Raw genomic sequence first — 57,671 nt, 5'->3', positions numbered from 1 at the left:
TGGCCATTGCCGCGCAACGCCGCCTGCAAAATGTCGTGGCACCATGGCGGTAACTGTTCATCAAACCGGTAAAACACCCACTGACCACGGCGGCGATCTTGCAGCAACCCCAGTTTGCGCAGATTAGCCAAATGCCGTGAGACTTTAGGCTGGCTCAATCCGAGCGCCTCAGTCAGCTCACACACACATAACTCACCTGAATGCTGGATCAGCAACAGGCTCAGTAGCCGGGTTTCATCGGCCAACGATTTGAAAAAATCCAAAGGTTGCACTTAGTACTCCTATGATTCGGTATGCAGTAAATCAATGAAAGCTAAACATATGGAAAACCGAATATATGGATAACAGCATATGCGTTAATCCATATATAACAAGTTTAGATGTCAGTTTTGTGAAGCCGGGAACAGAAGTCAGACAGGCTGAAAATATGATCACAAAAAATTAGTTTGCATTCGAAATTAATTTGTCACATTAGCACGCTATATTGCAGATAATTTGCACAGATATCACGGCTTAATCTTGCCGCAGACAGCCTAGTCTCGACATTAATCGCGGTAAAGAGAATACATTTAATCAACTGTTTTTATTTAATTTTATATATAAATGATGAATTTATGTGTTAAATGAAAGTTGATATATCAGATTGAATAATGAATAATAGCGCCTCACCAAAATCATTCGAACACTAATTATTTTGTTTAATTAGCCTTCAAATGATTTTGCTTTTAAGCCATCTAACTGACGACTTAATCAGGAGAATCAGTGATGAATGCCAACAATTGTCAGGAGTCTGACAGTCATTCTATCCACCCGCAAAACCACACCTCTATTCAAGAACGCCTGAAGTACCTGCTACAACTTAGCTGCTTCTGGTTAGTGCTAGGGACTTATCTCTTCCCCTTCTGCAAACAAAAGATTAGCCAAGCTTTCAATCCACAATAACAGGCAAAAACAACATGGATTATTCAACCTATATTGCATTGGCCATCTACTTTCTGGTCATGCTGGCGATAGGTCTGTTTGCCTATCGCAATTCTACCGACGATATTTCCGGTTATATTTTGGGCGGCCGTAATGTCAGTCCGCAGGTCACAGCGCTTTCCGCGGGAGCCTCAGATATGAGTGGCTGGATGCTGATGGGCTTGCCCGGCGCGATGTTTGTGCAAGGATACAGCACTATCTGGATCGCCATAGGTCTGGTACTCGGTGCGCTATTTAACTATCTGCTGGTAGCGCCACGTTTGCGTGTTTACACCGTTGAAGCAGACGATGCGCTGACACTACCTGACTTTTTCAGCAAACGTTTCGGGCTGGAAAATGGCGCGGTTCGCATGATTTCTGCGGCAGTGATCATTCTGTTCTTCACCCTCTACACCTCTTCTGGTTTAGTGGCGGGTGGTAAGCTGTTTGAAACCGCTTTTGGCCTGAATTACCAATTGGGTTTGATTGTGACCGTCGGGGTCGTGGTGGCCTATACGCTGCTCGGTGGATTCTTGGCAGTGAGCATGACTGACTTTGTGCAGGGCTGCATCATGTTTGTCGCGCTGATTTTAGTGCCCTATGTCGCCTATACCCAGTTTGATGGTACCGCCGATCTGATGAATAACGCCGGCAGTACCATTAGCTCCTTTTCTCATTTAGGCAGCATCGGCTTTGTCGCCATTATCTCCAGTCTTGCCTGGGGTTTGGGTTACTTTGGTCAGCCTCACATCATCGTACGCTTTATGGCGATCCGCTCAGTTAAAGAAATCAAGGTGGCACGTAACATCGGTATGAGCTGGATGTTAGTCACCATCATTGGTGCCTTAGCAACCGGTCTCGTCGGCGTGGCATACGTGCACAAATTTGGGCTGGAACTTAAAGATCCTGAAACCATCTTTATTGTGTTCTCACAAATATTGTTCCACCCGCTGATCACCGGTTTCTTACTGGCCGCCATTTTGGCCGCGGTGATGAGTACCATTTCCAGCCAGTTGTTGGTGTCCTCCAGCTCGCTGACTGAAGATGTGTATCGGGCGGTATTTAACAAAGATATCGACGATAAAAAGTTGGTGAATATTGGTCGCTTAGGTGTGTTTGCGGTGGCAGCAGTGGCGACATTACTGGCGCTTGACCGCTCTACCAGTATTTTGGATTTGGTGAGTAATGCCTGGGCAGGATTTGGTGCCGCCTTTGGTCCTTTGGTGCTGCTGTCGTTGTTCTGGCACCGCATGAACCATAGCTCAGCCATTGCTGGCATTGTCTCTGGCGCGGCCACGGTATTGTTCTGGATCTACGCGCCAGTGCTACCAGATGGCAAGACTCTGTCGAGCGTCATCTACGAGATCATACCCGGCTTTATCGTCAGTACCGTCACAATTGTAGCGGTAAGCCATTTCGGTCGTGATCCTTCAAAAGACGTCCAACAGACGTTCCACGACACCAAAGAGAAATTGCAAGAAGCACTCTAATTCTCAATTCGGGGCGGAGTCGCCGCCCCAATTTCATCCCCATCTTAATCGAAAAAAGGCATATAAAACGTTATGAACACGCAAGCTAGACAACGTATTGTGCTGAAGGTCGGCAGTGCATTGATTGCACCAGATCGTCAGGGCTGCAGTTCTCGTTATCTTCTCTCTATTGCTCAATTTATCGTACGTTGCCGTGCGCAAGGCATTCAGGTCATTCTGGTGTCTTCCGGCTCTATTGCCGCTGGCGCGCATCGTTTTCCCCTTCAAGCAAAAGAGGACGCCACCACGGATCCCAAGGCGCAGATTGCGTTGAAAAAAGCCATGGCCGCAGCAGGTCAAACCGAAATGATGGCGACCTGGGATAAGTTCTTCGACTTTCCGACGGCGCAGGTGTTGTTGACCCACGCCGATCTGCGCGATCGCGAACGCTATCTGAGTATTCGCGACACCCTATCCACCCTGCTGGATCACGACATTCTGCCGATTGTGAACGAGAACGACACCGTCACAACCGACAAACTCAAAGTCGGTGACAACGATAACTTATCAGCCATGGTGGCGGCCGCAGCCGACGCTCGCAGCTTAGTGATCTGCTCAGATATCGACGGTTTGTTTGACAGCAACCCGCATCTCAATCCAAATGCCAAGCTGATCCCCGAGGTCAAACACATTGATGGCAGTATCTACGCCATGGCGGGTGGCAGCCACAGCGACGTCGGCACTGGCGGCATGACCACCAAAATCCAAGCCGCAGAAAAAGCGGTATCGCATGGTATCGATACCTATATCGTCAACGGTTTTGAGGAAGATACCTTTAACGATCTGTTGTCCGGCAAAAATCCCGGCACCCTGTTCCGTGGTTCAGACAGTCCAATGCTGGAGCGCCTACACTGGTTTACCCACACCGTACGCGCAGAGGGTGAAGTGATTGTGGCACCGGAAGAGGCAGTGCACAGCGCTGAAGACTGCGTCAACATCACCAGTGGTGAAGTCTTAGACGTCAAAGGCACCTTCTCAGAAGGCGATACCATTGTGCTGCGCAGTGACGACGGTACACGTTTGGCTAAAGCGCGCAGCAATTACAGCAGTCGCCTACTAAAATTTATCGCTAAGCAGGATGATTCCAAGCTGATTGACAGCTTCACCCATGACCGCGGCCTAGTCGCCGCGCAGGATATCGCCCTGCTCTCCCCCGAAGCTCAACCGCTGGAGGAAAAATCATGAGTTTGATTACCGAATTAGCAAAAAATGCCCATGTCGCAGCCCGTACGTTGGCGGCATTAGATACCCAACAGAAAAACCAAGTATTGCAGGCAATGAGCGCCGCGCTGCGCGCCAACGTCGACAGCGTCCTCGCTGCCAACGAGCATGATCTGGCCCACGCACGTCAAGCCGGATTGACCGATGCAATGATCGATCGTCTGACGCTGACGCCAGAACGCGTAGAAGCGATGGCGCAAGGTATCGATACTATTGTGGAGCTGGACGATCCGGTCGGTAAACGCCGCGAATTGTGTGTCCGTCCTAACGGCATCAAGGTCAGCAAACTGAGTGTGCCACTGGGTGTGGTGTGCATGATTTACGAAGCACGTCCGAACGTGACCGCAGATGCTGGCGCGCTGTGCTTTAAATCCGGAAACGCAGTAATTTTGCGTGGCGGTAAAGAAGCGCTTGGGAGTAGCTTGGCGATTGCTGAAATCCTGCAGCAAGTTTTACAGCTATTTAAACTGCCTAAAGCCCTAATCACGGTAGTACCCGACCCCGATCGCGCCTTGATGTTAGAGCTGCTACAGCAACGAGATTACGTCGATTTGGTCATTCCCCGCGGCGGAGAAGGCTTGATCAACTTTGTGAGTGATAACAGTAAAATCCCGGTCATTCAGCACTTTAAAGGCGTATGTCACCTCTATGTGGATAAAGCCGCCGACGTTGAAAAAGCGTTGAATCTGCTGCTTAACGGTAAGACTCAACGCACTGGCGTATGTAACGCGCTCGAAGGGCTTATCGTGCACAAAGAAATTGCTAGCACTTGGCTGCCAATTGCGGCACAAGCGTTAGAAGATAAAGGGGTGCGTATCAATGCTGACCGCCGCAGCGCTGGCTATTTTGACGGCGCGTCTTTGATAGAAGATCATGAATTTGGTCAGGAATATCTGCGCCTTGAGCTTGCAGTGAAGATGGTCGATTCGCTCGACGATGCGATGGATCATATCGCCAAGTTTGGCAGTCATCATACCGAAGTGATCTGCAGTGAAGACAAACAAGCGTGTAGCCGTTTCCAACGCGAAGTGGACGCTTCAGTGGTGATGGCCAACGCTTCATCACGTTTTAGTGACGGTGGCGAACTCGGCCTTGGCGCTGAAATAGGTATCGCTACCACTAAACTGCACGCCTATGGCCCAATGGGGCTAGAGTCGCTCACCACCGAGAAATATCTGGTTAATGGTCACGGTCAGGTGCGTGAATAACCGCTGATAGTTAAGCCGCCTCACCTTTGCTGCAGCAAGCAAGATTACCGTTTGCTGCAGCGAACCCAGTGTTGTGATCCTTGCGCGATCTGCCGCATGGTAAATTAGCGTAACTGAGGTAGAATATGCGCCATTCATTCTGTGAAAGGCCGCTACCGTGACGCTGTTTGCTCTGCATACTTGCTGCGCTGATCTCTGCTCCAACGTCGCTGCTGCCCGCTCACATTTGCCAGCAACGCATTCATACCATAATTCCCATAGCGTTCGCTGGATAACTCTCAACCCTACAAAGTCTGAGGAATACTCGTCATGAGTCTTGCTGATTCCGTTCTGGCAGTGAACAACGATCTGCCAATCCGCACCGACAAACCTGTACACAGCGGTAAAGTTCGCAGCGTTTATTGGCTTACCGAAGCCGATAGCGCCCGTTTGATTGCCGAGCGCGGATACGATGTCCCGGCCGATACACCGCTGGCGATCATGGTGATCAGCGACCGTATCTCAGCCTTTGACTGCATTTTCCACGGTGAAGAAGGCCTGCAAGGTATTCCTGGCAAAGGCGCGGCACTGAACGCTATCAGTAACCATTGGTTCCAACTGTTTAAAGACAATGGACTGGCCGACAGCCATATTCTGGAAATTCCGCATCCGTTTGTGTGGATTGTGCAGAAAGCGCGTCCGCTCAAAGTGGAAGCGATTATTCGTTCCTATATCACAGGTTCTATGTGGCGAGCGTATGCTAAGGGCGAACGCGAATTCTGCGGCATCACCCTGCCAGAAGGCTTGCAGAAAGATCAAAAGCTGCCTGAGCTACTGATCACCCCGTCAACCAAAGGCATTTTGACGGGGATTCCCGGCGTACCTGAGCAAGATGATGTCAACATTAGCCGCGCCGACTTAGAAGCGAACTGGCAAGCATTTGGTTTTGAAAAACCAGCAGATATCGACCTTTATGAAAAGCTGCTCAAAGAAGGCTTTGGCGTGATTTCCAAAGCGCTGGCAGATATTGACCAAGTGTTTGTCGATACCAAATTTGAGTTTGGTTATGTCACCGATCGCAACGGTAACTCTAAGCTGATCTATATGGATGAAGTGGGCACGCCTGATTCGTCACGTATTTGGGATGGCGCCGCCTACCGAGAAGGCAAGATCGTCGAGAATTCCAAAGAAGGTTTCCGTCAATTCCTGCTGAATTTCTTCCCTGAGCCGGAAATCATGCTGGATAAAAACCGCATGCCAGAGCGCGAAGCGTTAGCGCGTGATACTGCGCTGCCACTGAGCGCCATGATGGACGTATCTAAAACCTATACCGGTGTGGCTGAAAAAGTGACGGGGCGTAAGGTTGAACTGTCTGCCAACCCCAAAGCAGAAATTATCGAGATCCTCAAAAACCAATATGGTCTGGTGGACTAAGCTATCGCTAAGCGGCATTAATGAAAGGCACTGACAGGTGCCTTTTTTGTGCCTGCGTCTGCACAACTGCCGTTATCCAGTTGCGTAAATTCAGGCGCCAACATCAACCACGCTTTCGGTGGGGCACCGATTCTAAAATAAGCTGCACTCACCTCTGCCTTCGCTGGCATATGTGGTAATGGTAACCGCTGCATATCGCTAAAGATGGCAGACGCTTGTGTCATCTGTTGTGCGACGCTACAGGCATCATCGACCGCACGGCTCTTGAGGCTGATAATGCGTTGTTGTTTATCAAAAATCACGTCAATAGCGCCGTCATCCATCATAAAACGCGCATTTGCCACGCCACACAAAGCATATTTGGACGGTTTACTGGGGACTAACTGGCCAGCGCTTTGCGCCTCTTGCAACTGCATACCGAGATATAACGGGCCCATGCCGACTTTGTCCGCCATCTGCCACAATAACTCCATGCGACCACAAAGCGGGGGCTCTTGCTCCAGTACCTTGTCTTGTTCACTTTGCGCAGCTGGCACCAGTAACAGGCCTAATAACCAGATGATAAGCGAATAAACTTTCATGGCACCTCCGAAAAGAAAAACGGGCAGTATCGTTAAATACTGCCCGTTTTCAGTGTTAGCTGCCAACCTTTTTACATTGCAAAACAATGTAGTGGCGAAGACTTACAGCGCTTTCATCCATGCGCTTTCAGGTAACAAATACAGACCATTTTCATGGCCAGCACCTTCACCGACAATGTGGCCAATACCAGATGCCATGACCGCCAAGGTCACATCAAAGGCATTCAAGCTGTCGCCATAACCCGCGGTGAGGTTAAACATAGAACCGTCAGCCAGTAGGTATAGAGTTTTGTCAGCCAGTGTATATGCATCAACATATGGCATCGGCAGGCTGTGGCTAGCATTGGCTTTCAAGTAAGGTACATCAATCTCTTGCGAGACATGGCCTACGTTGAGAATAAATGCGCCATCTTTCATATTATCCAGATGCTGGGCACTCAACACGCCATAAGCACCAGTAGCAGTGGCTATCACGTCCGCATGTTTTACCGCTTCAGCCAGATCGACTACCGGCCAACCATCGTACTTAGCTTGCAAGGCACGCGCAGGATTTAGCTCGGCGATTTCTACTTGGCCGCCATACGCTTTGGCCGATGCCGCCACGCCTTGGCCGACTAAGCCGTAGCCGATCACTATGACTTTTTTCTCATGCAGCGTCAGGTGCGTGGTTTGGAAGAAGGTGTGCCATGCCGTCAGACCCACCATATGGCGGTTGTGCAAGCCTTCTTTCACTGGCAGGTCATCCCAGTTGAAGATAGGGTAGCGAGGTTCAACGCCACCGAGACGGTTAATACCAGAACCGGTTGCTTCCAGACCTGCGATGATGTTCGGGCCGGTTTCGCTCTGATGCAAACGGGTGGTCAAATCCGCGCCCATCTCACACAAGTGAGTCGGGTTCCACGCCAGCGCTTTATCAAAAGAATCAGACCAGTCGGCGTCACTCATATCACGCCATGCGTGGGCTTTGGCACCCTTTTCAACCAAGTAAGCCACAACATCATCCTGCACGGTTGTTGGGTTGCAGGTGGTTAAGAATACTTCCGCGCCTTTATCAAGCAGGCCTGCCACAAGCGGTGCCATTTTTAAATCGAGATGCATATTGCAAGCGAGTTTAATGCCAGTTAAATCAGGCAGCGCTGCCACAGCAGCGCGAGTACGTGGCATATGCAGAGTGGCCCAAGCCAACTCAGCGGCGAAATCTTGATACATTGATCAGGCTCCAACAACTTTAAAGGCGGCTATTCTACCGTTTTTGGGTACCAAGTTAAGCCCACAATCGCCCTTAACAACTATTGAAACCCAATCCGCTTATCCCATCGCCACAAATCCGGCTTGTTGGCGCATTAGACTTAACCATTTTTGGATGGCGGGATAATGGGTTAACGAAAATCCGCCTTCATCTGCCACATGAGTATAGGCAAACAGACTGATGTCAGCCGTGGTCAATTGTTCCCCGACTAAAAACGGCGTTTGGCTGAGTTGCTGTTCCATCACTTTTAGCGCCTTGTTACCGCCCGCTTGTTTGGCATCATATTCAGCGCGCCGCTCTTCAGGCAAACCGAGATACTTGGCGATAAAGCGCGCTACGGCGATATAAGGCTCGTGGCTGTATTGCTCAAAAAATTGCCACTGCTGGACTTTAGCTTGCTCAAAAGCATTCTGCGGTAACAGCGCAGAACCAGCAGCTAAATAGTTAATGATGGCGTTGGACTCAGACAGTGTTTGACCGTTCTGCAACGCCAGCAAGGGAATTTTACCGTTAGGATTTTTGGCAAGAAATGCGTCAGTGCGAGTATCTCCCGCCAGAATATCCACCTCAACCCAGTCATAGTCGAGGCCCAACAAAGCACATAGCAATTGAATTTTGTAACAGTTACCCGATTGGCTATCACCATAAATTGTCCACTGTGCCATGCGTTTTACTCCTAATTTCCGATTAAATTGGGCTTAACAGCATCATCGTGGGCTTTGGTAGCCGAGGCAAGTAAATCCATTACGCGATCGGCCACAAACTTCCACATGCACAAAGTGCACTTTTATTTTTAGTAAGCAAGCCGCTAAGATGCTGACAGATATTTGAGACTTTAAGGTGGTAACAGATGGAACGAGCTTTTGATGCCATGGTGGCGGGTCGCCCCTACTGCATTAACGACGCCGAACTGGTGGAGATCCGCTATCAAACCCGCGATCGCGTCGATGCCTTTAATGGGTTAAGCGCACGACAAGTGGCGGAAAAGACCCAGCTGATACAGCAGATTTTTGGCGAAGTGGGCGAAGATGTGCATATCGAAAAGCCGATACGGATCGATTACGGCTGCAACACCAAGCTCGGCAGTCACGTGTTTATCAACTTCAATCTAACGGTACTTGATCCGGGCCTAGTGACCATTGGCAACCATGTGTTTATTGGGCCGAATGTTTGTTTCTATACTGCACTGCATCCGCTGGATATTGCTGAGCGCGATAGTCACACTGGCACGACCTTGCCGATTACCATTGGGAATCATGTGTGGATTGCCGGTGATGTCAAAATTTTACCGGGTGTGACCATTGGCGATGGTGCCGTTGTCGGCGCAGGTAGCGTGGTCACCAAAGATATTCCGGCAGGCATGCTAGCAGTGGGCAATCCCGCCAAAGTGATCCGCAAGGCAGAGTAGCCGTCAGCAAAAACAACAAAGGCAAACATCCGTTTGCCTTTGTTTTATCTGCAGTGTAAACGCCGTCGTTAGTGTGCGCTTAGCGGCGACAAAAATAGCGCCTTGGTCGGCACTCTTTTCTCAAACCTGTTATCGGTAAACAGCACGTTGAGGCAGAAGCTTATCCCCGAGTTGCCACAATCAATTAGGGCCTGCCGCAGCAACAAAGGCCATTTCGACTAAATAGGCGGGATCGGCCAATTCGGCTTTGATACAAACCCGGCTTGGCGCACAACCTTCAGGAAACCATGCATCCCAAATCTCATTTAGCGCGGCTGCATTAGCAAAGTCGGTCAGATAGATAGTCACCGATAACACCCGGCTGCGATCACTCTCAATCATCGTCAGCTTTTGTTCGGCCTGTGCCATCACAGCTTGTACTTGGCAGCGAATATCGCCCAGCGGCTCACATTCCGGAACTTCGACAAAATGGGCAATGCCGTTATAAAGGGTGACGTCAGACCAACGTTTGGTCGGGTTAATACGATTAATAGGCATAGTGGTTCCTGTCATTTCCAACAAAGTGCGTCACTATAGCAAATCTCGGCTTAACAGACGCTGCCCGCAATATTGTCAGCCTTTCAGCGCCTTAGTTCCGCAAAGCTGAATAGCGGCTGAGCAAACTATCATACAATTGCCTATTACTACTTGACCCTGCCGCTTAGCTCGGGGCAGTATACCTGCTTAATCAATTTCCGAAGGAAGCTTATGCCCGCTGAACTCTATATCCTGCGGCACGGCCAAACTGACTTTAATGCCGAACGCCGTTTGCAGGGACAATGCAATTCGCCGCTCACGGCATTAGGACAACGTCAGGCTTATGCCATGGGACGCGCGCTAGCGCGACAGCTCGGCGAGCAAAAACAGCAATGGCAATTCGTCAGTAGTCCGCTCGGTCGTACCCGCCAAACCAGTGCTTTGGTATGTCACGGCATGGGGATAACCACCGAGCCGGTGCAGTATGATGCGCGCGTGCAAGAAGTGGGTCTCGGTGACTGGGAGCATTGCCAGATAGAACAACTCCTGCTGGACAATCCCCAATTTAAAGCGCGTAACGACTGGTATTTAGAAGCACCGCAAGGTGAGCGCTTACCGCAAGTTCAAGCGCGCTTGCGCCAATGGCTCGAAGATCTAGGCGAACAGAAGGCGATTGTGGTCAGTCATGGTTTAACCGGTATGATCTTACGCGCCATGCTGATGAATCTCAGCTACGAACAGATTTGGCTGCAAGAGCGCCCTCAGGATGCTTTATTCCATTATCACAATGGTACGCTAACTAAGATTGCGGTTGACCCGCTTGATCTGCAAGGTGCTCCAGAATTGTCAGCGCTTTCAGCAAGCGCGTAAGATAACTGCGCACATCTAAATCCATTATTTGCGTCACACCATCTTTCAGACGCGACAGATCACTAAACAGCTGCTGGCCAATATCGTGGCATTGATAACCTTTCCACACCGCCAGCGCTGCTTCTTCAGGCGTATTGTCGTAACGAAAGCGCTGCAATGATACGAACACTGCAATACGTTGTTCGGCGCCACGCGCCTTGTTCACTAATTGCCAATCCATAACTGCCTCCTACAGCGAAAAATTAATACGGTCTCGGCCTTCCATTTTGGCGCGATACATGGCGGTATCAGCTGCAAACAATAACGCTTCAGCACTACGAAACTGACCCTGAATCTCGGTCGCAATCCCCTGACTAACGCTTACCGCGCTATCGACACCGTGCATTTTCATGCACAGCTCACTAATGTAATTGCGAATCGAGCCGGCAACTTTCTGCGCTGTTGATGCACTAGTCGCTGGCAAAATCACCGCAAACTCCTCGCCACCGTATCGGGCCGCTAAACAGGAATCATCAGGCACTGAGTTAGCAATCGCTTCGGCAATAAGCTGCAAACAATGGTCACCACGAATATGGCCATAACGGTCATTAAACTGCTTGAAGTAGTCCACATCGATAACAATCACGCTGATTGGATAATGCTGCTTAGTGCAGTTCTGCCATGCGCTGGTAAGACGCTCATCAAAGGTTCGGCGGTTAGCTAAGCCAGTTAAGGGATCAGTTGCGGCCAGACGCGCCAGTTTTCGAAGTTCTGCTTTTTGTGTACGCAGGTCACGGAGATTCGCCAGCAAGTAACCCTCAGCAATTGGCATAAACGACAGCGAAACACTCAGTGGTAATCCTTCACCATTGGCGGCCAGCAATTCCACTTCTACAGCAGGTTGTACAAAAGGCGAATGATGGTCAGAATTTTCGAAACGATAAGCAAAGGTTTCCTTCCAGGGCGCTCGAATAATTGAATGTAAGTGTTCACTTTCAATCTGCACCGGAGCGTAACCTAATAACTCAATGGCGGCGTTATTGAGTTGCACAATCTCACCTTCCAGCGTGAGTAAAATGGCCGCATCCTGTAACTGCGATACCATCATCTGCAATAAATCTTGCTGATTTGCCGCATCAGGCAGTTCGTGGGGTTCGATCCGCGCATTTTTATTTGTGGAAGAGGCGTTCATGGCCAGTACTCCTGCAACATACAACGGCGAAAAGCCGTTTTTGATGTTGAGAGATTATCGCACTGCGGTGCAAGATACCTTTCGGCAACCTTACGTTTTATCTTTATGATTTTTAATGAATAAAACTTAAAAATTCGCCACAAAAAAATGCAAATCTTCTGTATTTTTAAAGCATTTCATCGATACCTACTCGTTTTTTGTACCAGTAACGGGTGCAAAAATATGGATATCGACCGTGGCCATTGGTCGCTGCGGAGCAAATGTAAATCACAACCTGTGGCGTAAATTTTATTTATACTGCCATGCAGAAGGTACATCTCATTGCCGCAACGGCGGCATGAGTAGAGTAAAAGGCAAGGAACGTAATGGACTACGAATTCGCCCAATGGCAAACCTATCTCTCCATAGATGCAGATACCATCACCACGTTGCAACAACACTATTGGGTGATTGAACAGCATATCGACCCGCTCATAGACCAACTGTACGACACCCTCACAACCTTTTCAGGCACTGCCTCGTTCTACGCCGATCCCGCCTCGATGCAACGAGCCAAACAGCATCAAAAACGCTATTGGCGAGAGTTTGTGTTTAAAGGTAATTTCGGACGCAGCTACTTAGATGCCAGCAAACGTATTGGTAAAACCCACCATAAAATCGGCGTAAACATGCGTTTTTACTCTGGCGCCTACAGCATCATGATGATCAATCTTGGCCGTATCGTACGCCACGCACTAGGGGACGACGCCGATGCTGAATTCAAATACCTCGCGGCACTCAATAAAGTGATTTTTATGGATATGGGGCTGACTACCTCAGTGTATTACGACTCGGTATCCGCCGATTTAGAGTCGCTGGCGATGCAACTCAATATTGCGTTGGCACGTGCTGGTGAATTTCGTGATAACGAAACCGGAAAACATATTCACAGAATGAGCCGCATGTGCTGCGAGCTCGCCAAATGTCTCGGCAAAGACAGTAACTGGTGCAATATGATTTTGATTGCCAGCCCGCTGCACGATGTTGGCAAAATTGGTGTGCCGGACAATGTATTGCTCAAGCCCGGAAAACTGAGTGAACAAGAATGGTCCTGTATGAAACAGCATCCACAAATTGGGGGTGAGATAGTGCCAGACAACGACACAGAAGTGATTCAGATGGCACGACGTATTGCGCTCACACACCATGAACGTTGGGATGGTACAGGTTATCCGGTTGGGCTTGCCGCTGAAGAGATCCCGTTAGAAGGCCGAATTGCCGCTATCTGCGATGTATTTGATGCGCTGCTATCCAACCGCCCTTACAAAAAGCCGTGGTCAGTAGAGGATGTGGTGGCTTATCTACAAGCTAATCGTGGTAGTCAATTCGATCCACAGCTGGTTGATGTGTTTATTGCCAACCTGTCGAGTATGTTAGCCATTCAGCAAGAATTTACTGATGAATTGGTGTCAGCTTGATTAGAATTGGACAGCCTTAGAGTTATCCAATATTGGCTGTCCAAATATTCTATTTTTTCTTATTAATTACCTGAGGATCAGGACTCATAAGTGTCAAATTATTTTCAGTGGTTTTCAATAGCAACTGAAAGTTGCTAGTTCCAGTATCAACACAGAGATCTTCCAGAACTAGTGTATCCCCATTATCACTAACGTAAACATTCTCAATAACACCATCAAATGGGGTCTTGAAACCAGCACCAACAAATTTTAGGCCGGCAGGTGAGAATTCGGTTTCAATCAACTTATAGAAAATAATAGAAGGACCAGTGATAGTAACCACGCGCTCTTCAGATGTTAATGGTTTGTCACTTCCTGGTGCATAATAATTGAATACAGGCACTGAATTTGAGTCAACAATTACCTTAACGTCAAAAGTATATGTATCCACTGTACTCTTAATCATTTACAACTCCTTTATTTATGAACATATATCATCAAATACTTCTCTGAAGTAGTTCACTTTAGACATGTGATTTTCATCTAGAAAATCTATGTTTTTATAACTACTCCCACATAAATCATTTACTTTGTCCATTCTCCCCATAACCCTATATGCTTTGACAATAACATATTGAGATTTAAGGCTAAGAATTTCATTTTTTTGTCCATTTTCAAAAAGCTTATTTTCTAAACCCTCTACTTCATAAACATCTGAAATTATTAAACCCCCACTATCAATATTAAAAATAAGTTTAGCAACAAATACTCTTAACTTATTAAATTGATAACTATCATCATCTTTTAATAAGGCCAACATTTTCAATAACGATATAATTTCATCGTAATCAAACTCTTTTCTAGACAAAGACTTTAAGTAGAGAAAATTACTTTTAATGCGTACATAGTCCTTTATCCATATCAAATTATTCTCATCCTGAGATAATTCACTTTCAACTTTAGCTAAGGCACTAGCTAGTGAATTATATGCCTTATCAATATCTCCTTTATACAAATAGCTATCAGCCATTCTTTCTTTAGCTGAAGATATTCGTTCTTGAATATACGCATTGTTAGTATATTCCTCTCTGTCAAAATCTTTTTCTATTGATTCCCATACTTTAATTGCTGTGTCTGAGTCGCCTTCAGCAACTAATGCACTTGCCAGCCAAGAACGGGCATCGGCTACATCCCCAATCAATGATTCATCATTAGGCGATGCGTTAAGCAAAGTTTCTTTTTGCGTTAATGATTGTTGAAAAAGCGCCTTAGCCCGCGAGAAATTCTTTAGATTAAACTGCACGGACCCGAGACTATTAAGCGCATAAGACAATTCAAGCTGCGCGTCTTTGTTAGTGGGGGCAATGATGTACATCTCTTGACTGTATCCAAGATAGCGATCAAAGTGCTCAGCCGTCGCTTGCCAGTTGGACTTATCGTACTCTAGCTGTCCTTGCCAGAAAGCATTAGCACCGAGTGATTTGAGTAACTCTAAGTTATGTGGCTGCTCTTGCAGTAATGGGACAAATTCTTGTTCGGCGGCGAGCAAGGCGCTTTTTGCTTCGTCATTTTTACCGCGGGAATAGGCAACCTCAGCGATAGCTTCTAGGGTTTGCCCATGTTGAAAGCGGCCATCAAAACCAAGCGTTTTATCTTGAGTGTTGCTTGAGGCAGTAAAATACTCCAACGCTTTATTGGAAATACCATCGAGTAAATCCATACGGCCAATGCTACGCAGTTTGTCGGCAAATTCGCCCACCATAAATCCCAGTAAATTTTCAGCATCGAGCCGTCGCGCCGTGGCCTGATGTTCAGCGTCAATACTGCGGGCACTCATCAGCACGGACACCAGAGTCAGCACCACCAGCGTGCTAATCGTGCCGCGCCGTAACCAAGCGCGATGTTTCGCTCGCTTTAACGACGCCTGCACAAATTGCTGTTCATCGTCATCCAGTGCCAACAAAGGATTTTGCATCAACTGCTGCGCGTCATGCAGCGGCTTACCTTCCTGTAACAGATAAGCGCTGGCGCGCGCTTCCATTAACCAACGACGAGCGCTATGAAATAAGCGCGCTTTTTGCGCCAGCATATCTTTATGCTTATTGATCCAGTCTCGTGCACGTGGCCAGCGCCGCAGCAAAGCTTCATGGGCGATATGAAAACCGGGCAGCCCTTGGTGCAACTGCGACACAAACAAACGCCGCTCCACCATCACTTCCACCAGAGCCCGCTCTTCAGGGCTGTGCAGCTGCTGCCAAATCGCGCTACGGCTGGTAATCGACTGTTCATCTTCACGTAAGGCGACCAACAGTGATAATACCCGCGGCAGCGCTTGACGTTCTGCCGCAGACAGCTGTTCGATGGCATCTTCCGCAGTGACACCAATCGCCCCTTCAAGTCCACCTAACTCGTGATAAACATTCAGGCGCATTTCACCCTGCTCACTGCGGCGTAAATAGAGCTGCTGCAACATGTATTGCAACATTGGTAGCGCATCGGGATTGCTTGCTGCATCACTACAGAGTATTTCGTCTAACGGCGTCGCTGTGCTGTTGTCCACTTGCCAACTTAAGCCCGCAGCAACGGCTGGCAGTCGGATCATCTGCAGTAACGCTTGTCGGCTTGGCGGGGTTAAATCGAAATGAGCGCCACGGCCTTTACCGGCGCGTAGACTCTCGTAACTCACCAGTTGTGGATAGAATTCGTTGCGGCAAGCGCTGAGCAGGAGCACCGCGCCGCTTGTCGCCAGACGTTCGATGAGCGCAACACCTTGCTGGCGCTGGCTATCGCTAAAAGCTGGGGATGACAACAACACCTCAAGTCGATCGACAAACAAGCCAAAACGTTGTGATTGCTCCCGTGCTGGTTGGCAGTACTGCTTTAGTTGAGCAATAACCGCGGCCATATCCTGCTCAAGTTTACCCGCCAGTGAGTCCGCACTTTCACCATCAAACACCGGCACATCATCTATTTCCCAGTCGAGCATAGTGGATGCCAATGCCAGCCATAAGGTTTCACCACTGACATCGGCCATATCTAACGCGGCATAAGACAACAGCTGCACGCCATATGCGCCCTGCTGCGTCATCAGGTTGGGAATAATCCCGGCATTGATTAACGACGATTTACCACTGCCGCTGGGACCAAGCACTAAGCAAAAATCACGGCCAAATTTGACCTGCTGCCCAATACGTTCCAGCAATAATTGGATCTGTTCACTGCGACCAAAAAACACCTTGGCATCGTCGGCGCTGTAGGCTCGCAGGCCGGGAAATGGTGACTCTCCTGACCACTCAGGTTCGGCCACCACATTTTCTTCACTGCCAATGGGAAAGCGCACCTCGGCCAGTGTGCGATAACCGCGCTTACGAATAGTTTCAATGTAAGTAGGAGACGTTGCACTGTCATCGAGTGCGCGGCGCAGCTGGGCAATAGTTTTGTGTAGCGGATTGTCACCGGTATCGATACCCGCCCAGCAGTGTTCGATTAATTCATCGCTACTCACTACCGCGCCGGCACGCTCACACAAATAACAGAGCACATCCATTGCTTTGGGTTCGAGTTGTCGTTTTTTACGTCCCTGTTGCAAGCTGTTGGCAGTTGGACTGACTTGCCAATCACCGAAAAAGAAAATGTGTTCTGCCATGAAACTGTCCTGCATGGTCGATAAGAAAACACGTGTCAAAAAATTTGGCGCGTCAAGGCATTATGTCAACAGCCAAGTAAAAGCTCCATAGTCAATATTTGATGGGTAATGTAAATCTAGGTAGCGGCAGTTAGCAGTGAATGGCAGGGGTTTTCTTTTGTGGCTGAACAGGCGATCATAGTGGCTTATCCGAGAGCTTCAGGACCCTTTTATGAGCAGCCATACCGTAACTAACCTTAAACTCAAGCGTAAATCCCGCCTGCTGGAAATCACCTTTGATGACGGTAGTACACACCAACTAAGCTGCGAGTTTTTACGGGTGAATTCACCTTCTGCCGAAGTGCAAGGCCATGGTAACCCCAAGTTGGTTACCCATAAGAAAAATGTCAACATCACCGCTATCGAGCCAGTTGGCAACTATGCCGTGAAGTTAGTCTTCGATGACGGCCACGACAGCGGTTTGTTTTCGTGGGATCTGCTATATAATTTCTGCGAACATCAACAAGAGCTGTGGGCGCAATACTTAGCCCGTTTACGCGCTGAAAAAGGCTCGCGTGAGCCGCTGATTTCGATGAATATCAGCTACAACTAAGCCGGTGTATGTTAACGCGCTGGTGAACGCATTATCGCTTCGCCAAGCGCGCGATTATCCCGCTTTGATGCCCAGCTATCCGGCAATACCACACGCTGCCACAACGCCTGACATAAGGCCTGTGGATCGTGCCACTCTTTCGCCAATAACCAGCGCACCAACATATCGCCCACATCGGGATAGCGGATTGGCTGCGGATTGCTGCTTTTCAGCCAGCGTTTAAGCGTTTCACCATCCAAGGTATGCATGTGCTCAGCAGCGGCCAACAGTTCCAATGCCGCCACGTTGGATAACTGCTCAAATTGCCCCATCAAAGGTTTCACTAGCAACTTTTTGCCGAGCGTCATCGCCTCGCTAGCAAGTTCAAAGCCTGCATTACCAATAACACCACTGCAGCGCCCCATCGCCCGTTTAAAGCCGTCACGATTGAAACCATGCCAGTGAATGTGCTCAGGCAGATGATACGGTGCTGGCGCAGCGTGATAGACATGAAATTGGCATTGTGCGAACGGCGCTAATAGATCAGCAATCTCAGGCGCGGCTTCAAACGGCAGGTACACCAGTATTTCATCGGCGTGGGTTTTCTCCTGATTATCCACTTCGACAAATGGCGGCAGAATGGGATAACCGAAATGGTGCCAATGACAGCCCAGCGCGAGATCGGCAGGCGCAAAGTTTTCCAACAACCAGTCATTAAACCAGCTATTACCGACTTTCGGCACCGGATAACGCAATGCCGCTTGATGGCTGATACTGATGCATTGCACCCCCTGACGACGTGCCGCCCAAGCGGTGATCGGCTCAAAGTCGTTCAACACTAAGTCATAGTCAGTCACATCAATACGACGAATATCGCGCCATAAACGTAGCAAGGAGTTTTCTTTGACCGTAGCAGCAACATTCACGCGGCCTTTGCGAGTGGCAAACGACAAGCCAGGCAACACGCGATAGTCACCAAACGGTTCCATATCAAAATATTTATCAGCAGCGCGGCCACTAAATAGATAATCGACCTCTACATTATGTTCAGCTAAAGCTCTGGCCATTACTCGTGCACGACTGAGGTGGCCATTTCCAGTCCCTTGGACGCCATAGAGAATTCGCATTAATTATCCTTGAAGGCAGTAGGAAGCGTAGTAAGTTGCGCTGCAACCAAGCAGCATACCGGCGAGAATATCGGTGGGATAATGCACCCCTAACACGATACGGGAACAGGCGACTAATGCAGCCCATATCAATACTGGAATCGTCAACAGCGGATAACAGATGATGATGCCAGAGGCGAACACAAACGCCGCCGCGGTATGGCCTGACGGCAGACTAAAACGATCAGATGGTTCAAAATGCGTAACAACCCCAGCGGCGAGACTGTGGCAGGGTCGGGTACGACGAATGGTATTTTTCAGCAGCAAATACAGTGGTAGCTCCACCAAAAACGCTGCCAACATAAGGTTGAAGAAGTGTTGGCCATCGTCGCGCACTAACAGCAGCAACACTGAGGCATATAAGTAAAGTGGCCCATTGCCAGACGCAGAAAACGCTAGTGCGAGCGGCTGTAACCGATATTTACGGCCGAGATAATGCAGTTGGCAAAATCCTCGGCGATCCCAATCTGCGAGTCGTAACAGCATAGTGGGCACTCCTTCCAGTCGTATGAGCTAAAGACTAGAAGTTGGCCGTGACGTCTCGGTGACAATTGCTCTACATTTTTGTTACATCAAAATCGGCACTGGAGCGGGCTTTGTAGCGGTATAAGCGCACGAGATGAATCACATTCACTACGCCGACAAAGGCATTCATTGCCGCTACAGGCCAAGCTGTAATGGCAGCACCATAGATGACAAACAGTACGCAACCAACAAAATTTAGCCAACGCAACCAGATAATATCTTTCATCATCAAGGAGATGGCGACCATCAGCGAAGCGCTGTAACCCACCAATTCAACGGTATTTAATGCGTCCATATTTTTAGGCACCTTAAGAAAGGCCCTCTGCCGTCCATGCGCTTAATGGGGGATCCGTGCCCCTAAAGCAAAACAAAAAGAGAGAAAGGAATTTTTAGGGGGCATATACTAGCAGAAAGCCGCCAAGCTCGACATGGCAATTCATGTTCCGCTGATATTTTACTGGTGAGGATAATGGCAACAGAACTTGGCTAAAGTGTATTCAGCGTCGCAACTTACGTGACTAAATGCGCTTTCCTTTTAAAGAATCCCTTATATACTGATGACTTAGTTGTGCAGAACCTTGTGCTACAAGGCCGAGCTGAAAAAACAGGAGTATGATGATGGAATACAACACTTCAGAGCTGTGTGATATGTACCTGGATGTTGTTGATGTAGTAGAACCAATGTTCAGTAACTATGGTGGCTGCAGTTCCTTTGGTGGTGCTATTTGTACCATTAAGTGTTTTGAAGATAACGGTCTCATCCTTGACGTGTTGCAAGAGGATGGTGAAGGCAAGGTACTGCTAGTTGATGGCGGTGGTTCTCTGCGTCGCGCCTTAGTTGATGCTGCAGTAGCAGAACTAGCGGTCAAAAATAACTGGGAAGGTATTGTGGTGTACGGTAGCGTGCGCGAAGTTGATGCACTTGAAGATGCCGATGTTGGTATTCAGGCGCTGGCTTCTATTCCCGTAGGTGCAGATGCGAATGCCGTAGGTGAAGTGGATATTCCAGTGAACTTTGGCGGCGTAACCTTCCTGCCGGGCGATCATATCTACGCAGACAACACAGGTATTATCCTGTCGCCTGAACCGCTGGATATTGAATAACTCAATATTTGCAGCAATAAGCCGACGTCAATGTCGGCTTTTTTGTTCAAATGTAACACTAAATGTCAGGGTGAACTGCAACGCGTTGTTTAGCCTATCATTACCAGCAAGCGCTATTCAGCGCGCGCAGATTATGGTCTAATGCACGACCTTATCGGCTGCGATATCTCGAATTTTTACGGCATGATCACAGCCTGACCTAAAAGGGATTTGGCACGCGCGTGTCAACGCATACACTTTCAAGCAAATTATTATAGTTGTTCATAGGAATACACGAATGTCTGAAGACTCATCCACAAGTACCCATTTTGGTTATAAAACGGTTGATGCCGATAAAAAGGCGGATATGGTCGCAGGTGTTTTCCACTCAGTAGCCACACGCTACGACATCATGAATGATGTGTTGTCGTTTGGTATTCACCGACTCTGGAAACGTTTTACCATCGAATGCGCTGGCGCGCGTCCAGGCATGAAAGTGTTGGATTTAGCCGGTGGCACCGGTGATTTGACGGCCAAATTCTCCCACATTGTTGGCGAAACTGGCGAAGTGGTATTGGCCGATATCAACGATTCCATGCTGAAAGTGGGTCGCAGTAAATTGCGCGACAAAGGGATCGTCAGCAACGTTAACTATGTACAAGCTAACGCTGAAAGCCTGCCCTTCCCTGATAACACCTTTGACATCATCACCATCGCCTTTGGTCTGCGTAACGTAACCAACAAAGATGCTGCGTTGGCCTCAATGCAGCGTGTGTTGAAGCCAGGTGGTAAATTATTGGTCTTGGAATTTTCTAAGCCTAAGCATGCGATCATGACCAAAGCTTACGACCTATACAGCTTTAAGATGTTGCCGATGATCGGCAAGATGATTGCGGATGACGCTGACAGCTACGAGTATCTGGCAGAATCTATTCGTATGCACCCAGACCAAGAAACCCTGAAAGGGATGATGGAACAAGCGGGTCTGGAGCAAGTTGACTACATCAACATGACTGATGGCATTGTGGCGCTGCACCGTGGCTACAAGTTCTGAGATGCAGTTTACTCCGGCTGAGCAATGGCACCTGTTTTGCTGTGGTGCCATTGAAACGGCACTCGCTCAGGCCATCGCCTTGTCGCATATTGAGCCGAATAAGCTAAAACCGTTAGCGGGCAAAGTATTTTGCTTTGAACTCAGACAGTTGCCTTGGCCACTTTATTTGCTATTTAGCGAGCAGATCCAAGTATTGGGGCACTATCAGGCGCCAGTGGATGTTCGCGTTAAGGCAGATGTGACTCAGTTGCTGAAAATGCATGAAGGCGAGAGCCTGACCGAACTCATCAAACAAGATAAGCTGACCATTGAAGGCGACTTAGCCTTGCTACAGCAATTCAGCCAATTCCTGCAGTTGCTAAATCCGGATGTAGTGGAGCCTTTATCACGTTATATCGGTGATGCTCCTGCCTATTGGCTCACGTCTAACGCCTCACGTGCCGTAGATGAATTGAAAAACATCGGCCGTAAAACTTGGTCACACCTTGGGCAGTTGGCGACAGAAGAATATCGCGTAGCCCCTCATAAGCTTGAATTTATTCGCCATTGCGACAGAATTGACGATCTTGTCGGCGCAGTTGATCTGCTTGAACAACGGATTGCCAAATTGAAGGACCACAATAACGTATGAGTTTCGTCAGTAGCTTCAAAAGAGCTTATCAGGTTATTGCCATTTTTCTCCATTATGGGCTCGACGAGCTGCTACCTAAAAAGCTCACGCCTTGGTACTTCCGCTTGTGGCGTCGCAGCCTGTTTTGGTTACGCAACCGACATAAGCATCGGCCTGGCGGCGAACGTCTCAAACTGGCAATGCAGGAGTTAGGTCCGGTTTACATCAAATTTGGTCAGATGCTGTCAACCCGTCGCGATCTGCTGAGTGACGACTGGGCTTACGAGCTGGCAATGCTGCAAGACCGCGTACCGCCGTTTGACTCAAAACTCGCCCGCGAAGCGATTGAAACTGAATTAAAAGCGCCGATTGAATCATTATTTGATGACTTTGATGACACGCCACTAGCATCCGCCTCTATTTCACAAGTCCACACGGCCATATTGAAATCCAATGGCAAAAAAGTGGTGCTGAAGGTACTGCGTCCGAATGTAGAACAACAGATTCTGGCTGACTTGCAGCTGATGCGCCAAACCTCGCAGCTACTGGAAACCATTCTTGGCCCCGGCAACCGTTTACGCCCGGCTGAAGTGGTTGACGACTATCGCACCACCATTCTTGGCGAATTGAACCTTAAACTGGAAGCCCTCAATACAGTTCGGTTGCGTAACAACTTTATCGACTCAGATGCACTATATGTGCCCTATGTTTACGAAGAATTGTGCTATCCGCGCCTAATGGTGATGGAACGTATCGATGGCGTGCCAGTCTCCGATATCGCGGCGCTGAAAGCTCAAGGGACGAATCTTAAGTTGCTGGCCGAAAAAGGCGTGCAGCTGTTTTTCACTCAGGTATTTCGCGATAACTTTTTCCATGCCGATATGCATCCCGGCAATATTTTTGTATCACGCCAACACCCGGATAATCCCTCTTATATCGGCTTAGATTGCGGCATTATGGGCACCTTGAGTGACACCGACACCCGCTATCTGGCAGAGAATTTTTTAGCATTTTTTAATCGCGATTATCATCGTATTGCGCAGCTCTATGTCGAGTCTGGTTGGGTCTCACCGGACACCGATATGCAGGCATTTGAGCAGGCGGTAAAAGTCGTGTGTGAACCTATGTTCAACAAGCCGCTGAATGAAATCTCCTTCGGCCATGTATTGTTGGAACTGTTCCGCACCGCCCGCAGCTTCCACATTATTGTGCAGCCACAATTGGTGCTGCTGGAAAAAACCTTGCTGTATATTGAAGGTTTAGGTCGACAACTATATCCGCAGCTCGATTTATGGCAGACTGCTAAACCATTCCTTGAAGAATGGATGTCGCATCAAGTTGGCCCTAAGGCAATGTTTTCGAAAGCGAAAAAACATATGCCTTACTGGACGGATAAACTGCCAGAACTGCCTGAACTGATTTATGACAATCTCAAATTAGGACGCAATCTGCTGGGTTCTCAACAGCAGATGCTGGATAAATATCTGCGGCATCAACAACGCTCACATACCAGCAATTACCTGCTGATAACATCTGCTGTTTTGTTGATCTGTGGCACGATATTATTCAATCAGGACGTTACACTTTGGCTCGCGCGTGCCTGTATAGCCGCTGGTGTTGTATTCTGGCTGGTAGGATGGCGATCCAGACCAAAAATCAGAAAATTTTAATTCGTTATTTACTAATCAACGGTTCATAATAGAGCCGATCATTAAGTCGAGAGGAAAACCTGCATGGGTGGTATCAGTATTTGGCAACTTCTTATCATCGCATTAATCGTTGTGCTGCTGTTCGGAACCAAGAAGTTGCGTTCTCTGGGCGGTGACCTCGGCGGTGCAGTTAAAGGCTTTAAGAAAGCCATGTCTGATGAAGAGCAAAAGTCTCTCGAAGACAAAGAAACTGCAGCTAAGAGCGAAAGCGTTGAAGCTGAGAAGAAACCAGAGTCTAAGGAAAAAGAACAGGCGTAATCCCATATGTTCGACGGTATCGGTTTTTCCGAATTACTGTTGATCGGAATTCTGGGGCTGGTGGTTCTCGGCCCCGAACGTCTGCCGATCGCAGTCCGCACTGTTTCCGGTTGGATCCGCGCGATGAAGCGTATGGCCAACTCGGTCAAAGATGAGCTAGAGCAGGAACTTAAACTCGAAGAGCTTCAGGCTGATTTAAAAAAGGCTGAGCAAAACGGGTTGGGTAACCTGTCTCCGGATTTGCAAGATTCGATCAAGCAGCTGAAAGAAGCAGCGCAGGCGGTCAATCGTCCATACGATATTGAATCATCTTCGCAATATTCTAAGAATCCGCCAAAACTTGACGATAGCACTGACACTGTAGCTGACAGTGCGCCGGCAAGTGACAGCAACACTAGCGCTTCTACTGCTGATAAAGATAAAAAGAGCGAGTAATACATGTCGCAACAGCTGCCGTTAATCAGCCATTTGCTGGAGCTGCGTAACCGCTTGCTCAGAGCTATCGCCAGTGTTTTACTGGTGTTTGTTTGCCTAGTGTATTGGGCAAAAGATATCTATCACTATATGGCAGTGCCACTGCTGCAAGCGATGCCAGAAAGCGGCACCATGATCGCTACCGATGTCGGCGCGCCTTTCTTCGCTCCATTCAAACTCACCATGGTGCTATCGCTGTTTATTGCGATTCCATACGTGCTGTATCAGATTTGGGCCTTTGTCGCGCCCGGGTTATACAAGCATGAAAAGCGCTTGGTGTTTCCCCTGTTGATTAGCAGCACTTTGTTGTTTTATCTCGGTATTGTGTTTGCCTATTACGTAGTGTTTCCGGTGGTATTTGGCTTCTTCGCCAACGTCGCCCCCGAAGGCGTACAAGTGGCCACCGATATCAGCAGCTACCTCAATTTCATTCTGAAGCTTTTCTTTGCTTTCGGTTTAGCCTTTGAGATCCCAATTGCCGTAGTATTGCTGTGCTGGGCAGGTGTCACTACGCCAGAAGATCTCAAATCAAAACGCCCATACATTGTGGTCGGCGCGTTTGTGGTCGGCATGCTGTTAACACCGCCTGATATTCTGTCACAAACTATGCTGGCAGTGCCGATGCTGTTACTCTTTGAAGGTGGTTTGCTAGCAGCTCGCTTCTACAAACCAGCTGATGATGAGGACGACTCAGAGGAAGCTGAGCAGCCCTAGTCCGTCATCCCTCGTCATATTACGATAACGATATTATTGATAAAGGATGTTTGAGATGCGCTATTTGTGGATTGCTGTCGCCGCTGCGGGGTTTAGTTTGCCGAGCATGGCGTCAGTTGAACAGGCCGTGCTTAACTGCGCCAAGGTAGACAATGCCCAGCAACGCTTAGCTTGTTTCGACAAGCTAAGCCAGTCACTGACTCACCTTGCTGGTAACTCTTCAGCGTCATCTGCGCCCACGCCTGCGGCTCCGGCATCAACAGTAGTAGTACCTCAAGCTCCGGTTGCTCCCGTAGCACCAAGGGGCACAAGCGCTACCCCACCATCAGTGCCAACCCAAGTTAACCCGCAGCAACTGTTCGGCGCAAAAAGCAAAATTGAAGATTTAACCCCCGATGCTATCGAGTTAACCGTAGCCAGCATCAGTAAAAGCTTACGTGGTGAAATGTCAATCACCTTCAAGAATGGCCAAGTGTGGAAGCAACTAGAAGCGAAACATTATCGTTTACGCGTGGGTGATAAAGTCACCATTAAAAAGGCGTCGTTAGGGTCATTTTTGCTATATGCCGAAGGGCGTAACAGCTCTATTCGGGTACAACGCGAACAGTGAATCGTTACCTCGATATTGCCGTTAACCTGCTAGGCAGCAGCTTAGAGCAGCGTCTTGATGAGGTAATCACCGATGCTCAGGCTGTCGGTGTATCACCTTTGATTCTTATTGGCAGCGAACTTGACGAAAGCGCTCGCTGCATCGAACTCTGCCAACAATATCCAAAACAGCTATACACCACAGCTGGTGTGCATCCTCATCATGCCAGCAGTTGGCAACCCGAGAGTGAAGCCCGGTTACGGCAAATGTGTCAGTCAGATTCAGTCGTGGCGGTAGGTGAATGCGGGCTCGATTTTAATCGCAACTATTCCACACCAGCCGAGCAACGTCGCGCCTTTACCGCGCAGTTAGCATTAGCAGTGGAGCTGCAACGTCCGGTGCTGATGCATGAGCGCGATGCTCATGCAGACTTTATCGCGATTCTGGCGGAATACCGTAGCGATCTCCCCGCCGCTTTACTGCACTGTTTCACTGGCGATATTGCCCAAGCGGAAAGCTATCTGGCGCTAGATCTATATTTAGGTGTCACAGGTTGGGTCTGCGATGAACGCCGTGGTCATGCATTGGCAGAGGCGGTTACTGTCATTCCTGAAAACCGTCTGCTGTTAGAAACCGATAGCCCTTACCTATTACCACGCACGCTTAAACCTAAGCCTAAATCGAGTAAAAACGAACCTAAGTATCTGCCGCATATTGCCAATCACGTAGCACAGCTGCGAGGACAATCGGCGGAAACACTCGCAACTCAGTGCTATAACAATAGTTTGAAGTTCTTCGGACTGGAGTAACCATGGCGCACTGGGGCAGATACCTATTATTGCTTTGGCTGATACTGCTGCCACAACTGGCAAAGGCAGTGGAAGTGAGCAATGGTAAGCTGGTAGATGTCGACCTCTCTCCTTATGTCCTTGTTACCGAGCAAACGCCTGATATGCGCTTCGCCGCGGTACAAGCCTTAGACAGCAAACAGTGGCAACCTCAACAAGATAAATTGCTTCTCAAAATGGGCACCAAAGGACTGTGGCTCTATGTCAAACTCATTCAGCATGGCGATGGCAAACATGACCGCTTTCTTGAAATGGGGAATCCTAACGTTGATAAAATCCGCCTATTCCATGCGGTTGATGGTCAACTCGAACAGCAACTGGTATTAGGTGATACTTTACCTTTCAGCAAGCGCCCACAAGAACATGCGAACTTTCTGTTTCCGTTTGAGATGCAGCAAGGCGAAGTACATGAATTCTGGATTGAATTAGCCTCTGAAGGCAGTAGCTATCTGCCGCTACATTTATGGTCTTCTAAAGCGCTACTGCAACGTGACCAAAGCCGCGAGATGATTAAAGGGTTTCAACTCGGCATTCTGTGCGCTATTGGCCTGTTCTCGCTATTTATGGCGTTGGTTACCGGCTCATTTACCTATGGTTATTATGCAGGCTACGTACTGCTTATGGCGCTCATGGTAAGTTGCATTAATGGCACCGCCTTTCAGTATCTGTGGCCTAAATACCCGTTATGGCAGCAAATTGTATTGCCGGTAATCATTCCGTTAGTGGTCGCCTTTGGAACGCTGTTTACTGAAAAAACCTTACTGCTGAAATACCACAGTGTTCCGATGCTGCGCGTATGCCGCGCCATTACCGCACTATGCGTACTGCTGGCGCTGTTATCCCTAGCGCTAAGCCAACATCTGGCACTCATTCTTGAACTGATTGTGGTGGTATTGGTGTGCCTGACATTGGCGGTGATGACCATCATGCAGTCAATCAGTGGCAATAAGTTGGCGCAGCTGTACGCCTTTTCGTCGCTGGGCATTATTATCGGCTCATTACTGACCAGTTTTCAGTACATAGGGCTGATCGCTCTGCCAGTCAATCCGCAAACGCCTATCATGATTGGCCTTACGGTGGAGATTGCGCTTAAAGCAGCAGTGCTCGCGATTCGTTATAACGAAGAACGCAAAGCAAAGGCGAAAATCCAACAAGAAGCACTCGAGCAAGCGGAACGTATTCGCCAAGTGCGTGAAGAAGCATTACAAACAGAAGCAGAAACCAATGAACGGTTAGAGCGCATGGTGCAGGAACGCACGCTGGAGCTCGAATTCACGCTGCGCGAATTAAACGAAGCCAACCAAAAATTGCTGGAACAATCGCAAGTCGACAGTCTTACCGGTGTGCGCAATCGTGCGAGTTTTGAAAAACGCCTGCAGGCAGAAGGGCGAATTAGCCGCCGACAACAAACTCCGATTGCGCTGATGATGCTCGATATCGACCACTTCAAAGTGATTAATGACACTTATGGTCACCTCGCTGGCGATGAAACATTAAAAGCGGTCGCCGAAACCTTAAGAGAAAACCTTAAACGTCCGAGCGACTTAGTATGCCGTTTTGGCGGCGAAGAATTTGCCATCATTCTGCCTAATACGGATGACGATGGGGCGCTCACGCTAGCAGAAACACTGCGTAATGCCATCTCACAACTCGACGTAAGTTGGGATGCGCAAAAGGTGCCGTTAACCGTCAGCATCGGCGTTAGTTCGGCAGTGGTCGAATCGGATACTCATATGACGCGGGTACTGAGCAATGCCGATAAAGCGCTTTATCAAGCCAAGCGTCAGGGGCGTAACCGCGTTTGTTTATATGATAATGCGCAATATCAAGCGAACAGTGCCGCGGCAGCCAAAGAGCCTTCCTCGCACTGATCGCCGCTTTGCTGGCGCCTTGCCACGCACAAAACTTTAGTGATCCCTGTAACAGCCATAACCTTGTGTACTTCTCAAGCGTGTATATCAATGATTCAATCAGAGTGGACTAGAGTCACAGCTGTTAAGGAAGTAAAATGCATAAGAATATAAAAGCATTACTGGCAACGTCTGCCCTGTTTTTTGCTGGCCACAGCATCGCAGATCCAGGTTGCGGTTTTGAAGAAAACCAAGAAGGGTTTATGGCAACTTGTAAGCAAGAAAAACAAGAAGTGATTTTGACGGGTGTAGTCGAGGGTCACAAGCTGGTGACTGAACTGCCACCATTTATGAGTGGTTATAAAGATTATCAAGTCGATACTGATTCTATCGCGCCGATTAAAGCGGTCACCACGCCAACCGAAATCGTGGTTATCATTGGCACTTGGTGCCCAGACTGCCACCGTGAAACCCCGCGCTTTATTCGCATTATGGAAGCGGTGAACAACCCAAATATCAAAGTGAAATTTATTGGGGTTGATCGCAAGAAGCAAGATCCTGAAGGCCTTGCAGCGCAGTATGATTTCAAACGTATTCCAACCTTTATGGTTATTCAGGACGGTAAAGAGATTGGCCGCATTGTGGAGCGTCCAACCGAATCGTTAGAAAAAGATCTGGCTAAAATCTTCAGTAAATAAGCTGGTTTTAGCGCATAAAAAAGGCTCCCATGGGAGCCTTTTTTGCACCTAGCAAATATCAATGGTTATGCAGTCGCTGATGCAACATCTGTAATACACCTTCACGCAATGCCCCACCAGAAAGGCTCAGGTGTTCAATCTGTAACTGCTTAAACAACGCCAATAAAATAGCCACTCCTGCAGCAAAGGTTGGCGCACGCTCAGTTGATAATCCACTGATGTCCAGCAGAGACAAGGAGGTCTGACTGAGAATCTCTTGTTTGAGACTGCCGAGCACATCTAACGTGATCGTTTCTGAGACACCGCGATGCTGCAACACTTCCACTACAGACTGAACCGCGCCAGACGCACCAACAACGGCACGCCAACCTAAGCTCAATAACTGCGATCTATGCTCTGCCAAAATCTGCTCGACTTTGGCGGCTGCATCATCAAAATCTAGCGGCTGGATTGGCGCTTCACTGAAAAACAACCGATTAAACGTGACCGAACCAAATGGCAAACTGGTTTTAAACAGCACTTGCTCGCCATCACCGATAATAAATTCGGTACTGGCGCCGCCAATATCAATCACCAAACGGCGACCTTCTGTTGGGGTTGTGGCCACCATGCCTTGATAGATGAACTCTGCTTCACGCATGCCGCAGATAATTTCAATGGGATGCCCTAGCACAGGCAGAGCACGTGCATTGAAATCTGCAGCATTATTGATGGAACGTAATGTGGCCGTCGCGATAACAGCTACCGCATCAGTACTGATTTGATGATGCTGCAGCATAGAAGCAAACATTGCCAAGCAATCAATGCCACGTTGCATCGCTTCGTCGCTCAATGTGCCATCAGCGCCTATTCCATCTGCCAAACGCACTTTACGCTTATATTTAGCTAATATTTGCGGCTGATTACCCACACTATGGGCAACCAGCATATTAAAACTATTAGACCCCAGCGTAATAGCGGCGTACGGCTTCAAGATGGCTTAGTTCCTGCGGCTTCGATCGTTGTTGCGACGTGGACGGCTGTTACGATTTCCACTGCCGTCACGCTTGGCTCCAGTAGGTACCCGGCGACGGTGAATTTTCACTGGTTGCGGCACATCAGACAACAAGGCATCGCGGTCATATGACGTAACCGGAATATGGTGTTGAATGTAGGTCTCGATCGCTGGCAGGTTTAGCGCATATTCTTCACAGGCAAAACTGACTGAGACACCTTTTTGCCCAGCACGACCAGTACGACCAATGCGGTGGACGTAGTCTTCGCAATCATCTGGCAGGTCAAAGTTATAAACATGCGAGACATCGGCGATATGTAAACCACGAGCCGCAACGTCGGTAGCCACCAGAATATCCAATTCGCCCTTGGTAAACTGTTCAAGAATTTTAAGGCGTTTTTTCTGCGGCACATCACCAGTCAGCAGGCCGACACGGTGACCATCACCTTCCAACCAACCCCAGAGGTTCTCACACTGGTGCTTAGTGTTGGCAAATACGATAGCTTTATCCGGCCAATCTTCTTCAATCAGGCTCAAAAGCAGCAACACCTTGTCTTCCATCGAAGGATAGAAGAGTTCTTCTTTGATATTGCGGGAGGTTTTTTCTTCCGGTGCGATTTCAACTTTCACCGGATCGTTCATGTGATCGTATGCCAGTTCCTGCACTTTCATTGATAAAGTCGCAGAGAACAGCATGTTGAGACGGTCTTTAGCGTCCGGCATGCGACGGAATAGAAAGCGGATATCTTTGATAAAGCCCAGATCAAACATACGATCCGCTTCATCCAGCACTACAGCTTGAATCGTGCTTAGGTTAATAACGCCCTGACGCACGTAATCGATGATACGCCCGGTGGTACCCACTAGGATATCCACGCCCTGGTCTAGTACTTTACGTTGAGATTCGTACCCCTCACCGCCATACACAATACCAAGTTTTAAACCTGTGTGTTTGGCAAGCAAGTTCCCGTCTTTGGCAATCTGAATCGCAAGTTCACGCGTTGGCGCCATAATAATCGCCCGCGGCTGATTCAATTGACGGCCTTCAGGAACCGCTGTCGTTAGCAAGTGGTTAAAGGTTGCCACCAAAAACGCCAACGTTTTACCAGTGCCCGTTTGTGCTTGTCCGGCAATGTCCTTGCCTTGCAACAGCACAGGCAAAGATAGCGCTTGAATAGGAGTACAGTGTTCGAAGCCGTTTTCTTGCAACGCTGCCAGCACAGTTGGCTGCAACGGCAAGTCGGCAAATTTTTGTTGGGATAAATGTGTTTCGCTCATAGCGGAAGCATAGCAGTTAGGGTTGCAATAAGATACTCGATAGTTTGAAATAGCCACAAGGGAAAATGGCGACTTGAAACGCTGTTTTGTGGCCCAATATATAGGTTAAGCCGATTACATACCAGTAAAGGCACCAATTGGAGAACATCATGAGTGATAAAATTATCTATGTAAGCGATGACAGCTTCGAAAACGACGTGCTGAAATCAGAAACGCCTGTATTGGTAGACTTTTGGGCTGAGTGGTGCGGCCCTTGCAAAATGATCGCCCCTATTCTGGACGATGTGGCTGGCGAATACGAAGGCAAACTGACCGTGGCCAAAGTAAACGTTGACCAAAACAATGCAACTCCAGCGAAATATGGTATTCGTGGTATCCCTACACTGCTGCTGTTCAAAAACGGCGAACTAGCAGCAACTAAAGTAGGCGCACTGTCTAAAACTCAATTGAAAGAGTTTATTGAAGCTCAAATCTAAGCTTTTGAGTGACCCTTGGCACGCTATCAACGAAAAAGCGTGCCGAGGGCTGTAAAATTCTGGACGCCTTTTCTTTTCAGTGCTAACGTATTAAGCAGATTCTATCTAAACCCACTTCTTCGCAGTTCAATCATCCTTCTTCGTGTCACTATTTGAGTGGTTGACCGCGTGAGCTTTTTCGCTATAACAAGACCCACCAGAAATGAATTTAAGTGAATTAAAAAACAAGTCGATTGCTGACTTAGTCGCACTTGCTGAGGCCATGAACATTGAAAACATGGCGCGCGCCCGTAAACAAGACATCATTTTTGCCATTCTGAAAGCCCACTCAAAAAGTGGTGAAGACATTTTTGGCGGTGGTGTACTGGAGATTCTGCAGGACGGTTTCGGATTTTTGCGTAGCGCTGATGGCTCATATCTCGCAGGTCCTGACGACATTTATGTGTCGCCTAGCCAAATCCGTCGCTTTAACATGCGTACCGGTGACACGATTTTCGGTAAGATTCGACCACCAAAAGAAGGTGAGCGTTATTTTGCACTGCTGAAAGTCGCTGAAGTCAACTTCGACAAGCCTGAAAACTCTCGTACCAAAATCCTGTTTGAGAACTTAACCCCGCTGCATGCAGAAGAACGTCTGCGTATGGAACGCGGTAACGGTTCTACCGAAGACATCACAGCTCGGATTTTGGATCTTTGTTCACCTATCGGTAAAGGCCAACGTGGTTTGATTGTGGCCCCGCCAAAAGCGGGTAAAACCATGTTGCTGCAGAACATCGCGCAATCTATCTCCTACAACAACCCTGAAGTGGTGTTGATGGTGCTGCTGATTGACGAACGTCCTGAAGAAGTGACCGAGATGCAACGTCTGGTACAAGGTGAAGTTATTGCTTCGACCTTTGATGAACCAGCAAGCCGTCACGTACAAGTGGCTGAAATGGTGATTGAAAAAGCCAAGCGTCTGGTTGAACACAAAAAAGATGTGGTGATTTTGCTCGACTCGATCACTCGTCTGGCGCGTGCCTACAACACCGTCGTGCCTTCATCGGGTAAAGTACTGACCGGTGGTGTGGATGCGAATGCCCTGCATCGTCCTAAGCGTTTCTTCGGTGCCGCACGTAACATCGAAAACGGTGGTAGCCTGACCATTATCGCTACCGCGTTGATCGATACGGGTTCGAAGATGGACGAAGTGATTTACGAAGAGTTTAAAGGTACAGGTAACCAAGAACTGCATTTGTCACGCAAAGCCGCTGAAAAGCGTATCTTCCCAGCGATTGACTTCAACCGTTCAGGTACCCGTCGTGAAGAGAAACTGACCACCTCTGATGAACTGCAGAAGATGTGGATCCTGCGTAAAATCCTCAACCCAATGGATGAGGTAAGCGCGATGGAATTCCTGATCGATAAACTGGCAATGACCAAAACTAACGAAGAATTCTTCAGTGCGATGAAACGTTCTAAATAGTCATTGACGATGTAATTGATAAAAAAGCCGCTATTTATAGCGGCTTTTTTTGTGACTTTTTAGCGGACTATAGCCAGCTATTGCGGCTTTTCCTGTAGTCCAACTGTCGTCATCCACTGCTCAAAGTCGATGATATTCGCTGGCACAATCACCCGATTACTCGCTTTGCCCAGTTCACCAAGCTTTGTCAGGTACTGCTCGCCAAGCTGCATTCGCAGTGCATTCTCGCCTCCTGGCGCACTAATCACTGCCGCCAGTTTCTCGATCGAATCCGCAGTTGCTCTGGCGATGGCCAAAATCTCCTCAGCCTTCCCCTCGGCTTCGTTCACTCGGCGCTGCATTTCACCTTCAGAGATGTTAATCATCTCCTGCTTCACACCTTCTGAGCGGTTAATTTTACTTTGCTTATCACCTTCGCTTTTGGCCAGCAGAGCCCGCCGCTCACGCTCAGCGTTGACTTGCATCTCCATCGCATTTTTCACCGTCTCTGGTGGTGCAATGTTTTTAATTTCATAACGATGAACACGAATACCCCAACTGGCACCAGCTTGATCCAACACCTCCACCACTTTCGCACTGATCAAATCGCGCTCTTCAAAGGTGCGATCAAGCTCCAGCGTGCCAATGACGGAACGCGTGGTCGTTTGCGCTAACTGGATGGCCGCATAGCGATAGTTGGTCACGCCATAGCTGGCTTTGATAGGGTCAATCACCGAGATATAGATAACGCCATCCACTTCTACGTTGACTTCGTCGCTGGAAAAACACTCCTGCGGCGGCACATCGATAGTTTCCTCTTTAAGGTCATGTATATAAGCAACTTTATCCACAAAAGGAATTAATGCATGAAAGCCTGCATCCAACGTTGCATGATATTTTCCTAAGCGCTCCACAATATAGGCAGATTTCGTTGGCACCAGTCGAATCGAGCGAAATAGGTTCACGATGAACACTAAAAAAATGAAGCCCCAAATCGCCAGCACTAATAAGTCGGTATCGATGTTACTCATGCTTTCACTCCTTTGCTTGCGTTCACGCTGCCAGCCACTTGTTCCATCCCTTCAAAGAAGCCTTCCATTTTTGCGAGCTCAGTTGGCACCACGGCCACATCGGATTTTTTCATGATCTCACCGAGTTGCTCAATAAACTGCTCTTTAAGCTGCATATTCATCGCTTCATTGCCGCCTTGCACCGCAATCGCTTTGGCCACCATCGTCATGGCTTCAGCCTGTGCATTGGCAACAATTGAGATCTCATGCGCAGTACCTTTCGCTTCATTGATACGTTTTTGTTTGTGACCTTCGGAGATATTAATCGCCTCTTGGCGTTCACCCTGCGACATATTAATCGTTGCTTCCTTCTCGGCATTGGCTAAGGTAATTTCAGCGCGCTTGCGTCGTTCAGCTTCCATCTGTTTTTCCAGTGTATGGATGACATGACGCGAAGGGGTAATGTTTTTAATCTCGTAGCGCAGCATCTTGATGCCCCAAGGATCAGAGGCTTTATCAATTTCTCGCACAATGGCTTCATTCAAACGTTCCCGTTCAGAGAAAGTTTCGCTCAGCGTCAACTTACCAATCTCAGAACGCATCGTCGTTTGCGCCAAGTTAACGGCCGCCATTCGGTAGTCTTCGATACCATAGCTAGCCAGTTTGCCGTCCATAACACGCAGGTACACCAAACCATCAACTTCCAGTTGAATATTGTCTTTAGAAATACAGCTTTGCGGTGGCACATCTAGCACTTGCTCACGAGTATCGTGTTTGTAGGCTACACGGTCAAAAAATGGAATTAAGAAGTGAAATCCCGGCGCTAATACGGTGCGAAACTTTCCTAAGCGCTCAATTACGTGCACTTCACGCATTGGTACTATCAACATCAGTTTGTAGAGTACAAACAGCACCAATAAAAAAAGAATAGTAAAAGCTAACATTGCGTTCTCCCTGCAATCTCAGTCAAAGTCAGCTAGCGGTTCCACCACCAGCGCAATATTGTCACGGCATACCACACGCACTTGACGACCAGCGGCTATTTCACTGCCATCGCCTAACGCTGGCCAATCAGCTCCTTGAAAGCTCACCCGTCCAAGTCGTTCTCCCGGCCCGATGCTTTCTTTCACAACAGCCACTTGGTTGTAGATATCAAGCTCTTCATCTGTGTTATCGACATGGGAATCCCCGCCGACGAGGCGCTGGGTGACCTGTCGAAATAACAACAACAGCACAATTGAGGCGATAAACCATAAGGTGAATGCTTGTGCCACGCTGGTGATCAGTCCCAGCCATAAAGCTGCAGCGACTATCATGCATGCCGCGCCAAGGAAGATAACAATACCACCAGGGATCACCAGTTCGGCGAGCATCAGAATGGCACCAACGAGCAGCCAGTAGAACAGCGGATTTGAAGACATAGTTCCCCCCTCTAACGTCTTGCCTTCCTAGCAGCACTATAACAACAGTTTTTGCACAATGCGACATATTATGTCAAAGCGAATGTAAATTATGTCGAATAAATGTTGTACAACGAACGACTTTATAGCTGTGAACTTAAGACCAGATCACAAAATCTTAATCTTTTCCTATTGGCTGCAGCGAATTTGCTGCAAAAACCAGCATTTTTAAAACCAGTAATCCTTTAAAATTCATATAGTTAAAAACTAAAATCGATTTTTGTTTTATTTCGCAAAAAATCTTTGAGTCTGGCGATGTTTTTCCCTATAGTGCTCGGGATTTTTACCCGGTGACAACAATTAGAATTCGCCCATAGGACTTGGTCACAGACTGAATTAAAGGGACGTCGTAAAAACCGGTTAAACCCATTTTTGCTTCTGACTCTACCAAGGGAAAACTGATGAAAAAAACCTGTCTATGTCTGGCGCTGCTGGCTGCGGCTCCTCAGGCTTATAGTGAAGATTTAGTTCAGTGGACTGATACCAGTGTCACCGTGCTGTACGGTAACGATTACAAACTGGATCCTGATGAACAAACCACAGTCACTGTTGAATCTGCAGGTGGATGGAAATATGGCGACTGGTTCGCATTCCACGACTTTATCCACTTCAACAACGCTAACGGTGACTCAAACACCAACTATGGTGAAATCTCACCACGTTTCAGCGCTAGCAAAATCCTTGGCACCAAAGTCGGCGCAGGCATTGTGTCTGACGTATCATTAGCGTTCACTTTGGAACACGGTAAAGGTCCAGTAGAAACATTTTTGTACGGTGTTGGTGTCGATCTGCAAGTGCCTTACTTCTCATACCTGCAGCTGAACACTTATCGTCGTGATGCGCATGACAACAACAGCACAGGTTGGCAGTTCACCCCTTGCTACCGTATCGATATTCCAGTAGGTAACAGCAATCTGGTTATCGACGGCTTCATCGACTGGGTATTTGCGTCTGATGAAGACAACTACTCTAACAACATCCACATCAACCCACAGGTTAAATATGATCTGGGTTCAGTGATCTTTGGCGAAGCGCAAAAGAACAAACTGTTGGTGGGTATTGAATACGATTACTGGAAGAACAAGTACGGTGTAGATGGTATCAACCAAAGCACTTACTCTGTGATTGTGAAATACCACTTCTAATCGCTGACGCGAGACAAAGATGTGTCATAGAACTCCTCGGCCACGCCGGGGAGTTTTTGCTTGAGCTCGGCGATAATCTTGTTGCAACAGGTCATACAAGCTCACCGGAGTGATTGAGCCACACAGCAACAGCAGGTAACATAAGCCCACTTTTAGTCCCCCACCCATTGTGGAGAAATCCGTTGGCATTCATCCGTGGCTCATTGGCATTTATTTGCTACGTCATTAATACCCTGTTTTGGGCGATTCCTATTTTACTCGGTAGCCTGATCAAATTGATCCCACTTGCCATGCTGCAACGTATTTGCAGCCGCGTTTTAGATCGCTGCGCTACCGGTTGGATCAGCACTAACAGTTTGATTGAAAGCGTATTTCACCCAGTAAGATTACACATCGAAGCAATGCCAGAGTTGTCTACCCAAGAGTGGTATATGGTGATTGCTAACCACCAAAGTTGGGTGGATATTTTGGTACTCCAACGTTTGCTGAATGGCCGTATTCCCTTTTTAAAGTTCTTTCTTAAACAGCAATTGATCTATGTGCCGGTACTGGGATTAGCGTGGTGGGCATTAGATTTTCCGTTTATGCGCCGTTATACCACGGCCCAGCTGAAGAAAAATCCGAAGCTCAAAGGCAAAGATATCGAAATTACCCGCAAAGCCTGCGCTAAGTTTAAGCATAACCCTGTCAGCGTGATGAACTTCGTTGAAGGCACACGTTTTCGCCCAGAAAAGCACAATAAGCAAAACTCGCCGTATCAGCACTTACTGCGCCCTAAGGCCGGTGGTCTAGCGTTTGCTTTGTCAGCTATGGGCGATCAAATCCACAAACTGGTCAACGTCTCTATTTACTACCCGAACCGTATTCCCACCTTCTGGCAATACATCAGCGGTGACTTGAAAGATGTCTACGTTGCGGTTGAATTGAGCGATATCGATGCCGAGATGCGCGGTGATTACATGAATAACCGCGAGTTCAAACAGCAATTCCAAGAAAAACTGAATCAACTATGGCAGCACAAAGATGAAGTGTTGCGTCAGCTGCAGTCAAAAGCATCACAGGAGGAGGCTTAATGCTGAACTTTTTACCGGGCCCGCTTTTGTTTTTTATAAGTTCGGTATTGCTGGTATTGAACACTATTCTGTGGAGTTCGCTGGTATGCGTCGGAGGCTTAGTCAAACTGATTTTCCCTATTAAGAGCATCCGCGTTAACGTAACGCGGCTGATGAACACCTTTATGTGGGCATGGGCGAGCTGCAATGGCGGTATTTTGCATCTGATTGCCAAAGTCGAATGGGACGTTCAGGGACTGGAATCACTCAGAAAAGATGGTTGGTACTTAGTCATCAGCAACCATTTAAGTGGCTTCGATATCGCGGCGCACACTTACATTTTCCGCAACCATATCCCAATGCTGAAATTCTTCTTGAAGAAAGAGCTGCTGTATGTGCCGCTGATGGGGCTCGGTTGCTGGGCACTGGATATGCCTTTTATGAATCGCACCAGCCCGGAAAAGTTGAAAAAGAACCCCAAACTACGCGGTAAAGATTTGGAAACAACGCGTCGTTCCTGCGAGAAATTTAAAGATCTGCCGACCTCCATCATTAACTATGTGGAAGGCAGCCGTTTTACCGAGCAGAAACGTAAGCGGCAAAATTCGCCATACAAACACTTACTGAAACCCAAAGCCGGCGGAATCGCCTTCACCCTGTCAGCCATGGGCGAGCAGTTTGATGCACTACTGAACGTAACAGTGGTATATCCCAATGCTCCGAGTGACGTGCTAAGTAGCGTTATGCATGGCAATGTGCACAAGATTGTGTTTCGCGTTAATGCGCTACCTGTACCACAAGTTGATTCAGAGCGTTACTTCAGCGAACCTGAGTATCGGGTCGAATTCCAGCGTTGGCTAAACCAGCTATGGGAAGAGAAAGATGCCCAAATCGATACCATCTTAGCTGACGCGGCTGGCAGCAGTAAAAATTACGACTCAGCCGCTGCATCATAAACTGCTAGCCAAGCGCTCGCTTGTGCCAGTTGTTCTTCAGAAAAAGTCTTGATGCCCGCTGCTTGCAACCGAGCAGCGGTCACTCCATTGCCAGCGATCAACTGCCGCTGAAATTGGCCGTCATAAATGCTCCCAACGCCACAAGAGGGACTACGCGCCTTTAACAGTGCCATCACCACATCATGTTGTTGTGCCACCTGCAGCGCCAATTCAGCACCTCGGTGAAATTCAGCCGTCACATCCCTTCCCGAACGCGTTATCACTTGAGTGCCACGCTGTTCTGCAGGCTCTCGCGGTGTCGCCAAACCACCAGCACACTCAGGGCAAAAAGGCACAATACGCTGCTCGTGCGACAGTTGAGTTAACAGTGGGTGTTGTAGCCGATTATCGCCACCGTCGTACCTCACTCGCTGACCGAGTAAACACGCGCTCACCAACACCTTTGCTCTGCTCATGGTCTATCCTTAAGCACCCAACATAAAAAACTTAACGCGCCCAATTCTACGCGGTTTATTGAAACAGGTCTTTATCTCGCCATTATTGTCGACAATAACTTTAGCATGTGCTAAATAATTTTATTAGACAAAAGCATAACCTCAACTCGATTAAATATATTTATATCAAATAGTTAATTAAATATAAGTACAATATTTAGACTTACGTCTAGGATCTCACATTGTTGACAATGGTCACACATGCTCATATTGTGAGCAGCATTGTAGACAATCCTCAAATCTAGTACGCCGAATGCAACCGACAAAGCCATCGATTGATAACCCAGCATCAGATAAGAACCAAACATTGGTTGAACAAATACTGGTGCAGATCCAAGAAAGCATCATCAAAGGTGAGTTACGTCCCGGCAGCAAAATCAACGAACAAGCGTTGGCGGAAAAATATGGCATTAGCCGTGGTCCTACTCGTGAGGCTCTGCAACAACTGGAACGGCAACGACTGGTCGTTCGGATTCCACATGTGGGTGCCCGCGTTGCCACGCTGACCATCGAAGAGCTCAACGATCTATATGAACTGCGCAGCACCTTAGAAGCTATGGCCTGCGAGTTAGCCGCAAAGCGTATTAGTGAACAGCAACTTAACCAGTTATGGGCGTTGCTGGAAAAGCAGGAAGCGGACCTCGCACGCGGTGATAGCTACTTCCAGCAAGAAGGTGACGTCGACTTTCACTATCAAATCATTCGTGCCAGCGGCAATCGCCATCTGCAAGAAACCCTCATCGGTGGCCTTTACCATTTATTGCGTATGTATCGCTATCAATGCACCAGCAGTTCCCGCCCGGTGCGCGCGATAGCCGAACATCGCCGCATTGTCGAAGCCATCGCCGCTGGTGATGCCGAACTCGCGGGGCTATTGATGCGCCGCCATATTGAACAAGGTCGCCAAAATACTCAGCAGCGACTGCAACAGTTAACTGCGCCAGCAGCAAGCGCCGTTTCCTGAGCGAACTCAAGGAGCAAGAAGATGAAAAAGAGTGCCGGATTAAGATTCCGCCAAGCGTTGGATAGCAACCCACCACTACAAATTGTGGGCACCACCAATGCCTATTTTGCCTTGATGGCACAGCAAGCCGGCGTACAAGCCCTGTATTTGTCAGGCGCAGGTGTAGCAAATGCATCGTATGGCCTGCCGGATCTAGGTATGACCTCAATGAACGATGTGTTGATTGACGCCAGCCGTATCACCTCAGCAGTCGATTTGCCGCTGTTAGTCGATATCGATACCGGATGGGGCGGCGCTTTTAATATTGCGCGCACAATTAAAGAGTTTGAAAAGGCCGGTGTGGCAGCAGTGCATATGGAAGATCAGGTGTCGCAAAAACGCTGTGGCCACCGCCCTAATAAAGCGGTGGTGAGCACAGAAGAGATGGTCGATCGCATTAAGGCCGCAGTAGACGCTCGTCAGGATGACAACTTCGTCATTATGGCGCGTACCGATGCGGTTGCTGTGGAAGGATTAGAGTCAGGTATTGAACGTGCCGCCAAATATATTGAAGCCGGTGCAGACATGATTTTCGCTGAAGCTCTGACCGAACTCGACCAATACCGCCACTTTAAAGAAGTGGTCAAAGCACCAATTCTTGCCAACATGACGGAATTTGGCAAAACCGAACTGTTTAATAAAGAACAGCTCGCCGAAGTGGGTGTAGAGATGATCCTTTATCCACTTAGCACCTTCAGAGCCGCCAACCAAGCTGCGCTCAAAGTGATGCAAGCGCTACTGCAAGATGGGCATCAACGTAATGTGGTCGATAGCATGCAAACCCGTGCTGAGCTGTATGAGTTTCTTGGCTATCACAATTACGAAGACAAGTTAGATCAACTTTTTAAATAGCATATTAGCCGGTCAATCCGGACGGACGCGTCCAGGTAGTGGCTTGACCCAATGCCGTACAGCGGTTCATCCATTTGGGGTGAATGAATCGCTGCCATAACCGATAGCGACTGTGGTCGCCATACGATAAAGCGTTAACGGAAAGAGGGACGCGTCATGACAGACAAGAAACTGGGCGGCGCAGGCTTGCGCGGCCAGAGCGCAGGTGAAACCGCACTGAGCACAGTAGGGAAATCAGGCTCAGGCCTGACTTATCGCGGTTACGATGTTAAAGATTTAGCCGAAAATACCAGCTTTGAAGAAGTCGCTTATTTAATTTTGCATGGCGAACTTCCGACTGAAGCGCAGCTTGCCGCTTATAAAAGCCAATTAAAAGCGATGCGTGGCTTGCCACAAGCATTGAAAGAAGTGCTAGAACGCATTCCAGCCAGTGCCCACCCGATGGATGTCATGCGCACAGGCTGCTCAATGCTGGGTAACTTGGAACCTGAAAACAGCTTTGACGAACAACTGCACGTCGCCGATCGTTTGCTGGCAGCGTTCCCATCTATCATCTGTTACTGGTATCGCTTCAGCCATGATGGCGTGCGCATTGAAACAGAAACTGATGACGATGAAATCGGCGCACATTTCCTGCATTTGTTGCACGGTAAAGCACCGTCACCATTACACGCCAAAGTGATGAGCGTATCGTTAATCCTTTACGCAGAGCATGAATTTAACGCTTCCACATTTACCGCGCGCGTCTGTGCCTCCACACTGTCAGATATGTTCTCCTGCATTACTGGCGCTATTGGTTCATTACGCGGACCACTGCACGGTGGCGCTAACGAAGCGGCAATGGAACTTATTCAGGACATGCGTTCCGAAGAACACGCCCGCGATGTATTGCTGGGTAAATTGGAGCGCAAAGAGAAGATTATGGGCTTTGGCCACGCCATCTATCGCGAATCCGATCCCCGTAATGCCATCATCAAATCCTGGTCTGCAAAGCTGGCAGAAGAATATGGCGATGACCGCTTGTATCGCGTCTCCGAGACTTGCGAAGCGTTAATGTGGCAAGAGAAAAAGCTGTTCTGTAATGCCGACTTCTTCCATGCCAGCGCTTATCACTTTATGGGAATTCCCACCAAGCTGTTTACGCCGATTTTTGTCTGTTCGCGACTGACGGGCTGGGCGGCACACGTTATGGAACAACGTGCGAACAATCGCATCATTCGTCCAAGTGCTGACTATGTGGGTAAAGAACTGCGCCCTGTAACCCCTATCAGCCAACGTTAATGGACGACGTGCACCGCACGCCAACGAGCCATCATGAAGCGGCCACGGCCGCTTTCACCAGTTGAGTGTAAGGACTATGAACAAACGTTATCGAGAAGCACTAGCAGGCACCGGTTTAGACTATTTCGATGCCGCCGCCGCAGTAAACGCCATTCAGCCCGGCGCTTGGGATACCCTACCCTATACCTCACGGGTACATGCGGAAAATCTGGTACGCAAAGCAGAGCCTGCAAAATTGGACAGCTACTTAAGCCAGCTAATTGAGCGCAAGCGGGATTTGGATTTCCCTTGGTTTCCAGCACGCGTGGTATGCCACGACATTCTCGGGCAAACCGCGTTAGTTGATCTCGCCGGATTGCGCGATGCCATTGCCGAAAAAGGTGGCGATCCTTCGAAGGTTAATCCGGTAGTACCAACACAACTGATTGTGGATCACTCTTTAGCAGTGGAACACGCGGGTTTTGAAAGTGATGCTTTCGGAAAAAACCGGGCGATTGAAGACCGCCGCAACGAAGACCGTTTTCACTTTATCAATTGGTGTAAAAAGGCATTTGATAACGTCGATGTTATTCCACCGGGCAACGGCATCATGCACCAAATTAACTTAGAACGCATGTCGCCTGTGGTACACGCCCGCAATGGCGTCGCCTTCGCTGATACCTTAGTCGGGACTGACAGTCATACACCGCATGTGGATGCACTTGGCGTTATTGCTGTCGGTGTTGGCGGCTTAGAAGCGGAAAGCGTTATGCTCGGCCGCGCCTCTTGGATGCGATTACCGGATATTGTCGGCGTAGAGCTTACTGGCAAACCCACAGCAGGCATTACCGCCACCGATATCGTGTTGGCACTCACTGAGTTCTTGCGTGAACAGCGGGTGGTATCCGCCTATCTGGAATTCTTCGGCGAAGGTGCTGCACATTTAACACTGGGGGATCGCGCCACTATCTCCAATATGACGCCAGAATACGGTGCCACGGCGGCATTGTTTTATATCGATCAACAAACACTGGATTACCTGCGCTTGACGGGACGCGACGAGCAGCAAGTTCAGTTAGTAGAAACCTATGCCAAAACCGCCGGATTGTGGAGCGACACGCTCACGCAAGCACAATATGAACGAACGCTGAGCTTTGATCTCTCGTCGGTGGTGCGCAATATCGCTGGCCCGTCAAACCCACACAAACGGGTTGCCACCAGCACCTTGGCTGAAAAAGGCATTAGCGGTGATTATCAGCAACAAGGTGATTTAATGCCTGATGGCGCGGTGATTATTGCAGCCATTACCAGTTGTACCAATACCAGTAATCCACGCAACGTGATTGCCGCTGGCTTGCTAGCCCGCAACGCTGTAGCCAAAGGCCTAAGCCGTAAACCGTGGGTTAAAACCTCACTAGCTCCGGGCTCTAAAACCGTCAAACTCTATCTTGAGCAGGCAGACTTGTTACCGAGTTTAGAAAGCTTGGGCTTTGGTGTGGTCGCCTTCGCCTGTACTACCTGTAACGGCATGAGCGGCGCCTTAGACCCAAAAATTCAACAGGAAATTATTGAACGCGATCTGTATGCCACGGCGGTGCTGTCGGGTAACCGCAATTTCGACGGTCGTATTCACCCTTATGCCAAACAAGCCTTCCTCGCCTCGCCCCCCTTGGTGGTGGCATATGCCATTGCGGGCTCCATTCGGTTTGATATCGAAAAAGATCCGCTCGGTACTGATAGCGAGGGCAATGCGATTTACCTGAAAGATATCTGGCCGGACGACGCCGAAATTGACGCCGTGATTAAGCAAGCGGTTAAACCTGAGCAATTCCGTCAGGTTTATGAACCTATGTTTGATCTTAAAGTGGATTACGGCGAAAAAATCAGTCCGCTTTATGACTGGCGGCCGATGAGCACGTATATTCGTCGCCCTCCATATTGGGAAGGCGCACTCGCTGCAGAACGCACGCTCAAAGCGATGCGTCCACTAGCAGTGCTAGGCGATAACATCACGACAGATCATCTATCGCCCTCTAACGCCATTATGGCCAGCAGCGCAGCCGGTGAATATCTGGCCAAAATGGGACTGCCCGAAGAAGATTTTAACTCTTACGCCACCCACCGTGGTGACCATCTAACCGCTCAGCGCGCCACCCTCGCCAATCCAAAACTGTTTAACGAAATGGTGCGCGATGAGCAGGGAAATGTGATTCAAGGGTCTCTCACTCGGCTTGAGCCGGAAGGGACACAAGTGCGCATGTGGGAAGGCATTGAAACCTATATGCAGCGCCGTCAGCCACTGTGCGTTATTGCAGGTAAAGACTATGGTCAAGGTTCCAGCCGTGACTGGGCCGCTAAAGGTGTACGCCTTGCTGGGGTTGAAACCATTGTTGCTGAAGGCTTTGAACGTATTCACCGCACCAATCTCGTCGGGATGGGCGTATTGCCACTGCAATTTATGCCTGGGACGGATCGCAATACCCTCGCAATTGATGGCAGCGAGACATTTGATGTTTTAGGTGAACCCACCCCCGGTGTGACCCTCACACTACTTATCCATCGCACCGATGGCAGCAGCCTTGATGTCCCAGTGTTGTGTCGTTTGGATACCGCAGAAGAAGTGACGATCTACCAAGCTGGCGGCGTGCTGCAACGCTTTGCGCAAGAGTTTCTTGAGGAGCAAAGCTAATGGTGACGCGGCAAATCAAAATTCCCGCCACCTATATGCGTGGCGGCACCAGTAAAGGCGTGTTTTTTGCGTTAGATGACTTGCCCGCAGCGGCGCAGCAGCCGGGGCCTGCACGCGATGCATTGCTGCTGCGCGTTATTGGCAGCCCAGATCCTTATGGAAAACATACCGATGGTATGGGCGGTGCCACCTCAAGTACCAGTAAAACGGTAATTTTAAGCCGTAGCAGCCAGCCTGAACACGACGTCGATTATCTGTTTGGTCAAGTGGCCATAGATAAGCCCTTTGTCGACTGGAGTGGCAACTGTGGCAACCTCACTGCTGCTGTTGGTGCCTTTGCTATCAGTCAGGGCTTAGTTGACCCAAGCCGCGTCCCGCAAAACGGCATCTGCAACGTGCGTATCTGGCAAGCGAATATTCACAAAACCATTCTGGCGCAAGTGCCAATGGCTGATGGCGAAGTGGTCGAGTGCGGAGATTTTGAACTGGACGGCGTCACCTTCGCCGCTGCTGAAGTGCAGATCACCTTTGTCGACCCGGCTGATGATAGCGACGGCGGTAGCATGTTCCCCACCGGTAATCTGGTGGATGAACTGGAGGTGCCTACGGCATTAGTTGCTTCTGGGAAGTTAAAGGCCACACTGATTAATGCTGGTATTCCAACCATTTTCGTCAATGCCGAAGATATCGGTTATCGCGGGACTGAACTGCAAGAGGCGATTAACGGCGATACAGAGGCGCTGGCTCGCTTTGAGCAACTTCGGGCTTATGGCGCGCTGAAAATGGGGCTCATTAGTCGGCTGGATGACATCAGCGCACGACAACATACCCCTAAGATTGCCTTTGTCGCACCTCGCATGGCGTACACCGCATCCAGCGGCAAGCAGATACACAGCGATGATATCGATCTATGCGTGCGTGCATTGTCGATGGGGAAACTGCATCACGCCATGATGGGCACTGCAGCAGTCGCGATTGCGACAGCGGCGGCGATTCCCGGCACCTTAGTCAACCTCGCCGCAGGCGGTGGTGAACGTGAGCAGATCCGCTTTGGCCATCCGTCAGGAACCCTCAAAGTCGGTGCGAGTGCCCAACTCGTTGCTGAACAATGGCAGGTACAACAAGTGGTGATGAGTCGTAGTGCCCGCGTGTTAATGGAGGGCTGGGTACGCATTCCAGAAGACTGCTTCTAAGTTAACTACAGAGTTTCAAGCCAAAGGCCTTGCTTTCCCCCCTTCCGGCAAGGCCTTTTTTTATGTTGAAATGACAAAGGCATACCAACACCAATTGTTATGCGGTATGTTACAGACATATTCAAAAAGGGTTACGAGTTTACGTTGTTACGAACAGTGCACGTGTTGATTCTGCTGCTCTGTACGGTATTGATTGGCACGCCATCATGGGCCGCACAGCAATCGCAGTATCGCTTCCAACATATTGATAGTCTTGATGGTTTGCACCAAAACACCATTTATTCACTGCTGGAAAGTCGCAGTGGTATGTTGTGGATTGGCACTCAGGATGGCTTGCATCTATACAACGGTACTGACTTCACCCTATTCCTACCTGATCGCAACGATGCCAACAGTATTAGCGATGGTTTCATCACTGACATGCTGCAACAAGATAATGCACTGTGGATCGGGACCTTTAGTGGCGGTCTCAACCGACTCGATCTGACCACCGGCAAGTTTACCCAATTTGGTCAGCAGCAGGGACTGGCAAAAATGCGCGTACGCCGCTTGGCTATGCTGAAAAACCTGCTGTGGATAGCCTCCCAAAAAGGACTCTATGTTTTAGACCCGCAGCAAGACCGTATGCATCAAGTCGCGATTGATAAACTTAGCTCGCCGATGGTGAACAATATTCTTGCCCTTGATGATGAACGCCTGTTAATTAGTACTGGTGAACATGGGGCCTATCTGTATCAGAACGGCGAAGCCCGCCAACTACCTTTACCGAGCAAAGTGGCACGCATCGACAGCATGAAGATAGCGCGCGATAAATCCATCTGGTTAGCATGCGGCGCTCAGCTCTGGCGCTATCCCACATTAGATGAGCCGCCACGATTAATCTATGAACTCAATGACAGCAGTAAAAACATTCGAGATTTTGTATTTGATAACGCTGGTGGAGTATGGCTTGGTGGCGCCAATACTGGACTGGTACACCTGCTGACGCAACAACCCTTTGGCAAGACTGAGGTTATCCGCTATTCCCCCTATGTCAGCGACGGCTTAAGCGACAATGATATTTCGCGTTTACTGTTTGATAAGCAAGGCAACTTGTGGGTCGGCAGCAACTATGCAGGCTTAAACCGTATCAATATTGATCGCCAATATTTTAGGCATCTATACAACGATATAGACCCTTTTAAGCTGCGTCGGTACAACAATATTCGTGCGCTTGCTCGCGCCAGTGACGGGGATATGTATATCGGCACAAACGACGCCGGTGTATTTCGTCTCGATCAACAGGGGGAGTTTCACTCGCTCAACTACTTGTTAGTGCAAGCGCTTCCCGCCGCACAAGATCCGCTACATACGCGAATTTTTGCCATTAAAGCAGACAGCCAACAGCGTCTTTGGTGGGCCACCAGTCAAGGACTCGTGCGGCTTACCTTACCCGATCAACTCAGTTTCGTGCCAGTGCCCACTGAGCAGCGGCAGATTCGCAGCCTAGTCATTGACGGTGAACAGGCGTGGTTGGCGTCTGGCGCTCAGCTATATAGTCTCGATATTGCAACGGAGCACATCACCTTAATTCCACTACCTGAGCAGGCAGAGCAAAGCAGTACTCAACAACCCAGAACCATCATAAATTTACGGCATACGCCGATGGGGTTGTGGGTGATGACGATGAATGGGGTTTATCTGGTCCCGCAACAAGGGGAAATTCGCTATTTTGCTGGCAGTGAATTAGCGCATCCAATTGTGCGGGATGTTTTAGAACAACCCAATGGCAAAGTATGGTTTGCTACTCATGGCGGCATTAGTGTGTGGGCTGACGGCAAAATCACCAACATCACGGCAGAAGAAGGCTTACCGAATAACACGATTTATGCCTTACAGGCCGACAAACTGGGCAATATCTGGTTTTCCAGTAATGGCGGGATTAGCTACCTCAATGTTACCAATCAACAGATAGTGACCTTTAATGAAAGCGAAGGGATCCAGTCGTTGGAGTTTAATGGCGGCGTGAGCTGGAAAGATAATGACAACAGTATCTGGTTTGGGGGTATCAACGGCATCAACCATTTTGACCCCAGCAAAATTCCCAGCCAGCGCCAAGATGATGAAATCGCGCTGGCCAGCTATCGCATTGGCAATCATGTTAAACAGTTTAATCGCTTTAACGACAGCATCGATATTAATCTGCCGTATAGCACTGATCTATTGAGCTTCAAAGTCACGCCTATCGATTTCAGTTACCCCGGCCATCATCAGTACAGCTTTTTACTACAAGGACTCGATAAGAACTGGCACCCTTTTGAGACCATGAATGAGATCAACTACACCGCCCTGCCGGCTGGCAACTACCAGTTATTGGTACGCCACCGCTTAGACGGCAGTGTGAATTACAATCAGCAACAACTTGCAGACATTACCATCCGGGCACCGTTTTATCGCACGTCGTGGGCTTACTTGTTGTATGCACTCTACATATTGGTGATGCTGGCGTATATCGCTCGGCATCTGACCCGCAAGTGGCAAAAAGAAAGACAAGTCCAGCAGCAGATCAACGATTCGCGTGAGCGCTTTAAATTGGCACTGTGGGGCTCAGGCTATCGACTCTGGGACTGGCATCTGGCCAGCAATCTGCTCACTATCACGCAATTAAGCCAAGATGATGAACTGTCGCAGGAGCTGGATCATCAGCAATATCTGGCGCTTATTCATCCGGAAGATCGTCCGCAAGTACAGCAGGCTTTAACCGATTATTTTGACGATAAGACCCCATTTTACGAAGCTGAGTATCGAGTATTTTCACCAGAAGGCCAATGGGAATGGGCTGTTGAGCGCGGCAAAGTATCTGAACGCGATAAACAGGGCAATCCGGTGCGCATGGCGGGCACCTACACAAACGTCAGTATTCGCAAACAACAGGAAGATGAACTCAAGCTCTCCTATCAAGTACTGGCGAGCATGAATGAAGCTGTGGTGATTTGCGACCTCGATTATCGTGTCATTTCCGTGAATCCCGCCTTTATTGATATGACCGGCTATTCTGAGCAGTTCATAGAAGGCAAATACTGCTTAGCGCTGACTCGCGGCCTGTATCAGGTCACCGACTACCGCAATATTGAAAACGAACTGCTCAGAGACCGTCATTGGTCGGGCGAAATGCGTTTACGCCGCGCCAATGGCGATACCATTTTAATCTGGCTGGAGATTAATCAGGTACTCGACAGTAAAGGCGAAGCCAGTCATTTGGTGATGGTGTTTACTGATATTTCTGACCGTAAAAAAGCAGAGGAAGATCTTCGTCTGCTGGCTAATTATGACCCACTCACAGGCCTGCCTAACCGCACTCTATTCAAAGACAGATTAAAGCACGCTCTGGAGCAAGCGCAGCGCAACAATACTAAAGTGGCGTTACTGTTTTTAGATCTCGATAGATTTAAGAACATTAACGATTCCAAAGGTCATCATGTCGGTGATCAACTGCTCAAAGCCGTGGGAAAACGCTTAGCTGGCGTTATCCGCGCGGGTGACACAGTGGCACGTATTGGCGGTGACGAGTTCACCATCATTCTGGAAGGCGTAGCCAAAAGCAAAGCAGCAACCGTCATCGCCGAAAAGATCATTGATGTACTCGACCAGCCATTTGAACTGTCCCACACCACACTCGACATCACCACTTCGATCGGTATCAGCTTAGCCCCAGATGATGCTACTGATGCACAAGAACTACTGAAATATGCTGACACGGCGATGTACCATGCTAAGTCATTAGGCAGAAACAACTTCCAGTTCTATACCGCACATCTGAACGTTTCTGCGGTACGCCATCTGCAGCTAGAAACGGGCCTCAAACAAGCCATCAGTAAAAACGAATTGTATGTACTGTACCAGCCTAAATTCTGTATCAATTCCGGCAAAATCATGGGGCTAGAAGCACTGATGCGATGGCACAGCGAAGAGCTAGGGCCTGTATCACCAGCTGAATTTATTCCGCTTGCCGAAGAGACCGGGCAAATAAATGCTTTGGGGTCTTGGTTACTGCAACACGTGTGTCGCCAGTTGGCAGATTGGCTGACAGCGGGACATCCTGTGGTACCGATTGCGATTAACCTGTCGGCCAAGCAGTTGCAGCTAGCCATCATTGATGAGATTGAACTCACGCTGCGCGATTACCAGTTACCAGCCAACCTGTTGGAAATTGAACTCACCGAATCCGCGGTGATGCAGCATCCTAAGCAGTCGATCTCGATTTTGAATCGCCTAGAACAACTCGGTTTAAGTTTGGCAGTGGATGACTTTGGCACCGGTTACTCAAGCCTTGCGTATCTGAAACGTTTCCCAATCAACACCCTAAAAATTGACCGCGAGTTTGTGCGTGATATCTCTGAAGATCCCGATGATGCCGCCATTACCAACGCGATTATTGCGCTCGCCCACAGTTTGGAATTACTGGTGGTCGCAGAAGGGGTCGAAACTGAGGAACAGTTACAATTCCTCGCCTCACAAGGTTGTGACCAGGTACAAGGCTTCTTGCTCAGCAAACCGTTAACGGCTGCCGACAGTCTGAAACGTTTGCTAGATAAGAGCAGCTAGCGCCTTTTGACAGACATTAAAAAACGCGGCATTCGCCGCGTTTTTTTACTGCATTAGACGCTTACTTTTCTAAATGCGGCACTTTTTGCAACCAGCCTGCTGGCGCTTCATGGTGGCCCTTTTGAATTGCAGTGTAGGTATCATAGATACGTTTCACACTGTCACCCACTTGACCATCAGCCACAGTCACCACCCGTCCATCTTCAAAAATGTAAGAGCCGACTGGAGACACCACTGCTGCAGTACCGAAACCACCCGCTTCAACAATTTCACCCGCTTCAATATCAGCAATGAAATCATCCAGTTTGATGGTTTCCTGGCGTACATCGCAACCCAAAGTTGGCGCTAGCTCAATGATTGATTGCGAGGTAATTGAACGCAAAATGGTGTCAGTAAACTCAGGGATCACCACAGTACCATCTTTCAAAATATGGAAGTGGTTCATCGCACCCGCTTCTTCCAGATAGGTATTGGTAGAATCCAGATACAGCACCTGTGAGGCACCCGCTTCTGCTGCAGCACGACCAGCACGCAATGAGGCCGCATAGTTACCAGAGGCTTTAGAAGCACCGGTACCGCCCGGCACTGCACGGTGATATTTCTTACTGATTAACAAGCGGATCGCGCTCAGATCTTTACCGTAGTATGCGCCACTTGGGCTTACCACGACGCAGAAGGTGTAGCGATTAGACGGACTAACAGACAGGCGGTCTTCAGTCGCGAAAATGAACGGACGAATATACAAACAGGCACCGTCTTGCATTGGGAACCATAGACGATCAACATCCAACAGCGCTTGAATCGCTTGTTGTTGGTCGGCTTCTGGAATATTGGGAATGCAGAGAATGTCAGCAGAACGGTTTAAACGCTCAGCATTTTTATTAATGCGGAACGCGTAAATTTCACCGTCGTCGTGCATAAAGGCTTTTGCCCCTTCGAAAATGGACTGACCATAGTGCAACGCCATTGCACCCGGTGCCAATTCAAATGGGCCATACGGCACGATACGCGGATCGCGCCATTCGCCGTCGTAGTAATCCATCAAAAACATATGGTCAGTGCGTAACCGACCAAAACCTACATTACCTTCCGGACGGAACTGCTCTTGACGGCGTTCTGCGGCAGGTTTTAAACAATACTTGATTTCCATTGTGTACAACCCTAATTATCGTCTAAGCAGACTAGGAATCGTACGTTTGAAAGTCAATAGCATTTAGGCAGCTTTGGCTAAACACAGAAAAAATATTTTGGCAACAAAACTCAACAACGTGGCATTTCGCAATAACTTAATGGTTTTTTCGCAAATAATGCGGTGATAAAAACAGCAGTCAAAAATTGCCCGCTATCGGTGTTGAGTGCGGACTGCTAGAATCGCAATCCCTTGATAACCCCCAGGAGGACTCCCCATGAGCCTTGAATTACTGTCCCAACTGGAACAAAAAATTCAGTCAGCGTTAGAACATATTGAGCTGCTGAAAATGGAACTTGAAGAAGAGAAAGCAAAAAATCAGCAGCTCGGCGAGCAGAATCAAAAACTGCAGCAAGATCTCGATACTTGGAGTAACAAAGTATCAGGTTTGGTAGGTTTACTGAATCACGAAATCAGCTGAGAACATCAGGAAAGCTGCTTGGTTTGCGAATCAAGCAGTTGATTCAGCTCTTGTACTGCCGACTTAACTTTTGGCAGGCCAGATTTTCCTGGCAGTAAAAATCTCCCCTTTTCAAACTCAAGTCTCCCTAAGTCTTTAACCCAGATTGCTCCCTTTATCACTATTCTCGCATGCTTGGCGATTAATTTAGGTGCATATACCGGAAAGACGCGCATCTGAACCCTCCTCATAAACAATGAATCCGAATTGTTTGACCCAAGCTGCGCATGGTTAGTTTCCCTCGTCGAGACAGTTTTTTATCTGCTGACAAAAGGCCGTGACTAACTAATTAATAGGAAAAGATAAATTTGATATTGCCAATATTTTGACGCAATGCTAAATTATTGGCGTTACTCAGGGTAAAAACTGAGCCTATGGCTCTAAATCCGTACGACCGAAAGGAAGTACGGTTTTTTTTGCCCATAAAAAAGAGCGATATGGAAATCGCTCTTTTTTACTCATGCAGGCAAGTTAAGGCAGTTTGCTGAGATAACCTACCAGTTCCTGCATTTCCTCAAATGACTTCAAAGATTCATTTTTAATCAAATATTTATCATTAATGATGATAGCTGGAACCCCTTCAATACCGGAGTTTTCAGTGGCGCGACGCATTGAGTCCACCATGCTGTTCACCATAAATGAGCCCGCAGCTGCTTCAAATTTTTTGCTGTCGACACCGTTATCCACGTAGAACTGTTTCACTTCTTCAATTGATTGGAAACGATGGTGCTTTTCGTGAATTTCACTGAACAGTAAAGGTTCGATTTTGTCTGTCACTCCCAGCACTTCTGAAATCGCAAACGCACGGCTCATCACCTTGCCCATTTCGCGGCCGATAAAATCAACGTGATTCTGTTTAAATGCCATACCGGCTGGCAGGTTTGCTTTCAGTTGCGGGATATATTTTTTAGAAAATACATAGCAGTGTGGGCAGTAATAGGAGAAAAACTCGGTGACGTTTTGCTGCGCACTCGCTGGCGCACTGCTAATCACCTTGTAATTGACACCTTCTTTAAATTCTGTGGCAGTTGCTGCCAGTGGAAGCAACAACAAGGCTGCCAACATCCAAAGTTTTCTCATCTTCTTTCCTTTAAAAACAAATTTCTGTGTAACTCTGCGGCATAAAATAGCCTTCATTTGGAGTCTATTTCAACCATCGAGTTCCGTTAATTGACCACCGCCCCCAATCCTTAATAGGGGATCAGACTGAGTGGCGGCTGTTCGAGCAACTGTAATTGCTCAGTAAAACTTTGCTGTTGCTGCTGCCAATATTGTGCCTCAGCAAACCAAGGGAAATGTCGTGGAAAGGCTGGGTCATCCCAACGACGACATAGCCAAGCGTTGTAATGCAACATACGCAAGCCACGCAGCAACTCCACCAGCTTTAACTCGGCGGTGTGGAAATCACAAAACTCTTGATAACCTTCAATCAACTCGGCGAGCTGGGCTTGCTGCTGCTCACGGTCACCAGAGAGCATCATCCATAAATCCTGAATCGCAGGGCCGTTACAGGCATCATCCAGATCAACAAATCCCGGACCATCAGGCGTCCACAAAATATTGCCGATGTGCAGATCGCCATGCAACCGCATAATAGACGGTGTTAACTGGTGCCAGCGTGCGTGGATCGCTTGTTGTAACTCAGTGGCACTGGCGAGCAACGGCTCACGCCATTTTGCCGGAATAAGCTCGGTTTGCCGCAACACCATGATGGCATCATCACCAAAGGTCTGCGGATTTAAACTGCGACGCTGTTTAAAGCGGCTATCACGCGCATACTGATGCATTCGGCCAATAAATTGGCCTACTTCAAACAACTGCTCGGGATTGTCTACTTCAAAGGTGCGACCACCAATTGAGGGAAACAACGTAAACAGATACCCCTGAAACTCATGCAAGGTGACGCCATCAATCGCCACGGGTGCCGCAATCGGAAACTCTTCGGCTTGTAACTCCAGCGCAAATTGATGTTCTTCCAAAATCTGCGCCTGTGTCCAACGCTCGGGACGATAAAATTTCACCACATAGCGGTTACCGCGATCACAGCGAAATTGATAGACGCGGTTTTCATAACTGTTAAGCGGCGTTAAGCCTGTCTCCGGGTAAACGCCAACAGACTCGATAGCGGTCAGAATTAAATCTGGTGTTAATCCGGCAAAATGGAACGCGGAATTGCTCATAACTGCGCCTCCAACAGCGATTGCAGATAACTCAGCACTTCCACATCGTCAGCATTTTCGCTATTGAGCCAGCAGCAGCGACCGTAAAGCTCAAAATTGAGCCACAAACGCGAACCCTCAAACTCCACCAGCCATTGGTGGCGGTCTGCGCCCCACTGCTTTTCTAACACTCTAAGATCCATGGCCTGACATAAAGCGGCAGCCAATGGTTCAAAATCATCAAAGTCGATATCTGCCAGCATCGACAGGCTGATGTTGGCATCATCGAGCTTTACATCACTGATGCTAGCCAATGCAGAATTGTTCATATTTTTATCCCTTAACTACTGCACGACATGATTAACCCTTCTCCCCATTGCGGAGGACGCGCGGCATAATGAGCCAGCTCTGGCTGTTCGTCAAAGGGGTTTTTCAGCAACTGATGCAAAGTTTGCAAGCCTGAGAGATCGCCGTTAAGCGCCTGCTCGGTCGCCTGCTGCGCCTGATAGTTACGCAAAATATATTTAGGATTCGCCATTCGCCGCGACTGTTGCCAAGCAGCAACATCATCAGTCTTGCCGACCCGCTTAGCAAAGTGCTGCCACCAACCGTCGAAAGCATGAGTATCAACAAACTCATCCCGCAGCCTAGCATTATCACCATCAGGAGTAATCGCGCCAAACTGGCGTAAGGTATTGGTGTAATCCAATTTTTGCTGTTCAAGCAGTTGCGTGAATTCACCGATCAATTGCAGGTCTTGCTGCTGCTCAGTCTCACTCTGATTTGACGACACAGGAAAACCTAAACGCGCCCCCATGAGTTGCAGATAGTGTTGCACTAATGCGGGCTGATATTGTCGTAACGCCGCTAACAAATCATCCGATGCAATGATTGGCGTCAGCGCTTGCGCCAGACATTGTAGATTCCAAAGCCCTATGCCCGGTTGCTGCCCAAAGGCGTAACGACCCTCAGGATCGGAATGGTTACAGATAAAGTCTTCCTGATAGGTATCGAGGAAGGCAAAGGGGCCAAAGTCAAAGCTGTCACCCAATATCGACATATTGTCAGTATTCATCACGCCATGGGCGAAGCCATAGGCCTGCCACTGGGCAATCATGCGTGCAGTGGCGCTCACCACTTCAGTAAACCAAGCTTTGTAACCAGCGCTATCGCAAGAGAATTGGGGAAAATGTTGCTGGATCACGAAGTCAGCCAAGCGACGTACTTTTTCCTCGCGTTGCTCATTGCCGTAATAAAAATATTCGAAATGACCGAAGCGAATATGACTACGCGCCAAGCGCACAGTAATGGCGCCCTTTTCCAGCGTTTCACGCCAAACAGGCAGTTCAGAGCCGATCACCGCCAACGCGCGCGTGGTGGGAATATGCAGCGCGGCCAGCGCTTCAGAGATCAAAAATTCTCGCACCGCTGAACGGGTCACGGCACGGCCATCGCCATGACGTGAATAGGGCGTTGGTCCAGCACCTTTTAACGCCACGTCCCAACTGCCCTGTGGCCCGAGCGCTTCACCGAGAATAATAGAACGCCCGTCACCTAACTGTGGCGAATAACCACCAAACTGATGACCGCTATAAACTTGCGCGTAATATTGCGCCTGCGGTAGGCGCTGATTACCAGAAAATACCTGTAGCAGCTCATCATTAGGTTGTGACTCACCGATTAAGGCGGCCGCGTCATCGCTCCACAGTAACCAATGTGGTGAGGGTAATGGTGTGGGCATCACCTGCTGATAATAGCCCGTGAGCTGCTCAAAAAAATCTTGCTTTAACTTCATGGTTGCTTCGGCGTAAAAGTGTGCCATTGGTCACACTTTACCATATCATGGTCATCGAGTTTGCACTGAAAACCACACTGATAAACCGAAGGTGTTTCGCTGAGGTATTCAATCCCTTCCGCCTTTTTCTTACATTGCTCCAGCGTATCGTAATAGCCTTGAATAGCCTCATAATGGTCATCACTTGGCGGAGTTTGCTGGCCACTGTAATAAAACAAAGTCCAGGTAGGCGTTTTTGTACAGCCCGTAGTCAATGAACACAGTAATACCGCAGCCAAGAACATAAAAAATCGCATAATGTGCCCTACAAAAAGAAAAAGGTGGCCTGCTGACCACCTTTTTGAGTATATCGGGATTGTTAACCTTTGGCTTTATCGCGTGCTTTTTCGATACGCTGAATCCGCCCTTCAAAACCGCTAACGGTACCGTCCTGCAAACCATAGCCAATAGCGGCTTGGCACAGTGAAATTGCCTTCGCAAATTCACCACTATCTGCACACAGTGTAGATAACTGCATAAAACCAACGCCTTTGAATTCGGCTTTAGGATCGCGGCTCAATTGCAGCTCACGACTGGCGGCAAACACCTTTTGATATTGTGGCGCAAGCTGTGCCCCCAACTGCAAATAAGGCGCATTTTTCCTTTGCTTGTAGCATTCGGCCACAATCGCGAGTAAAGCCTCGTGTTGCGCAACAGCAGAAGTCGCCACCGGCCAACGCTCAAATGCTTTCTGCAACGACGCATTTCCCCAACTGATATCGATATCCGCCAGAACATCTGTGGATGCTTTTGGCTCTGGCTCTGGCTCTGGCTCTGGCTCT

General features: G+C 48.6%; 57 protein-coding genes and 1 pseudogene (1 of these 58 running past the window's edge). 32 read left to right on the top strand and 26 right to left on the bottom strand.

The window, feature by feature from the left end:
• On the bottom strand, positions 1-272 hold the 5' portion of the coding sequence (locus HR45_RS14035) for a metalloregulator ArsR/SmtB family transcription factor (protein ID WP_037444082.1). The gene continues 85 nt to the left of window position 1, outside the view; 272 of the gene's 357 nt are visible here — the first part of the coding sequence; its start codon is at positions 270-272; its stop codon lies off the left edge, out of view.
• Positions 273-765: 493 nt separating this feature from the next.
• On the opposite strand from HR45_RS14035, the gene HR45_RS19455 reads away from it, so the two are divergent.
• From HR45_RS19455 to HR45_RS14015, 5 genes are all read left to right on the top strand, one after another.
• Complete coding sequence (locus HR45_RS19455) at positions 766-942, top strand: hypothetical protein (protein WP_156104078.1); 177 nt, start codon at positions 766-768, stop codon at positions 940-942.
• Between the two features lie 14 nt (positions 943-956).
• The gene (putP, locus tag HR45_RS14030) at positions 957-2,450 is read left to right on the top strand and encodes a sodium/proline symporter PutP (protein ID WP_037444079.1); all 1,494 of its coding nucleotides are present in this window, start codon (positions 957-959) and stop codon (positions 2,448-2,450) included.
• 72 nt (positions 2,451-2,522) lie between these two features.
• Positions 2,523-3,674 (top strand): glutamate 5-kinase, encoded by a 1,152-nt coding sequence (proB, locus tag HR45_RS14025; RefSeq protein WP_052074751.1) that lies wholly within the window; start codon positions 2,523-2,525, stop codon positions 3,672-3,674.
• A complete protein-coding gene (locus HR45_RS14020) occupies positions 3,671-4,918 on the top strand; it encodes a glutamate-5-semialdehyde dehydrogenase (RefSeq protein WP_037444076.1) in 1,248 nt (415 codons plus the stop codon). The genes proB and HR45_RS14020 overlap by 4 nt, the downstream gene beginning before the upstream one ends.
• A gap of 309 nt (positions 4,919-5,227) precedes the next feature.
• Entirely contained in the window at positions 5,228-6,331 is a 1,104-nt protein-coding gene (locus HR45_RS14015; RefSeq protein WP_037444074.1) for a phosphoribosylaminoimidazolesuccinocarboxamide synthase, read from the top strand.
• 17 nt (positions 6,332-6,348) lie between these two features.
• Here the strand turns inward: HR45_RS14015 and HR45_RS14010 are convergent, their stop codons facing one another.
• The 3 genes from HR45_RS14010 to HR45_RS14000 all read right to left on the bottom strand — a co-directional run bounded on the left by HR45_RS14010 (position 6,349) and on the right by HR45_RS14000 (position 8,826).
• The gene (locus tag HR45_RS14010) at positions 6,349-6,912 is read right to left on the bottom strand and encodes a hypothetical protein (RefSeq protein WP_037444071.1); all 564 of its coding nucleotides are present in this window, start codon (positions 6,910-6,912) and stop codon (positions 6,349-6,351) included.
• Between the two features lie 102 nt (positions 6,913-7,014).
• Positions 7,015-8,121: an adenosylhomocysteinase gene (locus HR45_RS14005; protein ID WP_037444068.1), complete on the bottom strand. Its 1,107-nt coding sequence runs from the start codon at positions 8,119-8,121 to the stop codon at positions 7,015-7,017.
• Positions 8,122-8,220: 99 nt separating this feature from the next.
• A complete protein-coding gene (locus tag HR45_RS14000) occupies positions 8,221-8,826 on the bottom strand; it encodes a glutathione S-transferase family protein (protein ID WP_037444066.1) in 606 nt (201 codons plus the stop codon).
• Between the two features lie 185 nt (positions 8,827-9,011).
• On the opposite strand from HR45_RS14000, the gene HR45_RS13995 reads away from it, so the two are divergent.
• Positions 9,012-9,569, top strand: a complete 558-nt coding sequence (locus tag HR45_RS13995) for a sugar O-acetyltransferase (RefSeq protein ID WP_037444064.1) — start codon at positions 9,012-9,014, stop codon at positions 9,567-9,569.
• Positions 9,570-9,749: 180 nt separating this feature from the next.
• Here the strand turns inward: HR45_RS13995 and HR45_RS13990 are convergent, their stop codons facing one another.
• On the bottom strand, positions 9,750-10,106 hold the full coding sequence (locus tag HR45_RS13990) for a RidA family protein (protein ID WP_037444062.1): 357 nt from the start codon (positions 10,104-10,106) through the stop codon (positions 9,750-9,752).
• Between the two features lie 210 nt (positions 10,107-10,316).
• On the opposite strand from HR45_RS13990, the gene HR45_RS13985 reads away from it, so the two are divergent.
• Positions 10,317-10,955, top strand: a complete 639-nt coding sequence (locus HR45_RS13985) for a histidine phosphatase family protein (protein WP_037444060.1) — start codon at positions 10,317-10,319, stop codon at positions 10,953-10,955.
• Here the strand turns inward: HR45_RS13985 and HR45_RS13980 are convergent.
• Together HR45_RS13980 and HR45_RS13975 are read right to left on the bottom strand one after the other, a co-directional pair.
• Positions 10,885-11,175, bottom strand: a complete 291-nt coding sequence (locus HR45_RS13980) for a hypothetical protein (RefSeq protein WP_037444058.1) — start codon at positions 11,173-11,175, stop codon at positions 10,885-10,887. The genes HR45_RS13985 and HR45_RS13980 overlap by 71 nt on opposite strands.
• Positions 11,176-11,184: 9 nt before the next feature.
• The gene (locus tag HR45_RS13975) at positions 11,185-12,126 is read right to left on the bottom strand and encodes a GGDEF domain-containing protein (protein ID WP_052074750.1); all 942 of its coding nucleotides are present in this window, start codon (positions 12,124-12,126) and stop codon (positions 11,185-11,187) included.
• Positions 12,127-12,491: 365 nt separating this feature from the next.
• Here HR45_RS13975 and HR45_RS13970 point away from each other — a divergent pair, with 365 nt between their 5' ends.
• Positions 12,492-13,583, top strand: a complete 1,092-nt coding sequence (locus tag HR45_RS13970) for an HD domain-containing phosphohydrolase (protein ID WP_037444057.1) — start codon at positions 12,492-12,494, stop codon at positions 13,581-13,583.
• Positions 13,584-13,632: 49 nt separating this feature from the next.
• Here HR45_RS13970 and HR45_RS13965 read toward each other — a convergent pair whose 3' ends face one another.
• Positions 13,633-14,028 (bottom strand): DP-EP family protein, encoded by a 396-nt coding sequence (locus HR45_RS13965; protein ID WP_052074749.1) that lies wholly within the window; start codon positions 14,026-14,028, stop codon positions 13,633-13,635.
• Positions 14,029-14,043: 15 nt separating this feature from the next.
• Positions 14,044-17,208, bottom strand: coding sequence for an nSTAND1 domain-containing NTPase (locus HR45_RS13960; RefSeq protein WP_052074748.1), 3,165 nt, complete (start codon positions 17,206-17,208; stop codon positions 14,044-14,046).
• A gap of 211 nt (positions 17,209-17,419) precedes the next feature.
• Between HR45_RS13960 and HR45_RS13955 the strand changes: the two genes are divergently transcribed.
• A complete protein-coding gene (locus HR45_RS13955) occupies positions 17,420-17,800 on the top strand; it encodes a gamma-butyrobetaine hydroxylase family protein (protein WP_037444055.1) in 381 nt (126 codons plus the stop codon).
• Between the two features lie 11 nt (positions 17,801-17,811).
• Here the strand turns inward: HR45_RS13955 and HR45_RS13950 are convergent, their stop codons facing one another.
• From HR45_RS13950 to HR45_RS13940, 3 genes are all read right to left on the bottom strand, one after another.
• Positions 17,812-18,906 carry an MJ1255/VC2487 family glycosyltransferase gene (locus HR45_RS13950; protein WP_052074747.1) on the bottom strand — a complete coding sequence of 365 codons (1,095 nt, stop codon included), beginning with the start codon at positions 18,904-18,906 and terminating at the stop codon, positions 17,812-17,814.
• A 3-nt stretch (positions 18,907-18,909) separates the two neighbouring features.
• Positions 18,910-19,431, bottom strand: a complete 522-nt coding sequence (locus HR45_RS13945; RefSeq protein WP_037444052.1) for a phosphatase PAP2 family protein — start codon at positions 19,429-19,431, stop codon at positions 18,910-18,912.
• A gap of 70 nt (positions 19,432-19,501) precedes the next feature.
• The gene (locus HR45_RS13940) at positions 19,502-19,765 is read right to left on the bottom strand and encodes a YgjV family protein (RefSeq protein WP_037444050.1); all 264 of its coding nucleotides are present in this window, start codon (positions 19,763-19,765) and stop codon (positions 19,502-19,504) included.
• 323 nt (positions 19,766-20,088) lie between these two features.
• Between HR45_RS13940 and rraA the strand changes: the two genes are divergently transcribed.
• From rraA to HR45_RS13885, 11 genes are all read left to right on the top strand, one after another.
• Positions 20,089-20,574: a ribonuclease E activity regulator RraA gene (gene rraA, locus HR45_RS13935; RefSeq protein WP_037444048.1), complete on the top strand. Its 486-nt coding sequence runs from the start codon at positions 20,089-20,091 to the stop codon at positions 20,572-20,574.
• Between the two features lie 277 nt (positions 20,575-20,851).
• Positions 20,852-21,607 (top strand): bifunctional demethylmenaquinone methyltransferase/2-methoxy-6-polyprenyl-1,4-benzoquinol methylase UbiE, encoded by a 756-nt coding sequence (gene ubiE / locus HR45_RS13930; RefSeq protein ID WP_037444045.1) that lies wholly within the window; start codon positions 20,852-20,854, stop codon positions 21,605-21,607.
• 1 nt (position 21,608) lies between these two features.
• A complete protein-coding gene (locus HR45_RS13925) occupies positions 21,609-22,238 on the top strand; it encodes a ubiquinone biosynthesis accessory factor UbiJ (protein WP_037444043.1) in 630 nt (209 codons plus the stop codon).
• Positions 22,235-23,887 (top strand): ubiquinone biosynthesis regulatory protein kinase UbiB, encoded by a 1,653-nt coding sequence (gene ubiB, locus HR45_RS13920; protein WP_037444041.1) that lies wholly within the window; start codon positions 22,235-22,237, stop codon positions 23,885-23,887. The genes HR45_RS13925 and ubiB overlap by 4 nt, the downstream gene beginning before the upstream one ends.
• Before the next feature lie 63 nt (positions 23,888-23,950).
• A complete protein-coding gene (gene tatA / locus HR45_RS13915) occupies positions 23,951-24,184 on the top strand; it encodes a Sec-independent protein translocase subunit TatA (protein ID WP_037444038.1) in 234 nt (77 codons plus the stop codon).
• A 6-nt stretch (positions 24,185-24,190) separates the two neighbouring features.
• On the top strand, positions 24,191-24,619 hold the full coding sequence (gene tatB / locus HR45_RS13910; RefSeq protein ID WP_037444034.1) for a Sec-independent protein translocase protein TatB: 429 nt from the start codon (positions 24,191-24,193) through the stop codon (positions 24,617-24,619).
• 3 nt (positions 24,620-24,622) lie between these two features.
• The gene (gene tatC / locus HR45_RS13905) at positions 24,623-25,372 is read left to right on the top strand and encodes a twin-arginine translocase subunit TatC (protein ID WP_037444032.1); all 750 of its coding nucleotides are present in this window, start codon (positions 24,623-24,625) and stop codon (positions 25,370-25,372) included.
• A 55-nt stretch (positions 25,373-25,427) separates the two neighbouring features.
• Positions 25,428-25,982 carry a hypothetical protein gene (locus HR45_RS13900; RefSeq protein ID WP_037444030.1) on the top strand — a complete coding sequence of 185 codons (555 nt, stop codon included), beginning with the start codon at positions 25,428-25,430 and terminating at the stop codon, positions 25,980-25,982.
• Positions 25,979-26,770, top strand: coding sequence for a TatD family hydrolase (locus tag HR45_RS13895; RefSeq protein ID WP_037444027.1), 792 nt, complete (start codon positions 25,979-25,981; stop codon positions 26,768-26,770). The genes HR45_RS13900 and HR45_RS13895 overlap by 4 nt, the downstream gene beginning before the upstream one ends.
• 2 nt (positions 26,771-26,772) lie before the next feature.
• Complete coding sequence (locus HR45_RS13890) at positions 26,773-28,680, top strand: sensor domain-containing diguanylate cyclase (RefSeq protein ID WP_052074746.1); 1,908 nt, start codon at positions 26,773-26,775, stop codon at positions 28,678-28,680.
• Positions 28,681-28,817: 137 nt separating this feature from the next.
• The gene (locus HR45_RS13885) at positions 28,818-29,357 is read left to right on the top strand and encodes a thioredoxin family protein (protein ID WP_037444025.1); all 540 of its coding nucleotides are present in this window, start codon (positions 28,818-28,820) and stop codon (positions 29,355-29,357) included.
• A gap of 58 nt (positions 29,358-29,415) precedes the next feature.
• Here HR45_RS13885 and HR45_RS13880 read toward each other — a convergent pair whose 3' ends face one another.
• Both HR45_RS13880 and rhlB read right to left on the bottom strand, forming a co-directional pair.
• Entirely contained in the window at positions 29,416-30,285 is an 870-nt protein-coding gene (locus tag HR45_RS13880; protein WP_052074752.1) for a Ppx/GppA phosphatase family protein, read from the bottom strand.
• Positions 30,286-30,336: 51 nt separating this feature from the next.
• Positions 30,337-31,629: an ATP-dependent RNA helicase RhlB gene (rhlB, locus tag HR45_RS13875; protein WP_037444020.1), complete on the bottom strand. Its 1,293-nt coding sequence runs from the start codon at positions 31,627-31,629 to the stop codon at positions 30,337-30,339.
• Between the two features lie 149 nt (positions 31,630-31,778).
• On the opposite strand from rhlB, the gene trxA reads away from it, so the two are divergent.
• Both trxA and rho read left to right on the top strand, forming a co-directional pair.
• On the top strand, positions 31,779-32,105 hold the full coding sequence (trxA, locus tag HR45_RS13870; RefSeq protein ID WP_037444017.1) for a thioredoxin TrxA: 327 nt from the start codon (positions 31,779-31,781) through the stop codon (positions 32,103-32,105).
• Between the two features lie 202 nt (positions 32,106-32,307).
• Positions 32,308-33,570: a transcription termination factor Rho gene (rho, locus tag HR45_RS13865; protein ID WP_037444015.1), complete on the top strand. Its 1,263-nt coding sequence runs from the start codon at positions 32,308-32,310 to the stop codon at positions 33,568-33,570.
• Between the two features lie 77 nt (positions 33,571-33,647).
• On the opposite strand, the gene HR45_RS13860 is transcribed toward rho, so the two are convergent.
• The 3 genes from HR45_RS13860 to HR45_RS13850 are packed head-to-tail and all read right to left on the bottom strand — an operon-like array spanning position 33,648 to position 35,980.
• Entirely contained in the window at positions 33,648-34,580 is a 933-nt protein-coding gene (locus HR45_RS13860) for an SPFH domain-containing protein (protein ID WP_037444013.1), read from the bottom strand.
• On the bottom strand, positions 34,577-35,503 hold the full coding sequence (locus HR45_RS13855; RefSeq protein WP_037444010.1) for an SPFH domain-containing protein: 927 nt from the start codon (positions 35,501-35,503) through the stop codon (positions 34,577-34,579). The genes HR45_RS13860 and HR45_RS13855 overlap by 4 nt, the downstream gene beginning before the upstream one ends.
• An 18-nt stretch (positions 35,504-35,521) precedes the next feature.
• Positions 35,522-35,980, bottom strand: a complete 459-nt coding sequence (locus HR45_RS13850) for an NfeD family protein (protein WP_037444007.1) — start codon at positions 35,978-35,980, stop codon at positions 35,522-35,524.
• Between the two features lie 440 nt (positions 35,981-36,420).
• Here HR45_RS13850 and HR45_RS13845 point away from each other — a divergent pair, with 440 nt between their 5' ends.
• The 3 genes from HR45_RS13845 to yihG (HR45_RS13835) all read left to right on the top strand — a co-directional run bounded on the left by HR45_RS13845 (position 36,421) and on the right by yihG (HR45_RS13835) (position 39,172).
• Positions 36,421-37,164, top strand: coding sequence for an outer membrane protein OmpK (locus HR45_RS13845; RefSeq protein WP_037444004.1), 744 nt, complete (start codon positions 36,421-36,423; stop codon positions 37,162-37,164).
• Between the two features lie 182 nt (positions 37,165-37,346).
• Positions 37,347-38,237 (top strand): 1-acylglycerol-3-phosphate O-acyltransferase, YihG family, encoded by an 891-nt coding sequence (gene yihG / locus HR45_RS13840; RefSeq protein ID WP_037444001.1) that lies wholly within the window; start codon positions 37,347-37,349, stop codon positions 38,235-38,237.
• Positions 38,237-39,172 (top strand): 1-acylglycerol-3-phosphate O-acyltransferase, YihG family, encoded by a 936-nt coding sequence (yihG, locus tag HR45_RS13835; protein WP_037443998.1) that lies wholly within the window; start codon positions 38,237-38,239, stop codon positions 39,170-39,172. The genes yihG (HR45_RS13840) and yihG (HR45_RS13835) overlap by 1 nt, the downstream gene beginning before the upstream one ends.
• Here yihG (HR45_RS13835) and HR45_RS13830 read toward each other — a convergent pair.
• The gene (locus tag HR45_RS13830; protein WP_037443995.1) at positions 39,148-39,627 is read right to left on the bottom strand and encodes a 2-thiouracil desulfurase family protein; all 480 of its coding nucleotides are present in this window, start codon (positions 39,625-39,627) and stop codon (positions 39,148-39,150) included. The two genes, yihG (HR45_RS13835) and HR45_RS13830, sit on opposite strands and share 25 nt — an antisense overlap.
• 292 nt (positions 39,628-39,919) lie before the next feature.
• On the opposite strand from HR45_RS13830, the gene HR45_RS13825 reads away from it, so the two are divergent.
• The 6 genes from HR45_RS13825 (at position 39,920) to HR45_RS13800 (ending at position 51,247) form a co-directional block, all read left to right on the top strand.
• The gene (locus tag HR45_RS13825; RefSeq protein WP_052074745.1) at positions 39,920-40,630 is read left to right on the top strand and encodes a GntR family transcriptional regulator; all 711 of its coding nucleotides are present in this window, start codon (positions 39,920-39,922) and stop codon (positions 40,628-40,630) included.
• A 21-nt stretch (positions 40,631-40,651) separates the two neighbouring features.
• Positions 40,652-41,521: a methylisocitrate lyase gene (gene prpB / locus HR45_RS13820; protein WP_037443993.1), complete on the top strand. Its 870-nt coding sequence runs from the start codon at positions 40,652-40,654 to the stop codon at positions 41,519-41,521.
• Positions 41,522-41,677: 156 nt separating this feature from the next.
• On the top strand, positions 41,678-42,802 hold the full coding sequence (gene prpC, locus HR45_RS13815) for a bifunctional 2-methylcitrate synthase/citrate synthase (protein ID WP_037443989.1): 1,125 nt from the start codon (positions 41,678-41,680) through the stop codon (positions 42,800-42,802).
• A gap of 76 nt (positions 42,803-42,878) precedes the next feature.
• Complete coding sequence (acnD, locus tag HR45_RS13810; protein ID WP_037443986.1) at positions 42,879-45,470, top strand: Fe/S-dependent 2-methylisocitrate dehydratase AcnD; 2,592 nt, start codon at positions 42,879-42,881, stop codon at positions 45,468-45,470.
• The gene (gene prpF, locus HR45_RS13805) at positions 45,470-46,663 is read left to right on the top strand and encodes a 2-methylaconitate cis-trans isomerase PrpF (RefSeq protein WP_037443984.1); all 1,194 of its coding nucleotides are present in this window, start codon (positions 45,470-45,472) and stop codon (positions 46,661-46,663) included. Before acnD ends, prpF begins: the two co-directional genes overlap by 1 nt.
• Positions 46,664-46,825: 162 nt before the next feature.
• Positions 46,826-51,247, top strand: coding sequence for an EAL domain-containing protein (locus HR45_RS13800; protein WP_162180659.1), 4,422 nt, complete (start codon positions 46,826-46,828; stop codon positions 51,245-51,247).
• 61 nt (positions 51,248-51,308) lie between these two features.
• Here HR45_RS13800 and HR45_RS13795 read toward each other — a convergent pair whose 3' ends face one another.
• Positions 51,309-52,397 carry a branched-chain amino acid aminotransferase gene (locus HR45_RS13795; protein ID WP_037443982.1) on the bottom strand — a complete coding sequence of 363 codons (1,089 nt, stop codon included), beginning with the start codon at positions 52,395-52,397 and terminating at the stop codon, positions 51,309-51,311.
• 256 nt (positions 52,398-52,653) lie between these two features.
• On the opposite strand from HR45_RS13795, the gene HR45_RS13790 reads away from it, so the two are divergent.
• Positions 52,654-52,857, top strand: coding sequence for a cell division protein ZapB (locus HR45_RS13790; RefSeq protein ID WP_037443980.1), 204 nt, complete (start codon positions 52,654-52,656; stop codon positions 52,855-52,857).
• A 5-nt stretch (positions 52,858-52,862) separates the two neighbouring features.
• On the opposite strand, the gene HR45_RS13785 is transcribed toward HR45_RS13790, so the two are convergent.
• The 7 genes and pseudogenes from HR45_RS13785 to HR45_RS19515 form a co-directional block, all read right to left on the bottom strand.
• Entirely contained in the window at positions 52,863-53,072 is a 210-nt protein-coding gene (locus tag HR45_RS13785) for a DUF1107 domain-containing protein (RefSeq protein WP_037443978.1), read from the bottom strand.
• 295 nt (positions 53,073-53,367) lie between these two features.
• Positions 53,368-53,976, bottom strand: coding sequence for a thiol:disulfide interchange protein DsbA/DsbL (locus HR45_RS13780; RefSeq protein ID WP_037443973.1), 609 nt, complete (start codon positions 53,974-53,976; stop codon positions 53,368-53,370).
• 110 nt (positions 53,977-54,086) lie between these two features.
• The gene (locus tag HR45_RS13775; RefSeq protein WP_052074743.1) at positions 54,087-55,076 is read right to left on the bottom strand and encodes a serine/threonine protein kinase; all 990 of its coding nucleotides are present in this window, start codon (positions 55,074-55,076) and stop codon (positions 54,087-54,089) included.
• Positions 55,073-55,384, bottom strand: a complete 312-nt coding sequence (locus HR45_RS13770; RefSeq protein ID WP_037443968.1) for a DUF3630 family protein — start codon at positions 55,382-55,384, stop codon at positions 55,073-55,075. Before HR45_RS13770 ends, HR45_RS13775 begins: the two co-directional genes overlap by 4 nt.
• Positions 55,385-55,395: 11 nt before the next feature.
• On the bottom strand, positions 55,396-56,850 hold the full coding sequence (locus tag HR45_RS13765) for a protein adenylyltransferase SelO (RefSeq protein ID WP_037443967.1): 1,455 nt from the start codon (positions 56,848-56,850) through the stop codon (positions 55,396-55,398).
• Entirely contained in the window at positions 56,847-57,146 is a 300-nt protein-coding gene (locus HR45_RS13760) for a hypothetical protein (RefSeq protein ID WP_037443966.1), read from the bottom strand. Before HR45_RS13760 ends, HR45_RS13765 begins: the two co-directional genes overlap by 4 nt.
• Positions 57,147-57,208: 62 nt before the next feature.
• Positions 57,209-57,671 (bottom strand): annotated as a pseudogene (locus HR45_RS19515) (hypothetical protein); the annotation flags it as partial.

Source organism: Shewanella mangrovi, assembly GCF_000753795.1.
Taxonomy (GTDB): domain Bacteria; phylum Pseudomonadota; class Gammaproteobacteria; order Enterobacterales; family Shewanellaceae; genus Shewanella; species Shewanella mangrovi.
Note: the sequence above shows the minus strand (reverse complement) of the source record. Positions and strands in the feature narration are given on the sequence as shown.

Bases quoted from the DNA above. Each gene is read 5' to 3' on its own strand.
- prpB (WP_037443993.1), top strand. From the start codon at position 40,652: ATGAAAAAGAGTGCCGGATTAAGATTCCGCCAAGCGTTGGATAGCAAC.
- HR45_RS13790 (WP_037443980.1), top strand. From the start codon at position 52,654: ATGAGCCTTGAATTACTGTCCCAACTGGAACAAAAAATTCAGTCAGCG.
- HR45_RS13795 (WP_037443982.1), bottom strand. From the start codon at position 52,397: ATGGAAATCAAGTATTGTTTAAAACCTGCCGCAGAACGCCGTCAAGAG.
- prpF (WP_037443984.1), top strand. From the start codon at position 45,470: ATGGTGACGCGGCAAATCAAAATTCCCGCCACCTATATGCGTGGCGGC.
- putP (WP_037444079.1), top strand. From the start codon at position 957: ATGGATTATTCAACCTATATTGCATTGGCCATCTACTTTCTGGTCATG.
- HR45_RS13940 (WP_037444050.1), bottom strand. From the start codon at position 19,765: ATGGACGCATTAAATACCGTTGAATTGGTGGGTTACAGCGCTTCGCTG.
- rho (WP_037444015.1), top strand. From the start codon at position 32,308: ATGAATTTAAGTGAATTAAAAAACAAGTCGATTGCTGACTTAGTCGCA.
- HR45_RS13760 (WP_037443966.1), bottom strand. From the start codon at position 57,146: ATGCGATTTTTTATGTTCTTGGCTGCGGTATTACTGTGTTCATTGACT.
- HR45_RS13830 (WP_037443995.1), bottom strand. From the start codon at position 39,627: ATGAGCAGAGCAAAGGTGTTGGTGAGCGCGTGTTTACTCGGTCAGCGA.
- HR45_RS13990 (WP_037444062.1), bottom strand. From the start codon at position 10,106: ATGCCTATTAATCGTATTAACCCGACCAAACGTTGGTCTGACGTCACC.
- HR45_RS13880 (WP_052074752.1), bottom strand. From the start codon at position 30,285: ATGCTGGTTGCCCATAGTGTGGGTAATCAGCCGCAAATATTAGCTAAA.
- HR45_RS13855 (WP_037444010.1), bottom strand. From the start codon at position 35,503: ATGTTAGCTTTTACTATTCTTTTTTTATTGGTGCTGTTTGTACTCTAC.
- HR45_RS13850 (WP_037444007.1), bottom strand. From the start codon at position 35,980: ATGTCTTCAAATCCGCTGTTCTACTGGCTGCTCGTTGGTGCCATTCTG.
- HR45_RS13970 (WP_037444057.1), top strand. From the start codon at position 12,492: ATGGACTACGAATTCGCCCAATGGCAAACCTATCTCTCCATAGATGCA.
- HR45_RS13995 (WP_037444064.1), top strand. From the start codon at position 9,012: ATGGAACGAGCTTTTGATGCCATGGTGGCGGGTCGCCCCTACTGCATT.
- HR45_RS13925 (WP_037444043.1), top strand. From the start codon at position 21,609: ATGCAGTTTACTCCGGCTGAGCAATGGCACCTGTTTTGCTGTGGTGCC.
- HR45_RS13860 (WP_037444013.1), bottom strand. From the start codon at position 34,580: ATGAGTAACATCGATACCGACTTATTAGTGCTGGCGATTTGGGGCTTC.
- HR45_RS19455 (WP_156104078.1), top strand. From the start codon at position 766: ATGAATGCCAACAATTGTCAGGAGTCTGACAGTCATTCTATCCACCCG.
- HR45_RS13900 (WP_037444030.1), top strand. From the start codon at position 25,428: ATGCGCTATTTGTGGATTGCTGTCGCCGCTGCGGGGTTTAGTTTGCCG.
- HR45_RS13780 (WP_037443973.1), bottom strand. From the start codon at position 53,976: ATGAGAAAACTTTGGATGTTGGCAGCCTTGTTGTTGCTTCCACTGGCA.
- HR45_RS14015 (WP_037444074.1), top strand. From the start codon at position 5,228: ATGAGTCTTGCTGATTCCGTTCTGGCAGTGAACAACGATCTGCCAATC.
- rraA (WP_037444048.1), top strand. From the start codon at position 20,089: ATGGAATACAACACTTCAGAGCTGTGTGATATGTACCTGGATGTTGTT.
- HR45_RS13765 (WP_037443967.1), bottom strand. From the start codon at position 56,850: ATGAAGTTAAAGCAAGATTTTTTTGAGCAGCTCACGGGCTATTATCAG.
- ubiB (WP_037444041.1), top strand. From the start codon at position 22,235: ATGAGTTTCGTCAGTAGCTTCAAAAGAGCTTATCAGGTTATTGCCATT.
- HR45_RS13950 (WP_052074747.1), bottom strand. From the start codon at position 18,906: ATGCGAATTCTCTATGGCGTCCAAGGGACTGGAAATGGCCACCTCAGT.
- HR45_RS14005 (WP_037444068.1), bottom strand. From the start codon at position 8,121: ATGTATCAAGATTTCGCCGCTGAGTTGGCTTGGGCCACTCTGCATATG.
- HR45_RS13980 (WP_037444058.1), bottom strand. From the start codon at position 11,175: ATGGATTGGCAATTAGTGAACAAGGCGCGTGGCGCCGAACAACGTATT.
- trxA (WP_037444017.1), top strand. From the start codon at position 31,779: ATGAGTGATAAAATTATCTATGTAAGCGATGACAGCTTCGAAAACGAC.
- tatA (WP_037444038.1), top strand. From the start codon at position 23,951: ATGGGTGGTATCAGTATTTGGCAACTTCTTATCATCGCATTAATCGTT.
- HR45_RS13890 (WP_052074746.1), top strand. From the start codon at position 26,773: ATGGCGCACTGGGGCAGATACCTATTATTGCTTTGGCTGATACTGCTG.
- HR45_RS13985 (WP_037444060.1), top strand. From the start codon at position 10,317: ATGCCCGCTGAACTCTATATCCTGCGGCACGGCCAAACTGACTTTAAT.
- HR45_RS14010 (WP_037444071.1), bottom strand. From the start codon at position 6,912: ATGAAAGTTTATTCGCTTATCATCTGGTTATTAGGCCTGTTACTGGTG.
- HR45_RS13965 (WP_052074749.1), bottom strand. From the start codon at position 14,028: ATGATTAAGAGTACAGTGGATACATATACTTTTGACGTTAAGGTAATT.
- acnD (WP_037443986.1), top strand. From the start codon at position 42,879: ATGAACAAACGTTATCGAGAAGCACTAGCAGGCACCGGTTTAGACTAT.
- HR45_RS13785 (WP_037443978.1), bottom strand. From the start codon at position 53,072: ATGCGCGTCTTTCCGGTATATGCACCTAAATTAATCGCCAAGCATGCG.
- HR45_RS13770 (WP_037443968.1), bottom strand. From the start codon at position 55,384: ATGAACAATTCTGCATTGGCTAGCATCAGTGATGTAAAGCTCGATGAT.
- HR45_RS13960 (WP_052074748.1), bottom strand. From the start codon at position 17,208: ATGGCAGAACACATTTTCTTTTTCGGTGATTGGCAAGTCAGTCCAACT.
- HR45_RS13955 (WP_037444055.1), top strand. From the start codon at position 17,420: ATGAGCAGCCATACCGTAACTAACCTTAAACTCAAGCGTAAATCCCGC.
- HR45_RS13885 (WP_037444025.1), top strand. From the start codon at position 28,818: ATGCATAAGAATATAAAAGCATTACTGGCAACGTCTGCCCTGTTTTTT.
- HR45_RS13975 (WP_052074750.1), bottom strand. From the start codon at position 12,126: ATGAACGCCTCTTCCACAAATAAAAATGCGCGGATCGAACCCCACGAA.
- tatB (WP_037444034.1), top strand. From the start codon at position 24,191: ATGTTCGACGGTATCGGTTTTTCCGAATTACTGTTGATCGGAATTCTG.
- proB (WP_052074751.1), top strand. From the start codon at position 2,523: ATGAACACGCAAGCTAGACAACGTATTGTGCTGAAGGTCGGCAGTGCA.
- HR45_RS13775 (WP_052074743.1), bottom strand. From the start codon at position 55,076: ATGAGCAATTCCGCGTTCCATTTTGCCGGATTAACACCAGATTTAATT.
- prpC (WP_037443989.1), top strand. From the start codon at position 41,678: ATGACAGACAAGAAACTGGGCGGCGCAGGCTTGCGCGGCCAGAGCGCA.
- yihG (WP_037443998.1), top strand. From the start codon at position 38,237: ATGCTGAACTTTTTACCGGGCCCGCTTTTGTTTTTTATAAGTTCGGTA.
- HR45_RS13945 (WP_037444052.1), bottom strand. From the start codon at position 19,431: ATGCTGTTACGACTCGCAGATTGGGATCGCCGAGGATTTTGCCAACTG.
- HR45_RS13845 (WP_037444004.1), top strand. From the start codon at position 36,421: ATGAAAAAAACCTGTCTATGTCTGGCGCTGCTGGCTGCGGCTCCTCAG.
- tatC (WP_037444032.1), top strand. From the start codon at position 24,623: ATGTCGCAACAGCTGCCGTTAATCAGCCATTTGCTGGAGCTGCGTAAC.
- ubiE (WP_037444045.1), top strand. From the start codon at position 20,852: ATGTCTGAAGACTCATCCACAAGTACCCATTTTGGTTATAAAACGGTT.
- HR45_RS14020 (WP_037444076.1), top strand. From the start codon at position 3,671: ATGAGTTTGATTACCGAATTAGCAAAAAATGCCCATGTCGCAGCCCGT.
- HR45_RS13825 (WP_052074745.1), top strand. From the start codon at position 39,920: ATGCAACCGACAAAGCCATCGATTGATAACCCAGCATCAGATAAGAAC.
- rhlB (WP_037444020.1), bottom strand. From the start codon at position 31,629: ATGAGCGAAACACATTTATCCCAACAAAAATTTGCCGACTTGCCGTTG.
- HR45_RS14000 (WP_037444066.1), bottom strand. From the start codon at position 8,826: ATGGCACAGTGGACAATTTATGGTGATAGCCAATCGGGTAACTGTTAC.